General features: G+C 65.3%; 50 protein-coding genes and 1 pseudogene (2 of these 51 running past the window's edge). 31 read left to right on the forward strand and 20 right to left on the reverse strand.

Annotated features, from left to right (window positions below; translation table 11 throughout):
- The 6 genes from bioA to LO55_RS07490 form a co-directional block, all read right to left on the reverse strand.
- Positions 1-1,013 carry the 5' portion of an adenosylmethionine--8-amino-7-oxononanoate transaminase gene (gene bioA, locus LO55_RS07465; protein WP_071361008.1) on the reverse strand. It extends 328 nt beyond the left edge of the window, so only the first 1,013 of its 1,341 coding nucleotides appear in the window; it begins with the start codon at positions 1,011-1,013; its stop codon lies off the left edge, out of view.
- Between the two features lie 16 nt (positions 1,014-1,029).
- Positions 1,030-1,818 (reverse strand): enoyl-CoA hydratase/isomerase family protein, encoded by a 789-nt coding sequence (locus LO55_RS07470; RefSeq protein ID WP_071363709.1) that lies wholly within the window; start codon positions 1,816-1,818, stop codon positions 1,030-1,032.
- A gap of 13 nt (positions 1,819-1,831) precedes the next feature.
- A complete protein-coding gene (locus LO55_RS07475) occupies positions 1,832-3,439 on the reverse strand; it encodes a carboxyl transferase domain-containing protein (protein WP_071361009.1) in 1,608 nt (535 codons plus the stop codon).
- A gap of 46 nt (positions 3,440-3,485) precedes the next feature.
- The gene (locus LO55_RS07480; RefSeq protein WP_071361010.1) at positions 3,486-3,947 is read right to left on the reverse strand and encodes a YchJ family protein; all 462 of its coding nucleotides are present in this window, start codon (positions 3,945-3,947) and stop codon (positions 3,486-3,488) included.
- Positions 3,948-4,031: 84 nt separating this feature from the next.
- A complete protein-coding gene (locus tag LO55_RS07485; RefSeq protein WP_071361011.1) occupies positions 4,032-5,267 on the reverse strand; it encodes a D-amino acid dehydrogenase in 1,236 nt (411 codons plus the stop codon).
- Between the two features lie 116 nt (positions 5,268-5,383).
- Complete coding sequence (locus LO55_RS07490) at positions 5,384-6,694, reverse strand: serine hydrolase domain-containing protein (RefSeq protein WP_083415226.1); 1,311 nt, start codon at positions 6,692-6,694, stop codon at positions 5,384-5,386.
- Between the two features lie 124 nt (positions 6,695-6,818).
- On the opposite strand from LO55_RS07490, the gene LO55_RS07495 reads away from it, so the two are divergent.
- The 9 genes and pseudogenes from LO55_RS07495 (at position 6,819) to LO55_RS07535 (ending at position 16,192) form a co-directional block, all read left to right on the forward strand.
- A complete protein-coding gene (locus LO55_RS07495; RefSeq protein WP_005664296.1) occupies positions 6,819-7,559 on the forward strand; it encodes a GntR family transcriptional regulator in 741 nt (246 codons plus the stop codon).
- A gap of 107 nt (positions 7,560-7,666) precedes the next feature.
- Positions 7,667-8,545, forward strand: coding sequence for an N-acetylmuramic acid 6-phosphate etherase (murQ, locus tag LO55_RS07500; protein ID WP_005664298.1), 879 nt, complete (start codon positions 7,667-7,669; stop codon positions 8,543-8,545).
- 41 nt (positions 8,546-8,586) lie between these two features.
- Entirely contained in the window at positions 8,587-9,852 is a 1,266-nt protein-coding gene (locus LO55_RS07505) for an MFS transporter (RefSeq protein WP_005664299.1), read from the forward strand.
- A 6-nt stretch (positions 9,853-9,858) separates the two neighbouring features.
- Entirely contained in the window at positions 9,859-11,001 is a 1,143-nt protein-coding gene (locus tag LO55_RS07510) for an acyltransferase family protein (RefSeq protein ID WP_071361012.1), read from the forward strand.
- Between the two features lie 32 nt (positions 11,002-11,033).
- Positions 11,034-12,623: a glycoside hydrolase family 10-like protein gene (locus LO55_RS07515; protein WP_229410096.1), complete on the forward strand. Its 1,590-nt coding sequence runs from the start codon at positions 11,034-11,036 to the stop codon at positions 12,621-12,623.
- Between the two features lie 18 nt (positions 12,624-12,641).
- Positions 12,642-13,559 carry an N-acetylglucosamine kinase gene (locus LO55_RS07520; protein WP_071361014.1) on the forward strand — a complete coding sequence of 306 codons (918 nt, stop codon included), beginning with the start codon at positions 12,642-12,644 and terminating at the stop codon, positions 13,557-13,559.
- A 28-nt stretch (positions 13,560-13,587) separates the two neighbouring features.
- Positions 13,588-14,352, forward strand: a pseudogene (locus LO55_RS07525) (N-acetylmuramoyl-L-alanine amidase); the annotation flags it as partial.
- A 325-nt stretch (positions 14,353-14,677) separates the two neighbouring features.
- Positions 14,678-15,577 carry a LysR family transcriptional regulator gene (locus LO55_RS07530; RefSeq protein WP_005664309.1) on the forward strand — a complete coding sequence of 300 codons (900 nt, stop codon included), beginning with the start codon at positions 14,678-14,680 and terminating at the stop codon, positions 15,575-15,577.
- Positions 15,578-15,580: 3 nt separating this feature from the next.
- Entirely contained in the window at positions 15,581-16,192 is a 612-nt protein-coding gene (locus tag LO55_RS07535; RefSeq protein WP_071361016.1) for a M15 family metallopeptidase, read from the forward strand.
- Here LO55_RS07535 and LO55_RS07540 read toward each other — a convergent pair whose 3' ends face one another.
- The 3 genes from LO55_RS07540 to LO55_RS07550 all read right to left on the reverse strand — a co-directional run bounded on the left by LO55_RS07540 (position 16,193) and on the right by LO55_RS07550 (position 20,229).
- Entirely contained in the window at positions 16,193-17,329 is a 1,137-nt protein-coding gene (locus LO55_RS07540) for a GGDEF domain-containing protein (RefSeq protein ID WP_071361017.1), read from the reverse strand.
- Positions 17,330-17,506: 177 nt separating this feature from the next.
- Complete coding sequence (dacB, locus tag LO55_RS07545) at positions 17,507-18,967, reverse strand: D-alanyl-D-alanine carboxypeptidase/D-alanyl-D-alanine endopeptidase (RefSeq protein WP_071361018.1); 1,461 nt, start codon at positions 18,965-18,967, stop codon at positions 17,507-17,509.
- A gap of 23 nt (positions 18,968-18,990) precedes the next feature.
- Positions 18,991-20,229 carry a spore maturation protein gene (locus LO55_RS07550; protein WP_071361019.1) on the reverse strand — a complete coding sequence of 413 codons (1,239 nt, stop codon included), beginning with the start codon at positions 20,227-20,229 and terminating at the stop codon, positions 18,991-18,993.
- Positions 20,230-20,392: 163 nt separating this feature from the next.
- On the opposite strand from LO55_RS07550, the gene LO55_RS07555 reads away from it, so the two are divergent.
- The 3 genes from LO55_RS07555 to LO55_RS07565 all read left to right on the forward strand — a co-directional run bounded on the left by LO55_RS07555 (position 20,393) and on the right by LO55_RS07565 (position 26,345).
- Positions 20,393-22,138 (forward strand): ABC transporter substrate-binding protein, encoded by a 1,746-nt coding sequence (locus LO55_RS07555; protein ID WP_071361020.1) that lies wholly within the window; start codon positions 20,393-20,395, stop codon positions 22,136-22,138.
- 218 nt (positions 22,139-22,356) lie between these two features.
- Positions 22,357-25,209 (forward strand): TonB-dependent receptor domain-containing protein, encoded by a 2,853-nt coding sequence (locus LO55_RS07560; RefSeq protein WP_071361021.1) that lies wholly within the window; start codon positions 22,357-22,359, stop codon positions 25,207-25,209.
- A gap of 83 nt (positions 25,210-25,292) precedes the next feature.
- Complete coding sequence (locus LO55_RS07565; RefSeq protein ID WP_071361022.1) at positions 25,293-26,345, forward strand: S66 peptidase family protein; 1,053 nt, start codon at positions 25,293-25,295, stop codon at positions 26,343-26,345.
- Here LO55_RS07565 and LO55_RS07570 read toward each other — a convergent pair.
- The 5 genes from LO55_RS07570 to LO55_RS07590 form a co-directional block, all read right to left on the reverse strand.
- The gene (locus LO55_RS07570) at positions 26,338-26,889 is read right to left on the reverse strand and encodes a GNAT family N-acetyltransferase (protein WP_083415228.1); all 552 of its coding nucleotides are present in this window, start codon (positions 26,887-26,889) and stop codon (positions 26,338-26,340) included. The two genes, LO55_RS07565 and LO55_RS07570, sit on opposite strands and share 8 nt — an antisense overlap.
- Positions 26,886-28,013: an acyl-CoA dehydrogenase family protein gene (locus tag LO55_RS07575; RefSeq protein ID WP_071361023.1), complete on the reverse strand. Its 1,128-nt coding sequence runs from the start codon at positions 28,011-28,013 to the stop codon at positions 26,886-26,888. Before LO55_RS07575 ends, LO55_RS07570 begins: the two co-directional genes overlap by 4 nt.
- A 34-nt stretch (positions 28,014-28,047) precedes the next feature.
- Complete coding sequence (locus LO55_RS07580) at positions 28,048-28,716, reverse strand: SDR family oxidoreductase (protein ID WP_071361024.1); 669 nt, start codon at positions 28,714-28,716, stop codon at positions 28,048-28,050.
- 74 nt (positions 28,717-28,790) lie between these two features.
- On the reverse strand, positions 28,791-29,990 hold the full coding sequence (locus LO55_RS07585) for an acetyl-CoA C-acyltransferase (protein ID WP_071361025.1): 1,200 nt from the start codon (positions 29,988-29,990) through the stop codon (positions 28,791-28,793).
- A gap of 22 nt (positions 29,991-30,012) precedes the next feature.
- Positions 30,013-31,197 carry an isovaleryl-CoA dehydrogenase gene (locus LO55_RS07590; protein WP_005664332.1) on the reverse strand — a complete coding sequence of 395 codons (1,185 nt, stop codon included), beginning with the start codon at positions 31,195-31,197 and terminating at the stop codon, positions 30,013-30,015.
- 612 nt (positions 31,198-31,809) lie between these two features.
- Here LO55_RS07590 and LO55_RS26265 point away from each other — a divergent pair.
- Positions 31,810-32,019 carry a hypothetical protein gene (locus LO55_RS26265; RefSeq protein WP_005664334.1) on the forward strand — a complete coding sequence of 70 codons (210 nt, stop codon included), beginning with the start codon at positions 31,810-31,812 and terminating at the stop codon, positions 32,017-32,019.
- Between the two features lie 336 nt (positions 32,020-32,355).
- On the opposite strand, the gene LO55_RS07595 is transcribed toward LO55_RS26265, so the two are convergent.
- The gene (locus LO55_RS07595) at positions 32,356-32,760 is read right to left on the reverse strand and encodes a MerR family transcriptional regulator (protein WP_005664336.1); all 405 of its coding nucleotides are present in this window, start codon (positions 32,758-32,760) and stop codon (positions 32,356-32,358) included.
- A 136-nt stretch (positions 32,761-32,896) separates the two neighbouring features.
- Here LO55_RS07595 and LO55_RS07600 point away from each other — a divergent pair, with 136 nt between their 5' ends.
- From LO55_RS07600 to LO55_RS26640, 3 genes are all read left to right on the forward strand, one after another.
- The gene (locus LO55_RS07600) at positions 32,897-33,949 is read left to right on the forward strand and encodes an MBL fold metallo-hydrolase (protein WP_005664338.1); all 1,053 of its coding nucleotides are present in this window, start codon (positions 32,897-32,899) and stop codon (positions 33,947-33,949) included.
- 278 nt (positions 33,950-34,227) lie between these two features.
- Complete coding sequence (locus LO55_RS07605; RefSeq protein ID WP_040775023.1) at positions 34,228-34,647, forward strand: hypothetical protein; 420 nt, start codon at positions 34,228-34,230, stop codon at positions 34,645-34,647.
- A gap of 127 nt (positions 34,648-34,774) precedes the next feature.
- Complete coding sequence (locus LO55_RS26640; protein ID WP_005664342.1) at positions 34,775-34,945, forward strand: hypothetical protein; 171 nt, start codon at positions 34,775-34,777, stop codon at positions 34,943-34,945.
- A gap of 31 nt (positions 34,946-34,976) precedes the next feature.
- Here the strand turns inward: LO55_RS26640 and LO55_RS07610 are convergent, their stop codons facing one another.
- Both LO55_RS07610 and grxD read right to left on the reverse strand, forming a co-directional pair.
- The gene (locus LO55_RS07610) at positions 34,977-35,570 is read right to left on the reverse strand and encodes a UbiX family flavin prenyltransferase (protein ID WP_071361026.1); all 594 of its coding nucleotides are present in this window, start codon (positions 35,568-35,570) and stop codon (positions 34,977-34,979) included.
- 4 nt (positions 35,571-35,574) lie between these two features.
- A complete protein-coding gene (gene grxD, locus LO55_RS07615) occupies positions 35,575-35,889 on the reverse strand; it encodes a Grx4 family monothiol glutaredoxin (protein WP_005664345.1) in 315 nt (104 codons plus the stop codon).
- A gap of 171 nt (positions 35,890-36,060) precedes the next feature.
- Here grxD and LO55_RS07620 point away from each other — a divergent pair, with 171 nt between their 5' ends.
- Both LO55_RS07620 and LO55_RS07625 read left to right on the forward strand, forming a co-directional pair.
- Complete coding sequence (locus LO55_RS07620; protein WP_005664348.1) at positions 36,061-36,372, forward strand: hypothetical protein; 312 nt, start codon at positions 36,061-36,063, stop codon at positions 36,370-36,372.
- Positions 36,373-36,434: 62 nt separating this feature from the next.
- The gene (locus tag LO55_RS07625) at positions 36,435-36,719 is read left to right on the forward strand and encodes a hypothetical protein (RefSeq protein ID WP_005664350.1); all 285 of its coding nucleotides are present in this window, start codon (positions 36,435-36,437) and stop codon (positions 36,717-36,719) included.
- A 24-nt stretch (positions 36,720-36,743) separates the two neighbouring features.
- Here the strand turns inward: LO55_RS07625 and LO55_RS07630 are convergent, their stop codons facing one another.
- Entirely contained in the window at positions 36,744-37,190 is a 447-nt protein-coding gene (locus LO55_RS07630; RefSeq protein WP_071361027.1) for a GNAT family N-acetyltransferase, read from the reverse strand.
- 4 nt (positions 37,191-37,194) lie between these two features.
- A complete protein-coding gene (locus tag LO55_RS07635) occupies positions 37,195-39,549 on the reverse strand; it encodes a Tex family protein (protein WP_071361028.1) in 2,355 nt (784 codons plus the stop codon).
- A gap of 228 nt (positions 39,550-39,777) precedes the next feature.
- Here LO55_RS07635 and LO55_RS07640 point away from each other — a divergent pair, with 228 nt between their 5' ends.
- The gene (locus LO55_RS07640; RefSeq protein ID WP_071361029.1) at positions 39,778-42,891 is read left to right on the forward strand and encodes a DEAD/DEAH box helicase; all 3,114 of its coding nucleotides are present in this window, start codon (positions 39,778-39,780) and stop codon (positions 42,889-42,891) included.
- A gap of 85 nt (positions 42,892-42,976) precedes the next feature.
- On the opposite strand, the gene LO55_RS07645 is transcribed toward LO55_RS07640, so the two are convergent.
- A complete protein-coding gene (locus LO55_RS07645; protein ID WP_005664358.1) occupies positions 42,977-43,225 on the reverse strand; it encodes a DUF3297 family protein in 249 nt (82 codons plus the stop codon).
- 182 nt (positions 43,226-43,407) lie between these two features.
- On the opposite strand from LO55_RS07645, the gene LO55_RS07650 reads away from it, so the two are divergent.
- The 12 genes from LO55_RS07650 to LO55_RS07705 form a co-directional block, all read left to right on the forward strand.
- Positions 43,408-44,538, forward strand: a complete 1,131-nt coding sequence (locus LO55_RS07650) for a sensor histidine kinase (protein WP_071361030.1) — start codon at positions 43,408-43,410, stop codon at positions 44,536-44,538.
- A gap of 123 nt (positions 44,539-44,661) precedes the next feature.
- Positions 44,662-45,342, forward strand: coding sequence for a response regulator transcription factor (locus LO55_RS07655; protein ID WP_005664361.1), 681 nt, complete (start codon positions 44,662-44,664; stop codon positions 45,340-45,342).
- 254 nt (positions 45,343-45,596) lie between these two features.
- On the forward strand, positions 45,597-46,307 hold the full coding sequence (locus tag LO55_RS07660; protein WP_005664365.1) for a transposase: 711 nt from the start codon (positions 45,597-45,599) through the stop codon (positions 46,305-46,307).
- Between the two features lie 250 nt (positions 46,308-46,557).
- Positions 46,558-51,273, forward strand: coding sequence for a glutamate synthase-related protein (locus LO55_RS07665; RefSeq protein WP_071361031.1), 4,716 nt, complete (start codon positions 46,558-46,560; stop codon positions 51,271-51,273).
- 24 nt (positions 51,274-51,297) lie between these two features.
- Positions 51,298-52,761 carry a glutamate synthase subunit beta gene (locus LO55_RS07670; RefSeq protein WP_005664368.1) on the forward strand — a complete coding sequence of 488 codons (1,464 nt, stop codon included), beginning with the start codon at positions 51,298-51,300 and terminating at the stop codon, positions 52,759-52,761.
- A gap of 557 nt (positions 52,762-53,318) precedes the next feature.
- Positions 53,319-54,122: an ABC transporter ATP-binding protein gene (locus LO55_RS07675; RefSeq protein WP_071361032.1), complete on the forward strand. Its 804-nt coding sequence runs from the start codon at positions 53,319-53,321 to the stop codon at positions 54,120-54,122.
- The gene (gene mlaE / locus LO55_RS07680) at positions 54,119-54,901 is read left to right on the forward strand and encodes a lipid asymmetry maintenance ABC transporter permease subunit MlaE (protein WP_005664373.1); all 783 of its coding nucleotides are present in this window, start codon (positions 54,119-54,121) and stop codon (positions 54,899-54,901) included. Before LO55_RS07675 ends, mlaE begins: the two co-directional genes overlap by 4 nt.
- Before the next feature lie 40 nt (positions 54,902-54,941).
- Positions 54,942-55,415 (forward strand): outer membrane lipid asymmetry maintenance protein MlaD, encoded by a 474-nt coding sequence (gene mlaD, locus LO55_RS07685; protein ID WP_071361033.1) that lies wholly within the window; start codon positions 54,942-54,944, stop codon positions 55,413-55,415.
- Positions 55,412-56,140 (forward strand): MlaA family lipoprotein, encoded by a 729-nt coding sequence (locus LO55_RS07690; protein WP_005664377.1) that lies wholly within the window; start codon positions 55,412-55,414, stop codon positions 56,138-56,140. Before mlaD ends, LO55_RS07690 begins: the two co-directional genes overlap by 4 nt.
- Before the next feature lie 54 nt (positions 56,141-56,194).
- Entirely contained in the window at positions 56,195-56,842 is a 648-nt protein-coding gene (locus tag LO55_RS07695) for an MlaC/ttg2D family ABC transporter substrate-binding protein (RefSeq protein ID WP_071361034.1), read from the forward strand.
- A gap of 9 nt (positions 56,843-56,851) precedes the next feature.
- On the forward strand, positions 56,852-57,127 hold the full coding sequence (locus LO55_RS07700; protein WP_005664380.1) for an STAS domain-containing protein: 276 nt from the start codon (positions 56,852-56,854) through the stop codon (positions 57,125-57,127).
- A 179-nt stretch (positions 57,128-57,306) separates the two neighbouring features.
- On the forward strand, positions 57,307-57,337 hold the 5' portion of the coding sequence (locus tag LO55_RS07705) for an ABC transporter ATP-binding protein (protein ID WP_005664382.1). 899 nt of this gene lie beyond the right edge of the window; 31 of the gene's 930 nt are visible here — the first part of the coding sequence; its start codon is at positions 57,307-57,309; the stop codon falls past the right edge of the window.

Raw genomic sequence — 57,337 nt, forward strand, 5'->3', positions numbered from 1 at the left:
TCGAGCGTGGCCAGCGCGGCGCGGCAGGCCAGCGGATTGCCGGTGTACGAGTGCGAGTGCAGGAAGCCGCGCGTGATGTCTTCGCTGTAGAAGGCCTGGTAGATGTCGTCGCGGGTGAGCACCAGCGACAGCGGCAGGTAGCCGCCGCTGATGCCTTTCGACAGGCACAGGAAGTCGGGCCAGATCGACGCCTGTTCGCAGGCGAAGAAGGTGCCGGTGCGCCCGCAGCCGACCGCGATCTCGTCGGCGATCAGGTGCACATGGTGCTGGTCGCACAGGTCGCGCAGCAACTTGAGGTAGAGCGGGTCGTACATCGCCATGCCGGTCGCGCACTGCACCAGCGGTTCGACGATGATGGCCGCGATGTTGTCGCCGCGCTGCTCGAACAGTTCTTTCACTTCCAGGATCGCGCGGCGCGCCACGTCCTGGGCGGTCTCGCCTTCGCCCGCGTTGCGCGCGTCGGGCGCGCCCACCACGTGGGAGGCGCGCAGCAGCGGGCCATAGGCATCCTTGAACAGCGGGACGTCGGTGACCGACAGCGCGCCGATCGTCTCGCCGTGGTAGCTGCCCTGCAGGCAGACGAATTCCTGCTTGGCCGGCTTGCCGGCGTTGCGCCAGGCGTGGAAGCTCATCTTCATCGCGATCTCGACCGCGGATGCGCCGTCCGAGGCGAAAGTGGCGTGGCCCAGCGCGTGGCCGGTCAGCTTCGACAGGCGTTCGGCCAGCTCGACCACCGGCGCATGCGTGAAGCCGGCCAGCATCGCGTGTTCGAGCTTGTCCAGCTGGTCTTTCAGCGCGGCGTTGATGCGCGGGTTCGCGTGGCCGAACATATTGACCCACCACGAGCTGATGCCGTCCAGGTAGCGCTTGCCGTCATAGTCATAGAGCCACGGGCCCTTGCCATGGCTGACCGCGATCAGCGGCACCTCCTCGTGATGCTGCATTTGCGTGCAGGGATGCCATACGCTGCGCAGGCTGCGCGCGATCCACTCGGAGGAGGTCGATTGAGTCACTTCAGGTTTCCAATTTCTATGTTTGCAGCCATGTGGGCTTGCGTTTTTCAAGGAAGGAAGCCACGCCTTCCCGCCCTTCCAGTGAGGCGCGGATGGCGGCGATGCGGCCGGCGGTATCGAGCAGCAGCGCATCGTCGACTGGTTTGCCGACGATGTCGCGCACCAGCGTCTTGGCTTGCCTCACGGCGTTCGGGCTGTTGTTGACCAGGGCGCGGGCGATGCCGGCGACCGTCGCGTCGAGCGCGTCGGCGGCCACCACTTCATGCGCGAAGCCGATGCGGCGCGCCTCAAGCGCATCGAAGCGTTCGGCCGTCAAAAAGTAGCGGCGCGCGGCCTGCTCGCCCATGGCCTTGATCACGTAAGGCGAGATGGTAGCCGGAATCAGGCCGAGCTTCACTTCGGACAGGCAAAAACCGGCGGTGTCGACGGCGACGACGATGTCGCAGGCGGCCACCAGGCCCATGCCGCCGGCGTAGCAGTCGCCCTGCACCTTGGCCACGGTGGGCTTCGGGCAAAGGTAGATCGTGCGCAGCATGTCGGCCAGGCGCAGCGCGTCTTCCTGGTTTTCCTCATGCGAGTAGCCGGCCATCTTCTTCATCCAGTTCAGGTCGGCGCCGGCGCAGAAGGCCGGACCGTTCGCGGCCAGGACGATGGCGCGCACCGTGTCGCTCCGGCCCAGTTCATCGAAGGCCAGCGCCAGTTCGGCGATCGCATGCTCGTTGAAGGCGTTGCGCAGCTCGGGGCGGTTCAGGGTGACGGTGGCGACCTTGTCGGCGATCGCGATGGTGAGTGTCTGATAGTCCATAATCATCTCTCCCTTACATGCGGAACACGCCGAACTTCGTGTCCTCGATCGGCTTGTTCATGGCGCTTGATAAGCCCAGGCCCAGCACCATGCGCGTATCAACCGGATCGATCACGCCATCGTCCCACAGGCGCGCGCTGGCATAGTAGGGGTGGCCCTGGTGTTCGTACTGGTCCTTGATCGGCTGCTTGAAGGCTTCTTCTTCTTCGGGCGACCATTGGCCGCCTTTCGCTTCCAGCCCATCGCGCTTGACGGTGGCCAGCACCGACGCCGCCTGATCTCCGCCCATCACCGAGATGCGCGCGTTCGGCCACATCCACAGGAAGCGCGGCGAGAAGGCGCGGCCGCACATGCCGTAGTTGCCTGCGCCGAAGGAGCCGCCGATGATGACGGTGAACTTCGGCACCGAGGCGGTGGCGACGGCGGTGACCATCTTGGCGCCGTTGCGGGCGATGCCTTCGTTTTCGTACTTGCGGCCGACCATGAAGCCGGTGATGTTCTGCAGAAAGACGAGCGGGATCTTGCGCTGGCAGCACAGTTCGATGAAGTGCGCGCCTTTCAAGGCCGACTCCGAGAACAGGATGCCGTTGTTGGCGATGATGCCGACCTTCATGCCGTAGATGTGGGCGAAGCCGCACACCAGCGTCGTGCCATAACGGGCCTTGAATTCGTCGAACTCGCTGCCATCGACCACGCGCGCGATCACTTCGCGCACGTCGAAGGGCTTGCGGGTATCGACCGGAATGACGCCATACAGTTCTTCGGGAGCGTACTTCGGCTCCACGCTCTCGCGCAGCGCGCCCTGCACCGGCTTGACCCGGTTCAGGTTCGAGACGATGGTGCGCGCCAGCGCCAGCGCGTGCGGATCGTTCTGGGCCAGGTGGTCGGCCACGCCCGACAGGCGGGTGTGGACGTCGCCGCCGCCCAGGTCTTCGGCACTGACCACTTCGCCGGTCGCGGCCTTCACCAGCGGCGGGCCGCCGAGGAAGATCGTGCCCTGTTCCTTGACGATGATCGACTCGTCGCTCATCGCCGGCACATAGGCGCCGCCGGCGGTGCACGAGCCCATGACGACCGCGATCTGCGGGATGCCCTTGGCGGAGAGATTCGCCTGGTTGTAGAAGATGCGGCCGAAGTGGTCGCGGTCGGGGAAGACATCGTCCTGGTTCGGCAGGTTGGCGCCGCCCGAGTCGACCAGGTAGATGCAGGGCAGGTTGTTCTGCTCGGCGATCTCCTGCGCGCGCAGGTGTTTTTTCACCGTCATCGGGTAATAGGTGCCGCCCTTGACGGTGGCATCGTTACAGACGATCACGCACTCCTGGCCCGATACGCGGCCGATGCCGGTGATGATGCCCGCGCTGGGGGCGGCGCCGTCGTACATCTCATAGGCGGCCAGCTGCGAGAATTCAAGGAAGGGCGTGCCCGGATCGAGCAGGTGTTCGACGCGCTCGCGCGGCAGCAGCTTGCCGCGCGCAACGTGTTTGGCGCAGGCCGCTTCGCCACCGCCTTTGGCCAGCTGCGCAACGCGCGCCCGCAAGTCGTCCACCACCGCCTGCATTGCCGCGGCATTGGTCTTGAAGTCCTCGCCGCGCGGGTTCAGTTTGCTCTCGATCTGGGGCATGTGCCGTCCTCTGCTTTCGTCTCTTTTTTGTCCGCCTCTCGCGGCGCTACTTCTTGTCAGGGAAACTGCCGTCCAGGTAGAACCAGCGAAGCGCGCCATCCGGGCCGGGTTCGCGCACGAAGCGGCTGACTTCGTGCAGGCGGTGCGCACGGCCGCCGACCTTGAAGCGGGCGACGAATTCGACGCTATCCTCGTTGATACGGTTCGGGTCTTGCTCTGGATCGTCCGGCAATTCTGCTTTACGTTGACGTAAACGTAAAGCAGTTTTTATCTCGAGTCCGAGCCAGCGCATGGGCTCGGACTCGTCGATGATCGCTTCCTGCGGGCGGGTACTTGGATGCCAAGTGGCAACCAGATAGGGCTCGTCCTTGAGCGTGAATGCGGTATACCGCGAGCGCATCAGGGTTTCGGCGGTCGGCGGCAGGGCCGCGCCGGCCAGGTAAGGGCCGCAGCATTGCGCGAACGCGGGGCCGCCGCAGGGGCAGGGAGAGGTGGGACGGGTGGACATGGCGGCAATTATCCGCGATTTCTCTCACGCCGGTCATGCGGGGCGCATGACGGTTCGCCCCATTAGTGAAAAGGCAATCTGGCTTTATTGACGTAGCGTCAACCCATCCAGCCCGAACGGCGGCGCCTTCCCCTGCACCAGGTCGGCCAGCACCGCCGCCGTCCCGCAGGCAAACGTGAATCCCAGCGGCCCGTGCCCGACGTTGAGCCACAGATTGTCGTAGCGCGTGGCCCCGATGATCGGCGCGCTGCTCGGCGTGGCCGGTCGCAAGCCCGCCCACACCGCTACCCGCGAATAATCCGCCGCGCGCGGCATGGTGTCGCGCACCTGGCGCGTCAGGCCCTCGACCCGCTTCGGATCGTGGCGCAGGTCTTCGCCCACCATGTCGACCATGGCCGCCACCCGCAGCCGGTCGCCGATGCGCGCATACAGCACCTTGCGTTCGAAGTCGGTGACGCTGATCTCGGGCGCCACGTCGTCCTGGCGGATCGGGGCGGACAGGCTGTAGCCCTTGAGCGGATACAGCGGCAGGTCGATCCCGATCGATTCGGCCAGGTCGCGGCTCTGGATCCCGGCCGCCAGCACGTAGGCGTCCGCCGTGAGCAGGCCGCCGGCCGTCTCGACGCCGCGGATGCGTCCGCGCTCGGCGTACAGCCCGCGCGCCTCGCCATGGACGAAGCCGCGAAAGCGCGGGTGTTCTCGCAGGCGCCCGGCCAGGGCCAGGCAGAAGGCGTGGCAGTCGGCCACCGCCTCGCCGGCGTTGTAGATGCCGCCGGCCAGCAGGTGCTGGGCTGCCGCCAGCGCCGGTTCGCGCGCGCCGCATTCCTCGGGCGTCCAGACCTGGCCGGCGCCGGGTTTCGACGCCGCCGCCTCGAACACCTCGCGCGAGCGGTAGACCACCAGCTTGCCGGCGTCGCGCCAGTGGAACGATTCGGGCGGCACCACCAGCTCGAGCTGCCCCATCGCGCGGCGCGAGCATTCTCCCAGCTCGAGCAGCTTGGCCGTGGTGCGGCGGTTGACGTCGGCGCGGCAGTGGGCCAGGAAGCTGGCCAGCCAGCGGTACTGGCGCAGGTCGGCTTCCGGCCTGAAGCGCAGCGGGCCGTCGGCCTGGAACAGCCATTTGACGGCCTTGAGCGGAATGCCCTCGTCGGCCAGCGGCGAGACGTAGCGGTAGCTGAGCTGGCCGCCATTGCCGTAGCTGGCGCCGCTGCCGACTTCCGGCGCGCGCTCGAGCAGGGTGACGCCATAGCCGGCTTCCACCAGCCACCAGGCCGACGCCAGGCCGACGACGCCGCCGCCGATCACGATGATGTGCTGCATGCCAGACTCGTTTGTTCAGATTGGGGGAGAGAGCTTAGAGGCTGGTTGGACGGCCCGCCAATGAATGGTGGGCGAACAGTCATAACCGGCATATATGTACGCATTTGCGCGAGCGTTCACGAAGATTGGCCGAGGATGGCGCGCCGGTAAACACTGGCCAGCACGCGTTCCTCGTAGCGCGCCAGCGAGGAATCGCGGCCCGGATCGGTCGACGGGTCACGCGCGCTGCCGCCGGCCAGCACCACGATGCCGTTGCCGCCGCCCTTGCCAACGCTGCGGTCCAGGGCGAAGACCGAGCGCAGGCCGTAGGCGTCGCCCAGGTGGCCGACCGCGTCGAAGCCGGGCGTCAGCCACATCCCGGGACGGTCGGGATAGTGGGCGTTGCCCAGGCCGCGCGGGCTGAGGATGCTGCCCAGCGGGTTGCCGTTGCCGCCGACGCCGTCGTAACGCCAGTGGCGGGCGAACATCCGCTCGAGCGTCGCTTGTTGCAGCAGGCGCTTGCCGTCATGGACGCCGCCCGCCATCAGCATGCGCATCACGACGCCAAGGTCGCGCGCCGAGATGCGCAGGCCGCCGGTTGGGCTGAACGGCGTGGCGTTCGTGCCCGGCACGTAGCTGGCCAGGCCCGGCGGCGGCTGGATGCCGGGGGCGTCGACCTGCGCGACCCAGGGGCCGTCGGATTGCCAGGTGTCGCTGTCCACTGGGCGCTTGCGGTAGATGGTCGCCAGCCGGTCCTGCGCCGCCTTCGGCAGTTCGGACGGGTTGTAACCGGCCTGCAGGCCGAGCGGTTGCAACAGCAGGCGCGCCATCAGGCGGTCGAAGCGTTCGCCCGTCACGCGCTCCATGATCGTGCCGATCAGGCCGAAGCCCAGGTTGCAGTAGCTGTAATAGGCGCCGTCAGGGCCGGCGAGGCTCGACCAGGCGGGCCGCACGTCCTTCAGCGCGGTCGTGGCCGGCCAGAAGTAGCCGCCGTCGTCGCGCAGCGAGGAGGTATGCAGCAGCAGGTGGCGCAGGGTGATCGCCTGGTTGGCGAAATGCGGATTGCGCAAGTTGAAACCGAGGTAGCCCGAGACGTCGGCATCGAGATCGACCTTGCCGTCTTCCAGCAGGCGCATCAGGCCGAGCGTGGTGACCAGCTTCGAGATCGAGGCGATGCGGTACAGCGTATCCGGTGTGGCGGGACGGTCGGGCGCGGCGCCGTTGCCGATGGTGCGGCGCCCGAACGCGCCTTCGTACACCGGTTGGCCGGCGCGCAGGGCCACCACCGACAGGCTGGCCAGCGGGAAGGCGGGATCGTTGGCGATGGCGGCCAGCTCGGCGTCGAGCGAGGCCGCCGCGGCGCCGGACGCCAGCGGCATTGCCGCGAACAGCGGTTCCATCGCGCCCAGCATGACCATGCCGAGCAGGGAGCGCCTGCCGTGATTCATGTCATTCCTTTTTTATTGAGTTTGCGGGATCAGGATACGGACAGCCCGAAACCCTTGCCTAATGAATAGCCGTGGGGACGCCATAACTCTTTTGCATTGGTCTCAAGTGGTATGCTTCCACGGTATGAACACCCCCGGTCCCGGATTCCAGGTCAACCTGGACGACAATTCTCCCCTCTACATGCAGCTGGCGCGCAAGCTGGCGCAGGACGTGCGCGACGGCCGCTACCAGGCCGACCAGGCGCTGCCCTCCGAACGCATGCTGTCCGAACAGCTCGACGTCTCGCGCGTCACCGCGCGCAAGGCGATCGACCAGCTGGTCGAGCAGGGCCTCGTGGTGCGCCGTCGCGGCTCGGGCAACTATATCGCGCCGCGCATCGAGCAGCCGCTGTCGAACCTGTCGAGTTTTTCGGAACAGTTGCAGCAGCGCGGCTATACCCCGCGCTCCGAGTGGCTGCGCCGCGAAGTGGTATTGGCGGACGCCGACGAGCAGCTCTCGCTGGGCCTGTCGCCCGGCGCGCGGGTGGCGCGCCTGGAACGCCTGCGCCTGGCCGACGACGTCGTGATGGCCTACGAGGTCAGCGTGATCCCGGCCACGGTGCTGCCGCGTCCCGATGGCGTGGCCGCCTCGCTGTACGCCCACCTCGGCAAGACCGGCCACATGCCGGTGCGCGCGCTGCAGCATATCCGCGCCATGAACGCCGACGCCGAGCTGGCGGCGCGCCTGGACGTGCCGGAAGGCCGCGCGGTGCTGTTCATCACCCGCGTCGGCTACCTGGAATCGGGCGAGCCGGTCGAGCTGACCCATTCCTACTGCCGCAGCGATCACTACGACTTCGTGGCCGAGTTGCGCAGGCCGGCTTAACTCGCCCGCATAACCTCGCGGCATGACGGCGGCCGATCCTTTCATGGGATGGCTTGCCGAATTGGTATTACACTGGTTTCATCACAATTCCATTCCGAGACACGGCGATGCTCAATACCGAAACCCCTTCCCAGGCGCACGCCGCCCTCGACCAGTATCCGACCACCGAACTGGTGAACGTCTTCGTCGACGACCAGTTCCAGGCCGTCGAGGCGGTGCGCAAGGCCGCGCCGCGCATCGCCGCCGCCGTCACCGCCGCGCTGCCGCGCATGGAGGCGGGCGGACGCCTGATCTATGTCGGCGCCGGCACCTCGGGCCGCCTCGGCGTGCTCGACAGCGTCGAGCTGTACCCGACCTTCTCCTGGCCGCATGGACGCGCGGTGGCGCTGCTGGCCGGCGGGAGCGACGCGATGTTCGTCGCGGTCGAAGGGGCCGAAGACGATGTGGAGCAGGGCGGCGCGGACCTGGAGGGCGTGAACGTGGGGCCGGACGACGTGGTGCTGGCGATCGCCGCATCGGGCGGCACGCCGTATGTGCTGGGGGCGATCCGGGCCGCGCGTGCGGTCGGCGCGCTGACGATCGGCTTCGCCAACAACCCGGATGCGCCGGTCACGCGCGAAGCCGAAATCGGCATCACCCTGGATACCGGGCCGGAAGTGGTCTCGGGCAGCACGCGCCTGAAGGCCGGCACCTCGCAAAAGATCGCGCTGAACACCTTTTCCAGCGCGCTGATGGTGCGTTTGAACAAGGTCTACGGCAACCTGATGGTAGACTTGAAGGCTACCAATGCCAAACTGGTACGGCGCGCGATCCGCCTCACCAGCTTCGCCACCGGCGCCGACGAGGAGGCCGCGCGGGCGGTGCTGGAGCAATGCGGATTCCACGTCAAGACCGCCATCGTGGCCTTGTCCAAACAAACCAGTGTCGAGCAGGCGCAAGCGCTGCTGGAAGCGGCGCGCGGCAGCGTGCGCCAGGCGCTCGCGTAAGCGCGTTTCCGCAGCCTTGCCTAAGGGCACAAGAAAGAGACATGCAGAAACCGCAAGCGAACCGCCCATGGCTGTGGGTGCCGTCCCTGTACTTCGCCCAGGCCATCCCCTATGTCGTGGTGATGAACCTGACCGTCATCATGTACAAGGACATGGGGATCTCGAATTCCGACATCGCCTTCTATACCAGCCTGCTGTACCTGCCGTGGGTCGTCAAGCCGCTGTGGTCGCCCATCGTCGACATGTTCGGCACCAAGCGCCGCTGGACCGTGCTGCTGCAGATCGTGGTCGGCGCTTCGCTGATCGCGGTCGGCACCGTATTGCACACACCGGCCTTCTTCGCGGTCAGCCTGGCCGTCATGTGGATCATGGCGTTCAGCTCGGCCACCCATGACATCTCGGCCGACGGCTTCTACATGCTGGGCCTGCGCCAGCAGCAGCAGGCCGCCTTCGTCGGCGTGCGCAGCACCTTCTATCGCCTGGCGACCCTGGTCGGACAAGGCCCGCTGGTGGTGCTGGCCGGCTACCTGGCCGTGAGCCTGGGCGACGTCAGGCAAGCCTGGGCGATCGTGTTCTACGTGCTGGCCGGGATCTTCTTCGCCGCCTTTGCCTGGCACCAGTTCGTGCTGCCGGTGCCCGAGGACGACCGTCCCGCCCCGACCACCAATAATCCGCTGCGCGACTTCTTCGGCACCTTCGCCGCCTTCTTCAGGAAGCGCGACATCTGGATGATCGTCGCCTTCATCCTCACCTTCCGCCTGGGCGAGGCCCAGCTGCTCAAACTCGTGGCGCCGTTCCTGAAGGACCCGGTCAGCGAAGGCGGCCTGGGACTCACCACCGCCGAATACGGCATCGCCTACGGCACGGTCGGCATCATCGCGCTGACGCTGGGCGGCCTGGCCGGCGGCTGGCTGATCTCGCGCCTGGGGCTCAAGCGCTGCCTGTGGCTGATGGTGTTCGCGATCCACCTGCCGGACCTGGTGTTCGTCTATCTGTCGCAGACGCAGCCCACCGATCTGGTGACGGTGTCCGCCTTCCTCGCGCTCGAGCAGTTCGGCTACGGCTTCGGCTTCACGGCCATGATGATGTACATGATCATGGTGGCCGATGGTCCCAATAAAACCGCGCACTACGCGATCTGCACCGGCCTGATGGCGCTGGGCATGATGGTGCCGGGCATGTGGAGCGGCGACCTGCAGGAATACCTGGGCTACAAGCATTTCTTCATCTGGACCTGCCTGGCGACGATCCCCGCGTTCATCGTGGCGGCGCTGGTGAAGATCGATCCCGAATTCGGGAAAAAATAACGGGCCATGATCGACGCACCGGTGCGCCTGACATCGCTCGACGCCTTCCGCGGCTTCACCATCGCCGCGATGGTGCTCGTGAATAATCCGGGCGACTGGGGCCACCTGCATGCGCAGCTCGCGCATGCGGCCTGGCATGGGTGGACGTTCACCGACACCATCTTCCCTTTCTTTTTATTCATTGGCGGCGTCGCGATGGCGCTGTCGCTGGGCCGCCTGGCCGCCGCCGGCGCGCACAAGCCGCAGCTGCTCCTCAAGCTGGCCAAGCGTGCCGCGTTGATCTTCCTGATCGGCTTCCTGCTCAACCTGATCCCGCGTTTCGATTTCGACAGCGTGCGCATTCCCGGCGTGCTGCAGCGCATCGCCCTGTGCACCTTGCTGGCGGCGCCGCTGGTGGTCTATCTGGGCTGGCGCGGCCAGGCACTTGCCATGTTCCTGCTGCTGGCCCTGTACAGCGTGCTGATGCTCTTCGTCCCCGTTCCCGGCATCGGCGCCGGCGTACTGGAACCGGGCCAGGACTTCGGCGCCTGGATCGACCGCGCGCTGATGGACGGCCACCTGTGGGCGCAGGCGAAGACCTGGGACCCGGAAGGCCTGGTGTCCACGCTCCCGGCCGTGTGCAGCCTGTTGTTCGGCGTGCTGGCCGGCCGCCTGCTGCTCTCGGCGCTGCCGCAGGTCGAGCAGGTGGTGTGGCTGATGCTCTCCGGCCTGGCCTGCCTGGCGCTGGGCTCCACGCTCGACGCGGTCCTCATGCCGATCAATAAAAGCCTGTGGACGCCATCGTTCTGCCTGTTGATGAGCGGCTGGGCGCTGCTGGCCTTCGGCGCCAGCTACTGGCTGCTGGACGCGGCGCCGTCAACGGCACTGCGCGAGCGCATGCAGCGCCTGAGCACCCCCTTCGTCATCTACGGCATGAACGCGCTGTTCATCTTCGCTTTATCCGGCCTCATCGCCAAGATGCTCGGTTTTATCCAACTCACGCAGCCGGACGGTAGCCAGCTCGCGCTCGGCCGACTCCTGTACGCGCCGTTCGCCGCGCTGCCGCTGGACCCACGCAACACCTCATTACTGTACGCCATCGCTTTCAACGCCTGCATGTTTGCCATTGCCTGGTGCATGTGGCGCAAGCGCTGGTTCGTCAAAGTCTGAACAGATACAAAGGAGCCACTTTGCTTCCCGATATGAACAAACGCGCTTTCACGCTCGGCATGGCCAGCGCCTTCGCCCTGGGCGGTCTGCTGGCCGGCTGCGGCACCAAGCCGCTCACCCGCGACGTGCCGGTCGCCGAAACCAGCGGCGGCGACGACCCGCCCGCCGCGCCGCGCGAGCTGCGCGCCGCCTGGGTCTCGACCGTCGCCAATATCGACTGGCCCAGCAAACCCGGCCTGTCGTCCGCCAAGCAGCAGCAGGAAGCCATCGCCATCCTCGACCGCGCCAAGGCGCTGAACCTGAATGCGATCGTGCTGCAGGTGCGTCCTTCGGCCGATGCGATCTATCCGTCGAAGATCGAGCCATGGACCGAGTACCTGAGCGGCGCGCAAGGCAAACCGCCGATGCCTGCCTACGATCCGCTGAAGTTCTGGATCGACGGGGCGCATGCGCGCGGCCTCGAGCTGCACGCCTGGTTCAACCCCTACCGCGCGCGCATGGACGCGGCGCGCTCGCAGTCGGCGCCGAACCACATCACCAACACCAATCCCGACATCGTCAAGCGCTATGGCAAGTTCATGTGGATGGACCCGGGCGAGCCGGAAGCCGTCAAGCAGACCATGGACGTGATCCTCGACGTCGTGCGCCGCTACGACATCGACGGCGTGCACATCGACGACTATTTCTATCCCTACCCGATCGAGGCCACGCCGGCCGTGGCCGGCAATGCCGCCGCGCTGGACGGCCGCGCGGCCAAGGCCGAGCTGGACTTCCCCGACGATCCGGCCTGGCAGCGCTACCTGAAGAGCGGCGGCACATTGGCGCGCGCCGACTGGCGCCGCGACAACGTCAACCGCCTGATCGAGGCCATGTACAAGGGCATCCATGCCGAAAAAAGCTGGGTGCGCTTTGGCATTAGCCCCTTCGGCCTGGGCCGCCCGGACCGTCGTCCACCCGGCATCGTCGGCTTCTCGCAATACGACAAGCTGTATGCCGACGCCGAACTGTGGCTGCAGGAGGGCTGGCTCGACTACTTCGTGCCGCAGCTGTACTGGCCGATCAAGCCGCCGGGCCAGGCCTATGACGTGCTGCTGGACTACTGGATCGGCCAGAACCCGCTCGGCCGCCATATCTGGCCGGGCCTGTTCACCAGCCGCATCGGCGCGCCGACCCGCGACTACGAGCCGGACGAAGTGCTGCAGCAGGTCAGCGTGACCCGTTCGCGTCCGCTGGCCACCGGCCACATCCACTTCAGCATGGTGGCCCTGATGCAGAACCGCAAGGGCATCGGCGACCAGCTGCGCACGACCCGCTACACCGGCCAGGCGCTGGTGCCGGCCACGCCGTGGCTGGGCAGCACGCGGCCCGGCACGCCCGCGATCAAGGCGAGCCGCGGCGCCAGATCGGTCGACCTGAGCCTGAAGGCGGGCAAGGGCAATGCCCTGTATGCGATCTGGGCCCGCCACGGCAATGAATGGCGCTTCGCCGTGGCGCCGGCGGCGCGCGCGACCTGGACGATTTCCGACGACGAACGCCTCGGCCCGGCCGAGATCGTCGTGGTGAGCGCGGTCGACCGCCTCGGCAACGAGGGCGAGCGCGTGCGTGTGTGGTCGAAACCATAATGCGGGTAGCATCACGGTATGCCGACTGATCAAGACAATCTGCGCATGGCAGGCGCCGGCCTGGGCATCGACGCCGGCGGCACCCAGACCCGCTGGGCGCTGGCCGCGCCCGGCGGCGCGATCCTGGCCGAGGGCACGGTCGACGGTCTCTCCGCCCTGCAGATGGCCACGCCCCATGGCCGCGACGCCGTGCGCGCCACCTTCGAACGGCTGGCGGCGGCGGTATTGCAGCATGCGAACCCGGTGCGGGTGCAGGCCGGCCTGACCGGCTTCGGCGGCGACGGCGAATTGCTGCAGGGCTGGCTGGCCGCCTTGCTGGGCGTGGCGCCGGGCGCGGTCACCTTGTGCAACGACATCGAGATCGCCTACCGCGCCAGCTTCGCGCCGGGCGAAGGTTACCTGGTCTATGCCGGCACCGGTTCGATCGGGGCCTTCATCGACGAGCACGACGTGTTCCACCGCGCCGGCGGCCGGGGCGTGGTGCTGGACGATGGCGGCGGCGGCTTCTGGATCGCGCGCGAAGCGCTGCGCCACATCTGGCGCAATGAAGACGAACGTCCCGGCTGCTGGCGGGATTCGCCGATGGCGCATGCGGTGTTCGAACACGTCGGCGGATCGGACTGGGCCGAATCGCGAAAGTTCATCTATCAAAACGAGCGCGGGACGGTCGGCAAGCTGGCGCTGGCCGTCTCCGCCAGTGCGCAAAGCGATCCGGCGGCGCGCGCCATCCTGGTCGACGCCGGCCGCGAACTGGCGCGCCTGGCGTCGGCCTTGATCGCGCGCTTCGGGGCGCGTCCGGTGGCCTTGAGCGGACGCGCCGCCGAACTGCATCCGCTGATCGCCGACACCATGCGCGCAGCGCTGCCCCCGAATATCGACTTCGCGCAGACCGGATTGCGCGCCCACCACGCGGCCGCGCGCCTGGCGCTGGGTTGAACGACAAGAAACCACCAAGGAGAACAAGATGAAATCGATCGCCGCCTTACTCGCCCTGACCGTGCTGGCGGGCTGCTCCACCGTCCCGCGCTACGACACCACCTATACCGCCAAGGGCCAGTCGAGCCGGGCGCGCTTCCTGGTGCTGCATTACACGGTCGCCAACACGCCGAGCTCGATCAAGATCCTGACCGAGCAGCAGGTCAGCTCGCACTACCTGCTGACCGACGAGGCGACGCCCAGGATCTACCGCCTGGTCGACGAGAACCGCGCCGCCTGGCATGCCGGCAATTCGAGCTGGAAGAACTTCACCCAGCTGAACAACAGCTCGATCGGCATCGAGATCGTCAACGCCGGCTGGAAGGACACGCCGACCGGCCGCGTCTATGCGCCGTTCCCGCAAGCGCAGGTGGACGCCCTGGTTCCGCTGGTAAAAGACATTGTCCAGCGCCACGGCATCGCGCCCGAGAACGTGCTGGGCCACAGCGACATCGCGCCGTTGAGGAAGCAGGATCCGGGTCCGCAATTCCCGTGGCAGCGCCTGGCGCAAGAGGGCCTGGTGCTGTGGCCGGACGCCGCCCGCGTGGCGGCCGTGCGCCCGGCCTTCGACGCCCTGCTGCCCGACGTCGGCTGGTTCCAGCGCAAGCTGGCCACCCACGGTTTCGGCATTGTGCAAAGCGGCGTGTACGACGAAGCCACCCGCACCACGCTGGCGGCGTTCCAGATGAAATACCGCCCGTTGGACATTTCCGGCAATCCGGACGCCGAGACGGCGGCGCTGCTCGAAGTGCTGACCACGCCGGCCGGCACCCCGCCGCCGCCGATGCCGGTGATCCCGGCCCAGCCGCTGCCGCTGCCGCAGCAAGCGCCGGCGCCCGTGACTGCGCCCATGCCGCCGGTCGGTACGCCAGTGCCGCCATCGGCGCCGGCCCCGACTGCCGAGCCGCTGCCGGGCGCGCTGGAGAACGTGCCGCCGACCGCGCCCGTGCCTGCGCCCGTGCCTGCCACGCCGCCAGTGAATACACCGTGACCCATCGCCGTACAGCAATTTTCGCTGTATCCTTCGCCCATCCACCCTGTCCGTATGCGGGGTGGGTTTTCTACTGAAGGATGAAGCAATGCGTCTGCGTCATATCGAGGTGTTCCACGCCATCATGCAAGTCGGCACCATCAGCGGCGCCGCCCAGGTGCTGCATATTTCCCAGCCGGCGGTGACCAAGGTGCTGCAGCACGCCGAGCTGCAGCTGGGCATGCCGCTGTTCGAGCGCGTGCGCGGCAAGCTGTATCCCAAGCCAGAGGCGCACCGCCTGTTCGCCGAAACCGAGAAACTGAACCGCGACCTGCAGGGCATCCGCCGCCTGGCCGCCAGCCTCAAGGGCCGCGCGGTCGAGACCGTGCGCCTGGTGTCGACGCCGACCATTGCGGTCAGCGTGCTGCCGGTGGGGATGACGGCCTGGCGCCGCGATTTTCCCGAAACTCGTTGTGAACTCGCAACGCATCACACGAGCGAGATCGTCAATGCGCTGCGCCTGGGCGAAGCCGACCTCGCGCTGTCGCTGCAGGATCCGCGCCATCCCGGCATCGTGGCCGAGCCGATCGCGCACGGCCTGCTGACCGTGGTGGCGCCCGCCGGCACCTGGACCGACGACGAATGCAAAAAGCCGATCTCGGCCGAAGACCTGAGCGGTGAACTGATCGGCCTGGCCGACCGCGATCCGCTGGGCGAGATGGTCGTCGCCGCCTGCGAGGCCCAGGGCGTGCAGCCGGTGTTCCGCACCGTGGTGCAGACCTACCAGATCGCGCGCTCGCTGGTGGAGGCCGGCGCCGGCACCGCCATCCTCGACCCGTTCACCGCCGCTTCGGCGGCCCCAAGCAAGGTGCAGTGCCGCCAGTGGTCGCCGTCGATCCCGGTGCACCTGTACCTGCTCACCGCCAGCCATTCGCCCCTGTCGCACGGGGCGCGCGAGCTGGCCAACTGCATCGGCGCGACCGCGCGCGCCTGCCTTGAACAAAAGTAGACCATGACGCTTACCCTCGCCAGCGAGGACATCGCCGGCAGCCCCGAATTTCGCCACCTGGACAGCATCGCCGGCATCGACGTCGACCTGCGCTACGCCACGGCCAACAACTTCGTCGGACGCGACCTGTATTCGCCCTACGACTGCGCCTGGCTGCACGTCGAGGCGGCGGCGGCGCTCGAGCGCGCGGTGGCCTGGCTGGCCGTGCATGCGCCCGGCTTGAAACCGCTGGTGCTGGACGCCCTGCGTCCGCAGCGCGTCCAGCAGCAGTTGTGGGATGCGCTCGAGGGCACCGACCTGCGCCTGTATCTGGCCGATCCGGCGCGCGGTTCGATCCACTCCTACGGCATGGCGCTCGACATCACCTTGCTCGATGCCGACGGCGTCGAACTGGACATGGGCACCGGCTTCGACGACATGACGGAGCTGTCGCATCCGGCGCTGGAAGAAGGCTTTTTGCTGGCCGGGCAACTGACCGAGCAGCAGCTGGCCAACCGCCGCCTGCTGCGCACGGCGATGCTGCAGGCCGGCTTCCTGGGCATCAAGACCGAATGGTGGCACTTCGATTGCGGCGACCGCGACCTGGTGCGCGCGACCTTCCGCCGGGTGCTGTAGTTACGCGGCCAGCTCGACCGACTCGACCCGGTTGCGGCCGTTGCGCTTGGCCGCATACAGCTGCTTGTCGGCCGCCACGATCAGGTCGGGCAGGGTGACGCGCAGGTCGGCGCTGGCGAAATCGAAAGCGGCCACGCCGAAGCTGGCGCTGGTCGGCACCGGTTCGCCGTCGACCGTGAAGGTGCTGGCGGCGAAAGCGTCGCGCAGGCGGTCGGCCAGGACGGTCGCCCCCGCCGGCCCGGTCTCGGGCAGGATCAGCAGGAATTCCTCGCCGCCGTAGCGCACCACCGCATCGACGCCCTGGCGCGTCATCCGCTGCAGCAGGGTGGCGAAGTTCTGGATCACGTGGTCGCCCTGGTGGTGGCCGAAGGTGTCGTTGATGTGCTTGAAGTGATCGATATCGCACAGCACCACCGAGACCGGATGGCCGAAGCGCCGCGCCCGCGCCAGCTCGGCGCCCAGCAGATGGTCGTTCAGGTAGTGGCGGTTGTAGCAGCCGGTGAGCTGGTCGCGCTCGGCCAGGCGCTTCAATTGCGTCTGCAGCCGGAATTCCTCGCGCGCCACCCGGTTGAAACGGCGCGCCGCCAGGATGCCGAAGGTGTTGATCATCGCCAGCAGCATGCCCATGGTGAGCAGGTCGGCCACCGGCCGCGGCGGCAGCAGGGTGTGCACCAGCGTCAGGAAGACGATGACGCCGCCGCTCGCGATCGCGGTGGCGTAGGCCAGCCGGTTCGGGATGTACAGGTAGATCACGACCTGGATCACCACCATCGACAGCGCATGCCAGTGCACCTCGTTCGGACGCGCCAGCGCGACCACCATGAAGCAGCCCAGCGACAGGATTTCGGCGCTCGACGCGGCCAGCCGGGTGCCGCGTATGGACAGCGGGCGGCGATAGGCCAGCCAGGCGCAGATGCCGCCATTGACGGCCACGCCCAGGCGCGCCGGCAGGGTCTCCCTGAGCGCGGTGTCCAGGCCCAGCGCCGCGATATCGGTCAGGAAGAAGAACTGGAAAAACACGACGCAGAACAGCAGCGTGAAGCCGAGCAGCGAGCGCGTACGGGGGAGCTGACTGTTCAGGAATTCGGTCTCGTCTGCGGCGCGCGCGAATTCTCCGGTCAGGGGATGGAATTTCATGGATGATCAGGACAGCCAAACTTGAAGGTCGGCAACGCGTCCTGCGGAGGCGGAACCGGAGCGCGGGACACACACCAGGCCGCTATTGTGTCAGCTTTTGCTATCGAAAACTAACGAATTATAGTAATTCGATAGTGACCTTGTTTCGACAGCATTGTTTACCTGTGCATTCCCGGTTCAGGGCGCGGCGCCCGAGCGCGCCACCCAGTCCACCAGCGTGTCGAGCACGACTCTGCCGCGGCCGTTGCCGCTTTGCTCGCTGTTGATCATCGCCACGAACACGCAAGGAATGCCGTTCGCGTCCGGCACGTAGCCGGCCAGGGCGGTGACGTTGCGCAGCGAGCCTGTCTTGAGGCGCGCGCGTCCGGCGGCGGGGCTGTCCTGCAGGCGGCGGCGCATGGTGCCGTCGACCGCGCCGATCGGGATGCTGGACTGGAATTCCGGCGCCCAGGGGCTGCGCAGGCCGGCCTGCAACAGGCGCGCCATCTGCTGCGCGCTGATGCGTTCGATGCGCGACAGGCCGGAGCCGTTGTCGATCACGAAGCCGGTGTCGTCGATCTGCTTTTCGCGCAGCCAGGCGCGCACGGCGGCGTCGGCGCGGGCGAAGGTCGATTCCCCGGCCAGCGGCAGCGCCAGGCTGCCCGTCACCGGGTCGGCCTGCAGGCTGCCCAGGCTCAGGAACAGGGTGCGCGCCAGCGCGTTGTCGGAAGGCTTGTTGGTGTCGCGCACCAGTTCCGGCAGCAGCCGCGACACGTGGGCGGCGAGCAGGCGGGCGTCGGGCGGCGTCGCGCCGGTGATGGTGCGGCCGCTCAGCACGCCTCCTTGATCGCTCCAGGTCTGGCGCACCAGGCGGCTCACGTAATCGTCGCGATCGAGCACGTTGACGCCGTAGCTGCGGTTGCAGTTCTTCGGAAAGGTGCCGCGCAAGACCATCTTGATGCGGCCATCGGGCTGGCGCTGCGCCTCGGGCAGCTTCCAGCCGGCCTCCCATTGGGCGCAGTCGGCGTCGACCAGGGTCATCTCGGAGGCCACCGAGACCCGCTCCAGTTGCGGATGCATGCGCAGCTGCAGGGTTGACGCGGTGGAGCGCATGTCGAGCTGCAGCATGTTCTTGTTGACCAGCAGGGCGTCGGGGATCACGTTGTAATACGCCTCCGGCGACTCGTCGAAGGGCGGCAGGCCGACATCCGGACGATCCGGCTGGAACAGAGCGCGGTCGAGCACCAGGTCGCCCTCGATGCGTTCGATGCCCTCGTAGCGCAGCGCGCGCAGCATGTCGGCGATGTGTTCGCCGGATAAGTCGGCATCGGCGCCGCCCTTCAGGTACAGGCTCCCGCGCAGCACGCCGTCCTCGACCTGGCCAGTGGTGCGCAGCTCGGTGCGGCCGCGAAAGGCGGGGCCCAGGCGTTCCAGGCCGACCAGGGTCGTCACCAGCTTCATGGTCGATGCCGGCTGCATCGGCAGGCCGGCCCGGTGTTCCAGCACGGTGGCGTCGCCGCGCAGCACCAGCACCCCGATCTCGTCCTGCCCGATGCCGTTCTGCTGCAGCGCCTGGGCCACCGGTTGCGGCAGCTGGGCGTGGGCGAACGAGATGCTCGTGAAGAGCGCGGCAAGAGCGAAGACGGAGCGTTGGAGCATGCTGTTCCTTGAGTGAAGAAGACTTAGCCGAAGAAGAGATAGGCGACGAAGATGGCGCCGATGACGCCGGCCAGGTCGGCCAGCAAGCCGTAGCCGATCGCATAGCGCGTCTTGCGGATGCCGACCGAGCCGAAATACAGGGCGACGATATAGAAGGTGGTGTCGGCGGCGCCTTGCAGGATGCTGGCCAGGCGCCCGACGAAGGAATCGACGCCGTAGGTGGTCATGGCATCGATCATCATGGCGCGCGAGCCGCTGCCCGACAGCGGCTTCATGAGGGCCGTGGGCAGCGCCCCGACGAAATCGGTCGGCAGGCCGAGCGCATTGAAGAACCAGGCGAAGCCGCTCACGATCAGGCCCAGGATGCCCGAGTTGCGCACCACGCTGATCGCGACCAGCATCCCGACCAGGTAGGGGATGATCTTGAGCGAGGTCTCGATGCCGCCCTTGGCGCCTTCGATGAAAGCGTCGAACACATTCACCTTCTTGAGCAGGGCGCCGGCCATGAAGACGGCGATGACCGAGAACAGGATCAGGTTGGCGGAAATCAGCGAGACCGATTCGATCTGCGATTTGTCCAGGAAGTGGGTGAAGACGAACACCAGGGCGCCGATCAGCGCGGTGCCGCCGCCGATCCAGGCGAACACCACCGGGTCGAGCAGGTTGATGCGCTGGCGCAAGCTAACCGCGATGATGCCTGTCATGGTCGAGCAATAGGTGGCGATCAGGGTCGGGATGAAGATGTCGGCCGGGTTGGCCGCGCCCAGGATCGCGCGCTGGGCCATGATGGCCAGCGGGATGATGGTCAGCCCCGAGGTCTGGATCACCAGGAACATGATCTGGGCGTCGCTGGCCTCGTCCTTCTTCGGGTTCAGCGATTGCAGGCTTTCCATCGCCTTCAGGCCGAAGGGCGTGGCGGCATTGTCCAAGCCCAGCATATTGGCCGAGAAATTCATCACCATGTGGCCGTTGGCCGGATGGTCCTTCGGCACGCCGGGGAAGATGCGCGAGAAGAAGGGGGCGATGACGCGCGCGAAGGCATTGATCGCCCCGGCTTTCTCGCCCACGTTCATGATCCCCAGCCAGAGCGTCATGACGCCGGCCAGCGGCAGCGCGATATCCATCACCGCCATCTTGGCGGATGAGAACGTGCCGTCGATGATGCGCTTGAAGACCTCGGCGTCGCCGAGGAAGATCCATTGTCCCAATGCCGCGATGAAGCCGACGAGGAAGAAGCCAGTCCAGATGTAATTGAGTGCCATGAAGTAGGTCGCTGCTGGGTATCGCACGATTGTGCAGTGGACAGGGGCTGAGGGCAAGCCGCGTGGATGAAAGAATGCAGCCGCACCATGTGCAAAAGTTATGAGCGTTGCCTCGGGCAGGGCGCCGGCCTATGATACGCAACGCCCAACACGACCCGCCGTCATGACATTCCGCTACGCCGCCGCCCTAGTTTTCACCCTGTCCTGCCTTGGTGCGCAGGCGGCCGAGGCCCAGGCGCAGCCGCCGGCGCAGTCGGAGCAAAAAGTGCTGCGCATGTTCCTGTCCACTAGCGAAACGGGGCTCGACCCGGCGATGGCGTCCGACAACGCCACCCTGTCGCTGCTGGAAAACCTGTTCGATCCGCTGCTGCGCTACGACTACCTGGCGCGGCCGGCCAAGCTGCGGCCGAACACGGTAACTGCGATGCCCCAGGTGAGCGCCGACGGCCTGACGTATACCTTCCGCATCCGCCCCGGCATCCATTTCACGCCCGACCCGGCCTTCAAGGGCGTGAAGCGAGAAGTCACCGCCGCCGACTATGTCTACAGCCTCGAGCGCCTGCGCGACCCGTCGCTCAGGTCGCCCTGGTCGTATATGCTCGAAGGCAAGCAGGTGGAGGCGGTCGACCGCTACACCCTGCGCATCCGCCTGGCCGCGCCCGACAACAACTTCCTGTTCTATCTCGCCACCCCGGCCACCGGCGTGGTGGCGCGCGAGGTGATCGAAGCCTATCCGGGCCAGGCCGGCAACCATCCGGTCGGCACCGGCCCCTTCATGGTCAAGGAATGGAAGCGCAGCGACCGCATCGTCCTGCTGGCGAATCCCTATTCGACGGCCGTGTTCCATGCCACGCCGGGAGACGACCCGGAAGACCGGGCGATTGCCGCCGCCCTGAACGGAAAACGCCTGCCGCGGGTGGACCGGATCGACGTGAAGATCGCCGAGGAATTCCAGGGCCGCATGCTGGGCTTCCTGAATGGCGAATACGACTACCTGGAACAGATTCCCGAATCGATGACCGAGATGGTGGTGCGCGATGGCGAACTCAAACCCGAGCTGGCGGCGCGCGGCATCGTGCTGTCGCGCTTCCCGGTGCTGCAGACCTATTACATGTGGATGAACATGAACGACCCGGTGGTCGGCGGCTACGGAAAGGACAGGGTAGCGCTGCGGCGCGCGATCTCGATGTCGTACAACAGCGCGGAAGACATCGCGCTGCTCAAGAAGGGATTCGCGATCAAGGCCGAATCGCCGCTGCCGCCGAACGTGCTCGGCTACGATCCGGATTACCGCAGCCCGGTGCCCTACAACCCGGCGCTGGCCAACGCGCTGCTGGACCGCCATGGCTACGACGGGCGCGATGCCGATGGTTTCCGGCGCGCGCCTGGTGGCAAGCCGCTCACGCTCACGATGCACAGCGAAGCCACCGTCGGCGGCCGCCTGCGCGACGAGTTGTGGAGAAAATGCCTGAACGCGATCGGCCTGCGCGTGGTGTTCAAGTCGGACAAGAAGACCGAGATCATCAAGGCGTCGCGCCTGGGCACGGTGCAGATGTTCGAAAGTAACTGGATTGCCGACTTCCCCGACGGCGACAATTTTTATCAGCTGCTGTACGGACCCAACGCGGGCCGCGCCAACTACGCGCGTTTCAACCTGCCCGAGTACAACGTGCGCTACGAAAGAGCGCGTCTGCTCGGCGATGGTGCGCAGCGCAAGCAGCTGTATTTCGAGATGAATCAGCTCATCCACGCCTATAACCCATGGGTGCCGTTGACCCATGTGCTGTCCGGCGACCTGCGTCATCCGTGGTTGAAAAACTACAAACGGCATCCGGTCGAATTCACGACCTGGCGTTACCTCGATGTCGATGTTGCGCAAAGAGCACGCTCCGCCAGAGCTAAGCGATAGATTCCGTTAGTTTTTCCTAAATAAAATATTCCTGCTGGTTATACTGCCCTCCGGATAATTCATTGGCACCTGAGATTTTTGTGGGCGTACTCTGAATTCACAACATAACGTAATGCTAAGAGCGAACTAGCCATTACGAAGAGAGCAGGCCAGGCGCCGCACCCTGCGGTGCACCAGACTGGCCCAAGACCGCCAAGGGAAACGTTAGGAGAAACACGGTGAAATTAAAAAAGCTGGCACAGTGGATGGCCTTGATGGGCGCTGCCGCCCCGATCGTGGCACAAGCGCAGGCACAGGCGGAAGCGTCGATGCAGCGGGTGGAAATCACCGGCTCGAGCATCAAGCGCATCGCCAAGGAAGGTGCGCTGCCGGTTGAAATCATTTCGCGCAAACAGCTCGAGGACCAGGGCATCGTGACGGCCGAGCAGCTGATCGCGACCCTGAACGTCAACGGCAACGGTTCCGACAACCTGGCGTCGAACGCCGACGTGACGTCCGGCGCCCAGCGCGGCAACAACGGCGCCTCGAGCGCCAACCTGCGCGGCCAGGGTTCCGATTCGACCCTGGTGCTGCTCAACGGCCGCCGCGTCGCGACCCACGGCATGAAGGGCTCGGCGGTCGACCTGAACTCGATCCCGATGGCGGCGGTCGAGCGCGTCGAAGTGCTGAAGGACGGCGCCTCGGCCGTGTATGGCACCGACGCGATCGGCGGCGTGATCAACTTCATCCTGCGCAAGAACTACAAGGGCCTGGAAGCCCAGGCCTTCACCGACATCGCCGAAGAGAGCGGCGGCGAGATCGGCCGCGCCACCATCACCGGCGGCTGGGGCGACCTCGACACCCAGGGCTGGAACGTGCTGGTGACGGCCGCGCACAGCGAGAACAAGGCGCTGCGCGGCGACCAGCGTGATTTCGTGAATACCTTCCAGCCGAACCGCGGCGTGTCGGTGGATACCCGCGGCACGCCGAGCGGCAACATCTTCGCCACCACCCTGGCGCCGACCCTGCTGTCGCGCACCGGCACCGGTCCGACCATCCCGGGCGGCGGCACCGTGGCCTACAACGGCATCAGCCTGCTCGACCTGCCGGGCGGCCCTGGCTGCGACAGCATCGACGGCATGGGCGCCTACGACGAGAAGCTGTGGGATTCGCCGGGCGCCGCCTATGGCTGCGCCTGGGATACCGGCCGCGCCGCCGTGCTGCAGCAGCCGGTCAAGAATTCGAATGCGCTGGCGCGCGCCACCTTCCGCATGGGCGAGCACGAGTTCTATGCCGAAGGCGTGGCCTCGCGCGTCGAAGTAGCCAAGCGCTTCTCGCCGAATCAGATTTCTCCTTCCGCCTCGACCTTCGGTCCGACCTCGTTCTACCCAAGCACCGGCGCCGCCTACGACGACGTGTACAACGCGCTGGTCAAGGTCTTCCCGAGCATCTCGGCCAACTACGGCCTGCCGATCGCCTACCGCTGGCGCTGCATGGAGTGCGGCAACCGCGAGATCGAGACCGAGACCAAGGCCGGCCGCCTGCTGCTGGGCGCCGACGGACCATTGAGCCTGTTCGGCAAGCGCTACGACTACCGCGTGGGCCTGTCGCGCGCCTTCAGCGAATCGGATTCGACGCTGGGCACCGGCTACAACTACACCCGGGCGCTGGCCGACGTGCTGGGTTCGGGCATCGTGAACCCGTTCCTGCTGCCGGGCCAGAGCCAGAGCCAGGAAGCGATCGACGCGATCCGCGCCACCTCGGCCGCCGGCGTGGTGATGTATGGCGGCAAAGTGACCATGACGCAGTTCGATGCCGCGATTTCGGGCGAACTGTTCAACCTGCCGGCCGGCCCCGTCATGGCCGCGCTGGGCACCGACCTGCGCCGCGAGGAATACAAGTTCAATGGCGACCGCCGCGCCGCCGACGCGCGTCCGGCGATCCTGAACGCGCCGTTCGACGACGTCAACGCGCTCGACCAGGTCAAGCGCGACATCAAGGCGATCTACGCCGAGGTGCTGGTGCCGGTGACCCAGGCGCTGGAACTGACCTTCGCCATCCGCCGCGACGACTACACGGGCTTCGGCGCCACCACCAATCCGAAGGTGTCGTTCCGCTACCAGCCGATCCCGCAACTGATGTTCCGCGGCTCGTACAACGAAAGCTTCCGCGCACCGTCGTTCAACCAGCTGTTCAACGGCGTGACCGAGTCGCCGTATGCAGGCAAGGATCTGGCCGACCCGGCCACCTGCCCGATCGGCCGCGTCGATTCCACCGTGCCGGGCTGCGATGCCGTCAATCCGATCACGCTGACCGGCGGCAAGAATACGCTGGGACCGGAAACCGCGAAACAGGGCAGCCTGGGCGTGGTGTTCGAGCCGACCAACTACTTCTCGGCCAATGCCGACCTGTGGGAGATCCGCAAGTACGACACGATCGACTCGTTCAACGTGGCGACCATGGTCGAGAACTACAATCTGTTCCAGGACCAGTTCTTCCGCGACCCGGCCGGTAACCTGGTGGCGATCGACCAGCGCTGGCTCAATGCCGGCGAGCGCATCACGCGCGGCGTCGAAGTCGGCGCCCGCCTGAACGGCAAGTTCAGCACCGGCGCCGTGTGGACCGTGGGCCTGGACGGCTCGCGCCTGCTCGAGAAGAAGTCGCGCGCCACGAAGAACTCGGAGTTCGGCGAAAGCGAAGTGGGCCGCTTCCTGTTCACCGGCGACCTGGGCCTGAAGTGGAAGCACAGCGCCTACGTCACCTACAAGCAGGGCAACTGGAGCGGCATGCTGCAGAACATCTACCGTTCGGGCTATGAAGACCAGGTGCTGCCGGGCGTGGCCAGCGGTCGCATCGTGCCGTCGAACTACAGCAGCAAGGTCGACGACTATTCGATCTTCAACCTGTCGGTGAACTACACGGGCTTCCAGAACCTGAGCCTGACCGCGGGTGTCAAGAACCTGCTGGACGAAGATCCGCCGTTCGCGATCACCTACGACAGCAACACCGGCGCCGGCAGCAGCTGGGAACCGCGCGTCGCCGATCCGCGGGGCCGCTCGTTCACCCTGATGGCCAACTACAAGTTCTTCTGATTGGCCTACACTGAGGGCCCGCGCCATGGAGGTTTTCGGCCTCCCGGCGCGGGCCTTTGTTCATCTGGAGTCCTGCCTCACGCATGAAGATCAGCCGTCGCAGCTTTGGCGCCATCGCCGCCGCCTTGTCCCTTGCCTTGCCCGGCCTTGCCGCAGCGCGCCAGCACCCCTCACGCCCCATGAAAAAACTCATCAAACCGCCCCGCCTGAAGCGCGGCGACACCGTCGGCCTGATCGCGCCCGGCGGCTACACCAACGACCGCGCCATCGAGAAGGCGGTGCGCAATATCGAAGCGCTGGGTTTCAAGGTCAAGACAGGCGCCTATCTGCGCGAAGTGTTCGGCAACTATGCCGGCTCGGTGCAGCAGCGCCTGGCCGACCTGCATGCGATGTTCCTCGATCCGGAAGTGAAAGCGATCTGGCCGATCCGCGGCGGCTCGGGCTGCATCTCGCTGGTCTCGAGCCTCGACTACGAGCTCATTCGCCGCAACCCCAAGGTCCTGGTTGGCTATTCCGACATCACGGCGCTGCATCTCGCGATTTTTAAACAGACCGGCCTGGTGACCTTCCACGGCCCGGTGGCCTCGTCGACGATGACGGCGTATTCGAGCCAGCACATGATGGCGGTGCTGACCGAGCCGCAGGCCAGCTACACGATCCCGATGTCGCACGAGAACGCGCAGCGCGCCGCGAGCGAGCCGCATTTCGGCGTCCACACCTTCACCCACGGCGTGGCCACCGGTCCGCTCATGGGCGGCAACCTGTCGCTGGTGGCGGCGCTGGCCGGCACGCCGTATGCGGCCGACATCGCGGGCAGCATCCTGTTCCTGGAAGAGGTGAACGAAGCGCCGTACCGCATCGACCGCTGGATGACCCAGCTCGACCTGGCGGGCGGCTTCAAGAACGCGGCGGCGCTGGTGGTCGGCATTTGCGAGAACTGCGGGCCGGAGCACGAAGACATCTCGCTCACGCTGGAGCGCACGCTGGGCCTGCACCTGCATCCGCTGACGATTCCGGCGGTGTCTGGCTATTCGATCGGGCATATCCGCAACCAGTTCACCCTGCCGATGGGGATCCAGGCGCGGATCGATACACGGGCGCAGACGATCACGCTGCTGGAGCCTGCCGTTACCTGACGCGCCGGCTCATCATGACCGAGCCGTGCGATTCGCCATCGATGCGGTACAGGTCGGGCACCTCGCCCGTGACGACGAAGCCGGCGCGTTCGTACAGCCGGCGCGCGGGGAGGTTTACCGACAGCACGTCGAGGTCGACCCATTCGAGCGGCGGCGTGGCGGCAGCCCAGGCCAGCGCCGTCTCGACCAGTTGCCGGCCCAGTCCAAAGCGCCGGTAGTCGCGCTGCACCCCCATGCCCAGCAGCGCGCGGTGGATGGAAGCTGGATCGGACCGCGCGCGCAGGTCGACATGGCCCGCGATCGCACCCAGCGTGTCGAGCGCGATCCACATATGGCGCCAGCCCGGCTGGCCGAACGGCACCGAGAAGCTGGCCGCGAAGGCCGCCGCCTTCTCGGGCGGCACGCGCGACTGGAGGCGCGACAGCGGCTGGAACAGCGGCATGCCGCCGCGGCCATTTTCCTGCAGCTGGTCGTCGAGATACTGGAACAGCTGCGCCAGCCGCTCGGGCTCGAGCGGCACGATCCGCAGTAAGGGCAGGCTCACAGCGCGCGCGCGATCAGGATCTTCTGGATATCGCTGGTGCCTTCATAGATCTGGCACACGCGCACGTCGCGGTAGATGCGCTCGACCGGGAAGTCGGCCACGTAGCCGTAGCCGCCGAACACCTGCATCGCGCTCGACACGACGTTCTCGGCCATCTCTGACGCGAACAGCTTGGCCATCGCCGCTTCCTTGAGGCAGGGCAGGCCCGCATCCTTCATCGCGGCGGCGTGCAGGATCAGCTGGCGCGCGGCCTCGATCTTCATCGCCATCTCGGCCAGGCGGAACTGCACCGCCTGGTGCTCGAAGATCGGCTTGCCGAAACTCTCGCGCTCCTTCGCATAGCCGAGCGCCGCCTCGTAGGCCGCGCGCGCCATGCCGACCGATTGCGAGGCGATGCCGATGCGGCCGCCCTCCAGCCCGGACAGGGCGATCTTGTAGCCCATGCCCTCCTCGCCGATCAGGTTGGCCGCCGGGATGCGGCAGTTGTCGAACACGATCTGCGCCGTGTCCGACGAATGCTGGCCCATCTTCTGCTCGATGCCGGCCACGATGTAGCCGGACGTAGCGGTCGGCACCCAGAAAGCGCTGATGCCCTTCTTGCCGGCCGCCTTGTCGGTGACGGCCATGACGATGGCCACGTCGCCATGCTTGCCGCTGGTGATGAACTGCTTGGCGCCGTTGATGACATAGCTGTCGCCCTCGCGGGTGGCGGTGGTGCGCAGCGCCGCCGCATCGCTGCCGGTATGCGGCTCGGTGAGGGCGAAAGCGCCCAGCAGCGCGCCCTGGGCGAGAGGACGCAGCCAGCGCTCCTTCTGTTCCTCGTTCGCGTACATCATGGCGATGCTGCACACGGGGCAGTTGTTGACCGAGATGATGGTCGAGGTGCCGCCGTCGCCGGCCGCGATCTCTTCGAGCACCAGCGCCAGCGACACGTAGTCCAGGCCCGCGCCGCCGTACTGCTCCGGCACCGCCACGCCGAAGGCGCCCAGGGCCGCCAGTTCCTTCAGTTCCTCTTTCGGGAAATGGTGTTCGCGGTCCCAGCGCGCGGCGTTGGGGGCCAGGCGCTCCTGCGCAAAGCTGCGCAGGGCGTCGCGGATCATCTGGTGTTCTTCGCTCAGGATCATGGTGTCTCGTGTGTTTTTTATGTGTAGTGATTGCCTACCAGGCGATGGCGGCGCCGTCGTGGTTCAGGAAGCTGCCGTTGGCGCTGGCGTCCACCTTCGCCAGGGTAGCGCGCAGGTCGCGCACGCTGTGCTCCGGCGTCAGGCTGGCGCTGGAGCCGCCCATATCGGTCTGGACCCAGCCCGGATGGAAGGCGACGCAGGTGACGCCTTGCGCGCCATAGGTGATCGACGCGTCCTTCAACACGGAGTTGAGCGCCGCCTTGCTGGCGCGGTACAGCGTGCCTTCGGTGCCCGTGCGCTCTCCGATCGATCCCATGCGCGAGGAAACCACCGCCAGCTTGCCGCGCGTGTCGGCCAGCAGCGGGCCGATGATGGGGATCAGGCGCATCGCGGCCAGCACGTTGGTGTGCATGACGGCGTCGAATTCCGGGCCGGTCGGGAAGCTGCCGTGATCCGGGCCGTAGACACCCGCCACCAGCCAGGCGCTATCGATCTTTTCATCGTCCAGGCGCCAGCCGAGCGCGGCGATCGATTCGGCGCTCGTGACGTCCAGCTGGTGCGCCACTGCGCCCATATGAACCAGCTCGTCGCAATCTTCCTGCTTGCGCGCGGTGGCGATGACGCGCCAGCCCTCGAGCCGGTACTGGCGGACCATCTCGTGGCCGATGCCGCGCGAGGCGCCGATGATCAGTGCGGTTGGCATGATGAACTCCCTGTGAACGGTTGAATCCTCAATGTTCGCATGGTTCGTTCATCATTGCCGCGCTGGTCGACGGGTTACACCAGCTCGATCGCCATCGCGGTGGCCTCGCCGCCGCCGATGCACAGCGAGGCCACGCCGCGCTTGCCGCCGCTGCGCTTGAGCGCGCCGAGCAGGGTGACGATGATGCGCGCGCCGGAGGCGCCGATCGGGTGGCCCAGCGCGCAGGCGCCGCCGTGGACGTTGACCTTGCCATGCGGGATGTCGAGGTCGCGCATGGCGGCCATCGGCACCGCGGCGAAGGCTTCGTTGATCTCGAACAGGTCGACGTCGCCGGCCGTCCAGCCGGTCTTCTTGAAGAGCTTGTGCATCGCGCCGATCGGGGCGGTGGTGAACAGGTTCGGCTCTTGCGCGTGGGTGGCGTGGCCCAGCACGCGCGCGATCGGCGTCAGTCCCAGTTCCTTGGCCTTCGATTCGCGCATCATCACCAGCGCGGCGGCGCCGTCGTTGATCGACGACGACGAGGCGGCGGTCACGGTGCCATCCTTCTTGAACGCAGGCTTGAGCGAAGGGATCTTGTCGACCTTGGCCTTGAGCGGGCCTTCGTCCTTGTCGATCACGGTGTCGCCGGCGCGGCTGGTGACGCTGACCGGGGCGATTTCCCAGTCGAAGCCGCCCTCGAGGCTGGCGGCCTGCGCACGCTTGACCGAGGCGATCGCGAACGCGTCCTGCTCCTCGCGCGTGAACTGGTACGTCGCCACGCACTCTTCGGCGAAGGTGCCCATCGAGCGGCCTTCGCCGGTCTTCTCGTTGCGCGAGTAGGCGTCTTCCAGGCCGTCGAGCATCATGTGGTCGAACATCGGCGCGTGGCCGATGCGGTAGCCGCCGCGCGCCTTCGGGATCAGGTAGGGCGCATTGGTCATCGACTCCATGCCGCCGGCGACCACGATGTCGGCGCTGCCGGCCACCAGCTGGTCGTGGGCGAAGATGGCGGCCTGCATCGCCGAGCCGCACATCTTGGACAGCGTGACGGCGCCGGTCGACAGCGGCAGCCCGGCCTTGATCAGCGCCTGGCGCGCCGGGGCCTGGCCCTGGCCGGCCATCAGGCAGTTGCCGAAGTAGACGTGCTCGACCGCGTCAGGGGCGACGCCGGCGCGCTCGACCGCGGCCTTGATCGCCACCGCGCCGAGGTCGCTCGCGGTCTTGGAAGAAAAATCGCCCTGGAAGGCGCCCATCGGGGTGCGCGCTGCGCCGACGATGACGACTGGATCGTTCATGGTATCTGTCTCCAATGAAGGGTTACATGGTTTCGCCGAACAGCTCGCGGCCGATCAGCATGCGACGGATTTCGCTGGTGCCGGCGCCGATCTCGTACAGCTTGGCGTCGCGCCACAGGCGGCCGACCGGGTATTCATTGATGTAGCCGTTGCCGCCCAGGGTCTGGATCGCTTCGCCCGCCATCCAGGTGGCCTTTTCGGCGCTGTACAGGATGGCGCCGGCGGCGTCCTTGCGCAGGGCGCGCACTTGTTCCGGCATCGTTGCGCGGTCGCAGGCCTGGCCCACGGCATACACATAGGCGCGGCAAGCCATCATGGTCGAATACATGTCGGCGATCTTGCCCTGCATCAGCTGGAACTCACCGATCGCCTGGCCGAACTGCTTGCGCTCGTGGATGTACGGCACCACGGCGTCCATGCAGGCCGACATGATGCCCAGCGGGCCGCCGGACAGCACGGTGCGTTCGAAGTCCAGCCCCGACATCAGGACGTTGACGCCCTTGCCGACGCCGCCCAGCACGTTTTCCACAGGTACTTCGCAATCCTGGAACACCAGTTCGCCGGTGTGCGAGCCGCGCATGCCCAGCTTGTCCAGTTTCTGCGCGATCGAGAAGCCCTTGAAGCCTTTTTCGATCAGGAAGGCGGTCATGCCGCGCGGGCCCGCCTCGAGGTCGGTCTTGGCGTACACCACCAGGGTGTCGGCATCCGGACCGTTGGTGATCCACATCTTGTTGCCGTTCAGGACGTAACGATCGCCCTTGAGGTCGGCGCGCAGCTTCATGCTGACCACGTCGGAACCGGCATTCGGCTCGGACATCGCCAGCGCGCCGACGTGCTCGCCCGAGATCAGTTGCGGCAGATAGCGACGTTTTTGTTCCTCGGTGCCGTTGCGCTTGATCTGGTTGACGCACAGGTTCGAATGGGCGCCGTAGGACAGGCCGACCGAGGCCGAGGCGCGCGAGATTTCTTCCATGGCCACGATGTGGGCCAGGTAACCCATATTGGCGCCGCCATATTCCTCGCCGACGGTGATGCCCAGCAGGCCCAGTTCGCCCATCTTCTTCCACAAGTCCATCGGGAACTGGTCGCTGCGGTCGATCTCCGCCGCGCGCGGGGCGATTTCGCTCGCCGCGAATTGTTGGACTGCTTCGCGCAGCGCGGCGATGTCTTCGCCATGGTCAAAGGTCAAGCCTGGGAGATGCAGCATGTCGTCCTCACGGTGAACGGTGGTTGGGCAGAGTGGGCAGCCAGTGAAGGAATATCATACTCGCCTGTTACGTTAACGTAAACGTAAAGTGAAGTCGCCTACGACAGCCTCTTCAACCGACGACCAACCCGCCGCACCAGCACGGATCTCACGCTGATGAGAATGACAATACATGCATTCACCAAGAATAAATGTCTGGTTATTGAATAAGGAAGAAAACGGCGATTCTACAATTCTTAAAAGGCAGAAAAGGAATGGGGCAGATTGATAAATGTTAAATGTGGTATTTACACCATAACGTAGCCATCGAGTCGCCTTTGTTGTTATCCTCAAACAACGCATTCCATCATATCGCCGCGGATGAAAAATAAAGATTTTTCCATGGCAATATGTGGTTGTTTTCTTTGCTGGATCTTATTGCCCGTTCAGCGCTCGCGAAGCCTTGGTGATGCTCCCGGCGAATCCAGAACAATGCGCTCGACAGGGGAGCAGGCATGGTCCGGGTCGCGCCGCGGTCTGGGCGCCGAACTGGGGGAATAATGGGAAGGAGGTCGAGGAAATTCTGTCGCGTACAAAGTTCTGATGGCTGCCAATCATAGCTGGAGACAAACCATGAAAACGCTATTGCTTATCCTATTGCTGTCAACGAGTGCCACCTTTGCGTTCGCCAATACGGCGCATTACGAATTGAAGGTTTGGCAGAGCAATAATCAGAATCTCAAGAGTATCGGGAAATACGCGACATTGGGTCAATGCCGGACGGCGCTCGCCGAATTCCGCAAGGCTAATTCAGGATGGGCGGGGGGATGCTTCAATATCTAGGGAAGCACTGATTTATTCATGGCGGCGCGCTCGTCCACGAGAAAATGCGCCCTGCGGCGTTGCAAATCCTCGCGATACCACGCGGTATCGCTGCGGTTTGCGCCTTGCCGGGCACATTTTTCGTGACCGATCGCAGCCCGCCAGAATAAATCAGTGCTTCCCTAGCCCACGAGATCGTTCCGACTCCTGGAACCGGAACCCTGAACAGCATGCATGCAATCCGCACGGCGTCGATCGCCATTGCGGATTGAATGTCTTCGTGCTGCGACAGTTGAGTTGATCAACCACTTTTGATCGGCTGAATCACTGCAGGCCTTGCCGCGGACCAGGCGAATGTCACGCCGTGTCGCGCGCCGCCTCGTCCTCGCTCAGCAGGCGACGGCATTCTTCCTCGTGGGCCGAAATCTCTTCCAGCGCCATCTCGATGTCAGCGCGCTGCTGTTCCAGGGTCAGACGCTGCTGGGCCAGCACGCCCAGGAAGCGGTTGATCTGTGCCACGGTGTCCCTTGGCGACTCATACATGTCGACGATGCTCTTAATTTCGGACAGCGTCAGGCCGAGGCGCTTGCCGCGCAGGGTCAGTTTCAGGCGGGTGCGGTCGCGCGGGGTGTACACGCGGTTGCGTCCGCCCACGCCTTCGCGCTTGGGGCTGAGCAGGCCCTGGTCTTCATAAAAACGGATCGCCCTTGCGGTGATGTCGAATTCGCGCGCCAGTTCGGCAATGGTATAGGTAGTGGGCATGAGATTTAAGGCAATTGGGAAACGCTGGCGGAATCGCTTAGAATCGAAAAATGATACCGTGATTGCCGTTTACGTTAACTGTCGGTTTCGCCACATTGTAGCGCGGTCCACCGACCCGGAAAATGAAAAGAATGCCATGAATGCCCTCGAAGCCCAGCTGGATTATCCATTTGGCGACACCATCCCTGTTCCCGGCGCCGTGCACGAGGTCATGCCGGGCCTGCGCTGGGCGCGCATGCCGTTGCCGTTTGCGCTGGACCATGTCAATGTGTGGCTGCTGGAAGACGAACTCGAGGAGCGGCGCGGCTGGAGCCTGGTCGATACCGGCGCCAGCACCGACGCCACCCGCGCCGCCTGGGAACAGGTATTGGCCGGGGGGCTGGATGGCCGGCCGCTGCTGCGCCTGATCGCGACGCATTGTCATCCCGACCACGTCGGCCTGTCCGGCTGGCTGTGCACGCGTTTTGGGGCGCCGTTCTGGACCACCACCGGCGAGTTCGGCTTCATGCGCATGATGGCGGCGGCGCTGCCGGGCGTGGATGGGCCGTCGGCCATTCCCCATTTCGAACGCCACGGCCTGGTCGATGCGGCGATGCTGGACCAGATGCGCAGCCGCCGCAATTACTATCCTTCGCTGGTGCCGTCGGTGCCGCAAGCCTATACCCGGCTGCAGGATGGGCAGGTCGTCACGATCGGCGGCCAGGCGTGGCGCGTGATCACCGGCTTCGGCCACTCGCCGGAACATGCTTCGCTCTACTGCGCGGCGCTGAACGTGCTGGTCTCGGGCGATATGGTGTTGCCGCGGATCTCGACCAATGTCTCGGTATTCGCGGTCGAGCCCGAGGGCAATCCGCTCCAGCTCTATCTCGACTCACTGTCGAAATTCGCCGACCTGCCCGAGGACGTGCTGGTGCTGCCGTCGCACGGCAAGCCCTTCCGCGGCCTGCATACCCGCATCGCCCAGCTGCGCGAGCACCACACGGCGCGCCTGGCCGAGGTGATCGCGGCCTGCGCCGCGCCACGCTCGGCGACCGACATCGTGCCGATCATGTTCCGGAGGCCGCTCGACGCGCACCAGCTCAGCTTTGCGCTGGGCGAGGCGCTGGCCCACCTGCACAAGCTGTGGCGCGACGGTCGCCTACGCCGCATGATTGGTCACGACGGCGTAGTGAGATTTCAACAAATCTAACATTTAAATTGTAACCATTGGATACAATTTTTTTGGTACGTGCATTCCAGTCATCCTGTCTAAGTAATGGTGCGTAGACTTATTCATTTCGAATAATAGAAAATTTTGTGGAAATCCTACTTGGCTGTATTGCTGTTGGGTATTAGTTGCACTGAGCGTAAAAACTCTTAAAAAACCACATCATTGTTACATTTTAGTTGTATGATTTGGACCCCATGGCTTCTCATCCGCAAGGGATGGAGAAGCCGCCCGTCCAGTCTCAACAACCCAGTATCACGATGAATTCAACGAATGAACGGGAGAGCTTCAGTGAGCGACTGCAGCAGGCCCTGAAGAACGCACACTACTCGCCCGACAGTCCGACCCGCCTTGCCCGAGAATTTAATATCCGCTTCGAAGGCCGTCCGATCACGGTTCACGCGGCCCGTAAATGGCTGGTAGGCGAAGCCATTCCCACCCAGGAAAAGCTGCGCATGATCGCCCAGTGGCTGGGCGTGCCGGCCGACTGGCTGCGCTTCGGCGGCGCCGAGCAGGCCGCCAGCCTTGACGCCGCCAACGGTGGTGGCGCTCGCTTCGAATCGGCCGACGTCAAACTGATCGCCGACCTGCAGCGCCTGGATGAACACCACCGCCAGCTGGCGCGCGAGTTCATCCGCATGCTGGTGCGCATGAACCACCAGAAAGCGGAAGCAAAGTAAGCCTGCCCCGCAGGGGCTTGCACTTTTCGTCATGCCGGGCCGCACAAACGGCCGCAGCTGGGTCATAATCTGTTCAGGTGGCAGCATGTCCGCCACCGCCCCAGGTCTACCCAGGAGCAGCTGACGCATGCGAAACAACTACGCCAATACCGCCCAGCTCAAGGATTTGATGACGGCGCCCCCCATGACGGCAGCGCGTCATGCCGAGGTCATGCGAGAACGCAATGCCCGGCGCCGAATGCTTGAAGAGGCGCGCGAGTTGAAGAAGTCCCAAGACAAGTACGACGACAAACGCTGAACGCGTGCGCCGGCAGGACGCTGGCGCGCGTTCAGGCGTCTTGTTCGCCCTTCATGCCGCCCCAGCGGGCGGCCTGGGCATTCTCTATCCCTAATAAATCCACGACACGGTCCACCGTGTGCTCGACCATGTCCGCGATCGTCGCCGGCCGATGATAGAAGCTGGGCAGGGGAGGGAAGACGATGCCGCCCATTTCGGTCACGGCCGTCATATTGCGCAAGTGGGCCAGGTTGAAGGGCGTTTCGCGCACCATCAGGACCAGGCGCCGGCGTTCCTTGAGGATCACGTCGGCCGCGCGTGTCACAAGGTTGTCAGAAAAACCATGCGCGACCGCTGCCAGCGTTTTCATCGAACAGGGGGCGATCACCATGCCGTCGGTCTGGAACGAGCCGCTGGCGATCGAGGCGCCGACGTCGCGGTTGCGGTGGACGACGTGGGCCAGCGCTTCGGCGTCGCGCCGCTGCAGGCCGAGTTCCTGGTGCAGGGTGAGGGAGGCGGCGTCGGAAACGACCAGGTGGGTCTCGACGCCCGGGGCGCCGTGCAGCCGCCGCAGCAGCTGCACGCCGTAGGTCGCGCCGGTCGCGCCGGTGATGGCGATGATAATCCGGCGCGGACGTTCGGCCATGCGCTCAGCCGTTCTTCAGCAGGGTCTGCAGTTCGCCGGATTCGTACATCTCGTTCATGATGTCGGTGCCGCCGATGAACTCGCCCTTCACGTACAGCTGGGGAATGGTCGGCCAGTTCGAGTAGTCCTTGATGCCCTGGCGAACTTCGGCGTCGTCCAGCACATTGACGGTGGCAACGTTGTCAACGCCGCAGGCTTTCAGGATCTGGATGGCGCGGCCCGAGAAGCCGCACTGCGGGAACTGGGCGGTGCCCTTCATGAACAGCACGACCGGGGTGGAGGTCACGGTTTCTTTGATCCAGGTTTGCACGTCGCTCATTTGATTTTGCCTTTGAAGAAAAGGAATAAGTAGATGGCGACATTCTATAACGACTTGGCCGACAAAGTTGGCCAAGTCGCCCCCACGCAGGTGGTGGGCCAAGTTCATATCGCCGTCGACCGCCGGTGGTCTGCGGTATCATCGACCAGTTAAAGATTACCAAGAAACACGATGAAGACGTTTGCTACCTTGCCCCCAGTGGCCATGTGGGTGTTCGCGGCCGTGCTGGGGCTGCCCGCCTTGTTCGATATCGCCAGCGCCCTCTCGCGTGGCTGGTTCGCCGGCATCTTCTTCGCGCTCGGGCCGCTGATGATGGCGCTGTACCTGGCCTGGTGCGCATTGCAGCGCCGGGCCGGCCGCACGGCGCTGCTGGCGTCGCCGCGCGTCACCCTGATCGGCTACATCTGCTTCGGCGCCTTCGTCGGCAGCTTCCTGGTGAAGATCATGACCCAGGGCGCGACCCTGAGACTGCCCGGGATGTGACGGCATGCGGCCGGCATTGCGGTATGATCGCCCGGTTTGTCATTCAGATTATTGGAGTAACGATGCAGCAACCCCGCCCGCGCGTACCATCGCCGAACATGAACTTCGTGATCGCCGCCCTGCTGGGCATTCCCGGCCTGCTGAACATTTATAGCGGCGTCACACGCTCCAGCGTGGGCGACATCCTGTCCGGCGTGGCGGCCCTCGTGTATGCCGTGCTGCTGGTGCGCGATGCCGTGCACATCAAGAAGACCGGCCTGCCGGCCATCCCGCAGGCGCGCATGCTCCTGATCGGTTTCGGCTGCCTGACGGTCTACCTGATCGGCATGTTCATGAAGCACGCCTGAGATGAGCGCTCACAAGATGAGCGCTCACAGCTGCCTGCCCAGGCAGATCGACACGGCGCGGCCGACGTAGCGGCCGTAAGGCGGCATTTCCACGTAACCGTGCCGTTCATAGAAGTCGACCGCGCGCACGTTCACGCGCCGCGTCGACAGCGATAATCGGCGGTAGCCGCAGGCAGCGGCACGCCGTTCCAGCTCGGCCAGAATGGGCGCGCCGGCGCTGCTGCCGGCACGCGCATACATCCGCTTGATTTCACCCACCTCGCCTTCGAGCGATCGCAGCGCGCCGCAGCCGACCGCGACGCCTTGCGCGTCATAGGCGATCACGAAGACCGCGCCGGCCCCACGGCAATCCTGCGGATCGAACGACGAGGCGCCGCTGTCGCCCGTGATGGCGGCCAGCGCCGCGTCGAGCTCGGCGATCAGCTGCCTTGCATCGGGGCTGTCCGGATCGACGCTGGCCAGCCGCGGCATCCGCTTATTTTCCGCGCAGCTTGGCGAAGGCGTCCGCCATCGCATTGTTGGACGGCGGCGCCGAACGTTCCTGGCGCTGGTGCTGGGCCACGCGCTTGGCGTCGCTACGATCGCCGCGCTGCTCAGGCCGCGCACCCGCCTGCGGCGCGCTGTCCGCCAGGCGCATGGTCAGCGCGATGCGCTTGCGCTTGGGGTCGACTTCCAGCACCTTGACCTTGACCACCTGGCCGGCCTTGACCACCGTATGCGGATCCTTCACGAAGGTGTTCGACAGCGCCGAGATGTGCACCAGCCCGTCCTGGTGCACGCCGATGTCCACGAAGGCGCCGAAGGCGGCGACGTTGGTCACCACGCCTTCCAGGATCATGTCCGGACGCAGGTCCGAGATCTCTTCCACGCCTTCCTTGAAGGTGGCGGTGGTGAATTCCGGACGCGGGTCGCGGCCCGGCTTTTCCAGCTCCTTCAGGATGTCGCTCACGGTCGGCACGCCGAATTTCTCGTCCGCGTACTTCGACGGAGACAGGGCTTTCAGCAAGGGGCCGTCGCCGATCAGCGACTTGACGTCGCGCTTGACGTCGGCCAGGATCTTCTCGACCACCGGATACGATTCCGGGTGCACCGCCGACGCGTCCAGCGGATTGGCGCCGTTCACGATGCGCAAGAAGCCGGCCGCCTGCTCGAAGGTCTTGTCGCCCAGGCGCGGCACCTTCTTGAGCGCGGCGCGCGAGGCGAACGCGCCGTTGGCGTCGCGGTAGGCCACGATGCCCTGGGCCACCGTGTTCGACAGGCCCGACACCCGCGCCAGCAGCGGCGCCGAGGCGGTGTTCACGTCCACGCCCACCGCGTTCACGCAATCCTCGACCACCGCGTCGAGCGAGCGCGCGAGCTGGGTCTGCGAGACGTCGTGCTGGTACTGGCCGACGCCGATCGACTTCGGATCGATCTTGACCAGTTCGGCCAGCGGATCCTGCAGCCGGCGCGCGATCGAGACCGCGCCGCGCAGCGACACGTCCATGTCGGGCAGCTCGCGCGACGCGAACTCGGACGCCGAATACACCGAGGCGCCCGCTTCCGAGACCACGATCTTGGTCAGCTTGAGTTCCTGATTCTGTTTGATCAGGTCTTGCGCCAGCTTGTCGGTCTCGCGCGAGCCGGTGCCATTGCCGATCGAGATCAGCGACACCTTGTGCCTGGCCGCCAGCTGGCCCAGCGTGTGCAGCGCGCCATGCCAGTCGTTGCGCGGCTGGTGCGGATAGACGGTGGCGGTGTCGACCACCTTGCCGGTGGCGTCGACCACGGCCACTTTCACGCCGGTGCGCAGGCCCGGATCGAGGCCCATGGTGGCGCGCTGGCCGGCCGGCGCCGCCAGCAGCAGCGCTTTCAGGTTGCGCGCGAAGACGCCGATCGCGTCCAGTTCGGCCTTGTCGCGCAGGGCGCCCATCAACTCGGTGTCCAGGTGCATGAAGCTTTTCACGCGCCAGGTCCAGCGCGCGGTGTCCTGCAGCCACTTGTCGGCCGGGCGGCCTTGCGCCTTGATGCCGAAGCGCGCCGCGATGCGGCCCTCGCACGGGTTCAGCGGCGCATCCCACTTCGGCTTCTCGGGTTCCGAATCCAGGCGCAGGCTCACGTCCAGCACGCCCTCGCGGCGGCCGCGCAGCAGGGCCAGCGCGCGGTGCGACGGCACGGCGCCCAGGGGCTCGTTGTAGTCGAAGTAGTCGGCGAACTTTTCGCCCTCGTCTTCCTTGCCGGCGACGACCTTCGATTCGACCACGCCGTGCTCCTGCACGTACTCGCGCAGCGATTGCAGCAGTTCGGCGTCTTCCGCAAAACGCTCCATCAGGATCTGGCGCGCGCCGTCCAGGGCCGCCTTGGCGTCAAGCACGCCGGGGTTGGCGCCGCCGTCGGCATTGGTGAATGCCTCGCGCAGGTAGCCGTTTGCCACTTCTTCCGGGTTCAGGGTCGGATCGGCCAGCAGGCTATCCGCCAGCGGCGCCAGGCCGGCCTCGATCGCGATCTGGGCCTTGGTGCGGCGCTTCTGCTTGTAGGGCAGGTACAGGTCTTCGAGGCGGGTTTTATCTTCCGCCATGGCGATCGCCTGCATCAGTTCGGGCGTCATCTTGTTCTGTTCCGTGATCGACGCGACGATGGTGGCGCGCCGGTCTTCGAGCTCGCGCAGGTAGCGCAGGCGTTCTTCGAGCAGGCGCAGCTGGGTGTCGTCGAGACCGCCCGTGGCTTCCTTGCGATAGCGGGCGATGAAGGGCACGGTGGCGCCTTCGTCGAGCAAGGCGATGGCGGCGGCCACCTGGGCCGGGCGGGCGGCGAGTTCTTGGGCGAGGCGTTGTTCGATGGAGGGCAGCATGTGAATCGTTGTATCGAAGATCAAGCGGCCAATGATACGCGCTCATCGACGATGCGCCAGTCTTGACAGCGTGTCGCGGACATGAGAGAATAACCGGTTGACGAGAAAGCGTGCGCACTGCGCACGGATGAGATTTGTCCGCTACGTGCGATTCCGAACAAAACGGAAGTGATCGTATGCGAGATAATGCCGTTTATTGCCTTTTTTGATACGAAGCCACGAGACCCAATGACCACAGTCGATTATCTTCGCGAGAAAGCCAGCGACGCACCTCCGGTCCGCGCTCCCGCACGTTCCCCGGCCCTTCCGGCGCCGGTGGTGAGCTGGCTGCAACGGGTCGAGGCCGCGGCCCACCCCCAGCCGAAGCTGACCGATGAAGTCGTCGACCCCAAGGCCGCGCAATACAAGTTCGTCTATGTCATGGCGCCCACCAGCGGCGGCCGCCACGTCGCGCTGTGCCTGTGCAAGGCGCGCCTGCGTCCGAACGGCGACGTGGCCGCGGCCAGCCCGGTCAGCGAAGTGTTCTCGCTGCTGTCGGCGCCGCCCGCCTACCTCGAAGGCGATGACGTCGACCTGGTGCGCTTCTTCATCGCCATGCGCAGCGGGTCGGCCCAGGGCACCAGCGCCACCGAACCCAAGGGCAAGGTGGGCGCGATCCTGCTGCAGATGCTGCTCGATCAGGGCAAGCTGCTGTGGGCGAACTCGTGGTCCGACATGGCCAGCGGCCTTGTCTATCCGTTGCAGGGTGGCCCGACCCGCCTGGCCAGCCTGGCCTGGCGCGACGAAGGCCGCGTGTCCAAGCTCGGATGGTCGGTGGAGCCGGTCGGTGGCGCCGCCACCCACAGCGCGGCCGACCAGATCGACTACATGCTGCCGACCGATCCGCCGTGGTACATCGACAACCTGTCCTGCGGGCCGCTCGAACTCAATCGCGGCGGCATCGACATCTCGCTGGCCGAACTGCAGGCCCTGGTGGCGCAAGCCCCGGCCCTGACCGGCACCGATAAAAAACGCGTCTCGCAGCTGCTGCTGGCCCACGGCCTGCAGCAGCTGATGCCATTGCCGCAGCCGCTGACCCAGCGCCTGCGCAATGACGTCAAGCCGATTCCGCACCTGCTGCTCGACGCCGTGCAGCTGGCCGACGGCAACGTCACGCGCTGGCAAGACTTCGCCGTGCTGGCCTTCGACTACGACGGCCAGCGCGTCTCGTTCGACCCGTCGCAGCGCGTGGTGCGCCAGATCGGCGACCTCACCGAAATCATCGAGCGCGACCCGAAGGCCGAGAGCGACGCCCTCGATAAACTGGGCGAGATCGGCTTCCGCAAGCCGGCCACCGCCCCGTTCAACGCCATGGCCGGCGCGCTGCAGCTCGAAAGCCAGGCGCACTGGCTGCGCTTTGCCGAGAACGACGTCGACGCGCTGTCCGACGCCGGCTGGCACCTGCAGAAATCGAACAAGTATCGGTATGACGTCGTACCGGTCGAAGACTGGTATGCGGACATCGACGAGCCGGCCGAAGCAGGCAACGCCTGGTTCGAGCTGGAGCTGGGCATCGTGGTGGCGAAGAAGCGCGTGCCGCTGCTGCCGGTGCTGGTGCAGCTGATCCGCAGCGCGCCGCTCGAATTCGATCCAAACGTGCTGGCCGCCCATGCCGAGGCCGACCAGATGCTGGCCGTCCTGCCCGATGGCGTGCGCGTGGCGCTGCCGTGGGGCCGCCTCAAGCCGATCCTCGCCACCCTGGGCGAGCTGTACTTCAATGACAAGATCAAGGGCAAGCTGCGCCTGTCGACCCTCGATGCGGCGCGCCTCGAAGAATTGGCGCGCGGCGTCGAGCTGCGCTGGACCGGCGGCGAGCGCCTGCGCGAGACCGGCCGCAAGCTGAGCCAGTTCGGGGCCGTGAAGAAGGTCGAGGCGCCTGCCGGCTTGCAGGCCACCTTGCGCGACTACCAGCTCGACGGCCTGTCGTGGATGCAGTTCCTGCGCGAGTACGACCTGGGCGGCATCCTGGCCGACGACATGGGTCTCGGTAAAACGGTGCAGACGCTGGCCCACATCCTCACCGAGAAAGAAGCCGGCCGTCTCACCAGCCCGGCGCTGGTGATCGCCCCGACCAGCCTGATGGCCAACTGGTTCGACGAAGCCGCGCGCTTCGCGCCGAGCCTCAAGGTGCTGCTCCTGCAGGGCAAGGAGCGCATGGACCTGTTCGACCAGATCGACGACGCCGACATTGTCCTGACCACCTATGCGCTGCTGCCGCGCGACGAAGAAGAACTGCGCAAGCACCACTATCACCTGGTGATCCTCGACGAATCGCACTACATCAAGAACACCCGCTCGAAGGCGGCGCAGACGGCCGGCTCGCTCGACGCCCGCCATCGCCTGTGCCTGTCGGGCACCCCGCTCGAGAACCACCTGGGCGAATTGTGGTCGCAGTTCCATTTCCTGCTCCCGGGCCTCTTGGGCGACGAGAAGACCTTCAACACGCAGTTCCGCCATCCGATCGAGCGCCAGGACGACCCGGTGCGCCGCACCCTGCTGAACCGCCGCATCCGTCCCTTCCTGCTGCGCCGCACGAAAGACCATGTGGCCAAGGAGCTGCCGGAGAAAACCGAGATGGTGCGCCGCATCGAGCTGGCCGGCCCGCAGCGCGACCTGTACGAGACCGTGCGCCTGGCGATGGACAAGAAGGTGCGCGACGAGATCGACCGCAAGGGCGTGGCGCGCAGCCAGATCGTCATCCTCGAGGCCTTGCTCAAGCTGCGCCAGGTCTGCTGCGATCCGCGCCTGGTGAAGGCGATGCCGTCCAAGAAGAACACGGCCGCCGTGTCGGCCAAGCTGCTGGACCTGATGCAGATGGTCGAAGACCTGCTGGGCGAGGGCCGCAAGATCCTCGTGTTCTCGCAGTTCACCAGCATGCTCGGCCTGATCGAGGAAGAACTCGACGCGCGCAACATCCCGTACGCGATCCTGACCGGCGAGACGCGCGACCGCTCGGCCCAGGTGGCGGCCTTCCAGCAAGGCGCGGTGCCGATCTTCCTGATCAGCCTGAAAGCCGGCGGTGTAGGACTCAATCTCACAGCGGCCGACACCGTGATCCACTACGACCCGTGGTGGAACCCGGCGGCCGAGAACCAAGCGACCGACCGCGCCTGGCGCATCGGGCAAGACAAGCCCGTGTTCGTGTACAAGTTGATCGCGAAAGGCACGCTGGAAGAAAAAATCCAGCAGCTGCAGCAGAAGAAGTCGGAGCTGGCGCAGTCGATCCTGTCCGAAGGCGAATCGCAGAAGATGGCGCTGACGCAGGAAGACCTGCAGGCGATCTTCGCGCCGCTGGACGACTGATTGGATGGGGCCGCGCTCGCTGGCGTGAGCGCGGCCGAAAAGAAAGCACGCGGCGCAAGGCCGCGTGCGACGCTGTCAAGACAGCTTATTTGTAGAAGGCTTCGACCTTGCCCTTGAGCTTGATGAGCATCGGCTTGCCGCGGCGGTCGAGGGTCTTGCCGGCGGCGACCTTGATCCAGCCTTCGCTGAGACAATATTCTTCGACGTCGTAGCGATCCTTGTCGTTGAAGCGGATGCCGATTTCGCGCTGGAACACGTCACGGTTGTGGAAAGGGCTGCTCGGATCGATCGACAGCCGGTCTGGGAGCGGGGGGAGGGTTGCGGTATCGTTCATGGTGCGCGAATTATCCCTCAACTCGCCGGGACATGGCGCATTTCTTTGCGCGGGCGGCCTTTGGCCCGGGCCTGGCCCGAATCATGGCGTGCCCATCGAGAGATATTTCACAAACACTGTTTCATGGCTGTATACTTGGTGGTAAACCTGACATCCTTGCTAGTTGGTCAAGAAAGAGCCCGATGAAGTCCAGCCCCCATGCCGCCGCCTCGTCGCCAGGCTCCCCTCCCATCGCGGGCCGCCCCGACGACGATGCGCTGCCGGCCGGGCAGTTCCGCGCGATCGCCGAACTGGGCGGCGATGTCGCCTTCGCCATCGCGCTGCCGGCGCACCGCTTCATGTATCTGAGCCCCGCCTTCGGCGCACTGAGCGGCTTCGACCGCGAGGCGCTGCAGCGTGCGCTCGACGGCGACGCCGTCTCGCCCCTGGCGCCGCTCGCGGCCTGGCTGCGCGAGGCGGCCGGCGGCGCGCCCGGCGCGCGCAGCCAGCGCGAATTCGACCTGTTCGACGCCGAGGGCCGGCCGCTGGCGCTGGAAGGCCTGGCCACGGCCCTGGTCGACGGCTCTGCCGACGGTGCTGCCGACCATGGCGCGACCCTGGTCGGGCTGCTGCGCGACCTGTCGGCGCGACGCGCCCACCAAAGCGAGCAGAAGCGTTTTGCCAGCATGCTCAATCATGAATTCCGCACCCCGTTGGCCACGATCGACGGCGCCATCCAGCGCCTCGAGGCGACGTCGAGCCACGCCGACGAGCCCACGCGCACGCGCTACCGCAAGATCGGCGCCGCGGTCGACCGCCTGATCGGGATGCTCGACGAATACCTGTCGCCGGATCGCATGGCCGCGCTCGGCCGCGCGCGCCAGCCGAACACGATCACCGTGCGCGACCTGGTCGACAGCGGCGCCGTCCAGATCCGCGCGGCCGGCCGCGAAGCCGCGCTGCGGCTGGAAGAACTGCCACTGACCCTGCGCGGGGAGCCGGAAGGCCTGCGCCTGGCGCTCAAGGTCTTGATCGATAATGCATTGGCGTTTTCGCCGCCGTCGGCGCCCGTGATCCTGCGTGCGCGGCGCAGCGGCGGCGGGGTCGAGCTGGCGGTGCTGGACGGCGGCGCCGGCGTGCCGCCGGAGGACGTGGCGCGGGTCTTCGACAAGGGCTACCGCGGCCGCAACGCCGCCGGCCTGCCCGGCAGCGGCCTCGGTCTGTACATGGCGCGCTCGATCGTCGAGGTGCATGGCGGTGTGCTGAGCCTGGCGCCGGGAGAGGAAGGGGCGGGCGCCGAATTCCGTTTATGGATGCCTGCTTTGAGCCTTTAGGGAGTTATAGAGGAACAACTCCTTGCTTCAGACCGCCTCAGCAACGATAATCGGACCGCGACCCGGCAAGGATAACGCTACCATTGGTATCATTGTCGGGTTAAAGAACACTACGGCCAAGGAATGACGCAGATACTGATTGTTGAAGACAATGGCGAATACGCCGACGACATGGCCGAGTTCCTGAAGGAGCTCGACCATGAAGTGACGATCGCCAGGACCGCCAGCGAGATGTGGGCGGCGCTGACGCGCACCCCGGCCGCGGTGGTCGTGCTCGACCTTGGCTTGCCGGACGAGGACGGTTTCAATGTCATTCCGCGCATGCGCCAGCTGTATCCCGAGATCGGCCTGCTGGTGCTGACGGGCCGGGTGGCGTTCGACCACCGCATCCTGGGCCTGCGCCTGGGCGCCGACCATTATTTGACCAAGCCGATCAAGTTCCCCGAACTGGCGGCCCACATCGAAGCCCTGGACCGGCGCGTGCGTCCGCCCGATCCGGTCCCGACGCCGAGCAAGTGGACCCTGCGCGTGAGCGCGCGCCAGCTCGAGCTGATGGGCAAGGTGATCGACCTGACCGAAAAAGAGTGCAATTTCCTGCACCTGTTGACGATCAATACCCGTCCGGTGCCGCGCCACGTGATCGTGGCAGGCATGGGCGGCGAAGACCCGGACGCCAGCCGCCGGGTCGACATGCTGGTCTACCGCCTGCGCAAGAAAGCCCGTTCCGGCCTCGGCCAGGACCTCCCCCTGCGCAGCGCCTACGGCGAAGGCTACAGCCTCTCCGCCGGCTTCACCCTCTCCTAATCAGGGTCAGCGTCGAATTATTGGCCAATAGCCGCTCGGACAATTAGGGTCAGCGTCGAATTATTGGCCAATTTCCTTGGCAATCTTGCCGTCTTTACTCAGTTTTACTCAACATTGCGTGACTTCGATTGCTCCTGGCTTGTGTGTCCAATAAATGGGGACAGAGTCAGCCTATTTTTGCCGCCGCTTGCGATTAATTGGGGACAGAGTCGATTTGTGCTGTAAAATCGCTGCTCAACATTTGAGCAGACGCCATGGCACGCCAACCCCGACTCATCGTTCCCGAGCAACCGCACCACGTCATCCAGCGCGGCAATAACCGCCAGGTGATCTTTCGTGAAGAGGCCGATTACCAACGCTTCCTGGTCTGGCTCAAGGAAGGCGCCAGGTTCTACGACGTGGCGATCCACTCCTATGTCCTGATGCCGAACCACCTGCACCTGCTGGCCACGCCCAGCGACGCCACCGGCCTGGCGCTGATGATGCAGAAGGTGGGCCGGCTCTACGTTCCCTGGTTCAATCTCAAGTACGAGCGCAGCGGCGGTCTGTTCGAAGGACGTTTTCGCACCTCGCTGATCGATTCGGACCGCTATTTCATGACCTGCAGCCGCTATATCGAGCTCAATCCGGTGCGCGCGCAGCTCACGGTGGCGCCGGACGACTATCCCTGGTCCAGCTACGCCCACCACGCCGGCATCCGCACCGACACCCTGGTCGCCGATCATCCGCTGTTCTGGGCACTGGGCAACACGCCGTTCCAGCGCGAGGCGGCGTATATCGACATGGTCCGGCAAGGCCTCAGCACGGAAGAGGTCGATTTCATCACGATCGCGATCCTCAAGAACCAGCCGCTCGGCTCGCTCTCCTTCAAGACCGAACTCGAGCGTAAAACGCAACGCCAGATCCTGCCGGCCAAGCGCGGACGCCCCTTCAATCCGCCGTTACCGCCGCTTTCAGCAGCCTGAGGCGCACAATTCCTGACACAACGGCGCGGTTATTCGTGCCGTTTTTTTGCCCAAAATCCTATTAGGATCAACGACTTAGTGTCAAACCAACTGATTCTGAACAGGCGTGATTGACTCTGTCCCCAATTAATCGTCGAGACAAAAAGTTGTCAAACAATTCGACTCTGACCCTAATTATTCTGGTTGACGAGGCATTTTGCAGTGCACTATTCTCGGCGTTCGACCCCCGAAAAGTTGTGGAGAATGTCTCATGATTGCCCAAGGTTTGTATGATCCCGCCAATGAACACGATGCCTGCGGCGTCGGCTTCATCGCCCATATCAAGGGCAACAAGAGTCACTCGATTATTGAACAGGGTCTGCAGATCCTGAAGAACCTCGACCACCGGGGCGCGGTGGGCGCCGATGCGCTGATGGGCGATGGCGCCGGCATCCTGATCCAGATCCCGGACCAGTACTTCCGCGACGAGATGGCCAAGCAGGGCGTCGAACTGCCGCCGCCCGGCGAATACGGCGTCGGCATGGTGTTCCTGCCGAAAGAGCACGCCTCGCGCATCGCCTGCGAACAGGAAATCGAGCGCGCCGTGCGCATCGAAGGCCAGGTCGTGCTGGGCTGGCGCAACGTGCCGGTCGACGAGACCATGCCGATGTCGCCTTTCGTGCGCGCCAAGGAACCCGTGATCCGCCAGATCTTCATCGGCCGCGGCCCGGACATCATGGTCACCGATGCGCTCGAGCGCAAGCTCTACGTCATCCGCAAATCGTCCGGCCACGCGATCCAGGCCCTGAAACTCCTGCACGGCAAGGAATTCTTCGTGCCGTCGATGTCGGCGCGCACCATCGTCTACAAGGGCCTGCTGCTGGCCGACCAGGTCGGCGTCTACTACAAGGACCTGCAGGACCCGCGCTGCATCTCGGCCCTGTCGCTGGTCCACCAGCGCTTCTCGACCAATACCTTCCCCGAGTGGCCGCTGGCCCACCCGTACCGCATGATCGCCCACAACGGCGAGATCAACACCGTCAAGGGCAACTTCAACTGGACCCGCGCACGCGAAGGCACGCTCAAGTCGGCCGTGCTGGGCGACGACCTGAACAAGCTGTTCCCGCTGATCTACGAAGGCCAGTCCGACACCGCCTGCTTCGACAACGCGCTCGAGCTGCTGGTAATGGCCGGCTATCCGGTGGCCCAGGCGATGATGATGATGATCCCGGAAGCCTGGGAAAACCACACCGCGATGGACGACAACCGCCGCGCCTTCTACGAATACCACGCGGCGATGATGGAGCCATGGGACGGCCCGGCCGCCATGGCCTTCACCGACGGCCGCCACATCGGCGGCACCCTGGACCGCAACGGCCTGCGTCCGGCGCGCTACGTCATCACCGAGGACGACCTGGTCGTCATGGCGTCCGAATCGGGCGTGCTGCCGATCCCCGAATCGCGCATCGTCAAGAAGTGGCGCCTCCAGCCGGGCAAGATGTTCCTGATCGACCTGGAAGCCGGCCGCATCATCGACGACAAGGAACTGAAGGACAGCTTCGCCAACGCCAAGCCCTATAAAGCCTGGATCAAGTCGGTGCGCATCAAGCTGGGTGAAATCAAGCTGTCCGAATCGCAGCTGATGGCCGCGCGCGCCAAGGACGCGCAAGGCGAGAAGCAGCCCCTGACCCTGCTCGACCGCCAGCAAGCCTTCGGCTACACGCAAGAAGACCTGAAATTCCTGATGGCGCCGATGGCCGTGCTGGGCGAGGAAGCCACCGGCTCGATGGGCAACGATTCGCCGCTGGCCGTCACCTCGAACAAGCTCAAGCCGCTGTATAACTACTTCAAGCAGCTGTTCGCGCAAGTGACCAACCCGCCGATCGACCCGATCCGCGAAAGCATGGTCATGTCGCTGGTGTCCTTCATCGGCCCGAAGCCGAACATCCTCGACACCAACAACGTCAACCCGCCGATGCGCCTCGAAGTGTCGCAGCCGATCCTCGGCTTCGACGACATGGCGCGCCTGCGCGCCATCGGCCAGCACACCGGCAGCAAGTTCAAGGCCTATGAGCTGAACATCTGCTATCCGGTCGCCTGGGGCAAGGAAGGCATCGAAGCCTCGCTCGCCTCGCTGTGCGCCGAAGCGGTCGACGCGGTCAAGTCGGGCCACAACATCCTGATCGTGTCGGATCGCCGCCTGTCGCCCGACCTGGTCGCCATCCCCGCGCTGCTGGCCACGTCCAGCGTGCACCAGCACCTGGTGGCGAAGGGCCTGCGCGCCTCCACCGGCCTGGTGATCGAGACCGGCTCGGCGCGCGAGACCCACCACTTCGCCCTGCTGGCGGGCTACGGCGCCGAAGCCGTCCACCCCTACCTGGCACTGGAAACCCTGGCCGAACTGGCCCACGGCCTGCCGCACGAGATGTCGGCGGAGACCGCGAGCTACAACTACATCAAGGCGATCGGCAAGGGCTTGCTGAAGGTGATGTCGAAGATGGGCATCTCCACCTACATGTCCTACTGCGGCGCCCAGATCTTCGAAGCCGTGGGCCTGAACAAATCGCTGGTCGACAAGTACTTCAAGGGCACCTCGTCGAACGTCGAAGGCATCGGCCTGTTCGAAGTGGCCGAGGAAGCGCTGCGCCTGCACGCCCTGGCCTTCGGCAACGATCCGGTGCTGGCCAACAGCCTGGACGTCGGCGGCGAATACGCCTTCCGCGTGCGCGGCGAAGACCACCTGTGGACGCCGGACGCGATCGCCAAGCTGCAGCACTCGACCCGCGCCAACAACTTCTCGACCTATAAAGAGTACGCCCAGCTGATCAACGACCAGACGCGCCGTCACCTGACGCTGCGCGGCCTGTTCGAATTCCGCATCGACCGCGACAAGGCGATCCCGATCGAGGAAGTCGAGCCGGCGAAAGAGATCGTCAAGCGCTTCGCCACCGGCGCGATGTCGCTCGGCTCGATCAGCACCGAAGCCCACGCCACGCTGGCGATCGCGATGAACCGCATCGGCGGCAAGAGCAATACTGGCGAAGGCGGCGAGGACCCATCGCGCTACCTGAACGAATTCAAGGGCATCGCCATCAAGAAGGGTGAAACGTTATCTTCGGTGCTGGGCAAGGACCGCGTGATGGTCGACATCCCGCTCGAAGAGGGCGATTCGCTGCGCTCGAAGATCAAGCAGGTGGCCTCGGGCCGCTTCGGCGTCACGGCCGAATACCTGAACGCGGCCGACCAGATCCAGATCAAGATGGCGCAGGGCGCCAAGCCGGGCGAGGGCGGCCAGCTGCCGGGCCATAAGGTGTCCGAATACATCGCGTCCCTGCGCTTCTCGGTGCCGGGTGTCGGCCTGATCTCGCCGCCGCCGCACCACGACATCTATTCGATCGAAGACCTGGCCCAGCTGATCCACGATCTCAAGAACGCCAATCCGCGCGCCTCGATCTCGGTCAAGCTGGTGTCGGAAGTCGGCATCGGCACCGTCGCCGCCGGCGTCTCGAAGGCCAAGGCCGACCACGTGGTGGTCGCCGGCCATGACGGCGGCACCGGCGCATCGCCGCTGTCCTCGGTCAAGCACGCCGGCACGCCGTGGGAGCTCGGCCTGGCCGAGACCCAGCAGACCCTGGTCCTGAACGGCCTGCGCAGCCGCATCCGCGTGCAGGCGGATGGCCAGATGCGCACCGGCCGCGACGTCGTGATCGCCGCCATGCTGGGCGCCGACGAAGTGGGCTTCGCCACCGCGCCGCTGGTGGTCGAGGGCTGCATCATGATGCGTAAATGCCACCTGAATACCTGCCCGGTGGGCGTGGCCACGCAGGATCCGGTGTTGCGCGCCAAGTTCCAGGGCAAACCCGAGCACGTGGTGAACTACTTCTTCTTCGTCGCCGAGGAAGCGCGCCAGATCATGGCCCAGCTGGGCATCCGCAGCTACGACGAGTTGATCGGCCGCGCCGACCTGCTCGACAAGTCGAAGGCGGTCCAGCACTGGAAGGCGCAGGGCCTGGACTTCTCGAACATCTTCTACCAGCCGCAGGTCGACTGTCGCAGCGCCCTGTACCACACGGGCGAGCAGGATCACGGTCTCGACAAGGCGCTGGACCACAAGCTGATCGCGCAAGCGAAAGCCGCGCTGGAAAAGGGCGAGCGCGTCTCGTTCATCTCGCCGGTGAAGAACCTGAACCGGACGGTGGGCGCCATGCTCTCGGGCGAAGTCGCCAAGCGCTATGGCCATGCCGGCCTGCCGGACGACACCATCCACATCCAGCTGCAGGGCACGGCGGGCCAGTCGGCGGCGGCCTTCCTGGCCGGCGGCATCACGATCGACCTGGTCGGCGAAGGCAACGACTACGTCGGCAAGGGCCTGTCGGGCGGCCGCATCATCGTGCGCCCGAACACCGAGTTCCGCGGCTGGGCGGTGGACAACATCATCGTCGGCAATACCGTGATGTATGGCGCGATCTCGGGCGAAGCCTTCTTCAACGGCGTGGCCGGCGAGCGCTTCGCGGTGCGTAACTCGGGCGCCATCGCGGTGGTCGAGGGCTGCGGCGACCACGGTTGCGAATACATGACCGGCGGCACCGTCGTGGTGCTGGGCGAGACCGGACGCAACTTCGCGGCCGGCATGTCGGGCGGCGTGGCCTTCGTCTACGATCCGAAGGGCGAGTTCGCGGGCCGCTGCAATACCACGATGGTCAACCTGGAACCGGTGCTGTCGGCCAAGGAGCAGTGCGACCCGGCGGTCTGGCACAGCCAGACCCGCAATGGCGAGCGCGAATGCGACGAAGTCATCCTGCGCCGCCTGATCGAGCGTCACTTCAAGCATACCGGCAGCACGCGCGCGCGCAATCTGCTGGACGACTGGGCCAACAGCCGCAGCAAGTTCGTCAAGGTGTTCCCGACCGACTACAAGCGCGCCCTCGAGGAGATGCACAACTCGAGCATGGAAGAAGCGAACGACAAGATCGAACTGGCCGCTTAAGCGCCGATAGCAAAGGAAAACATTGTGGGCAAAATCACCGGTTTCATGGAATTCGCACGGCAGGAAGAGGAATACCTCGACCCGCCCGTGCGTCTCAAGAACTACAAGGAATTCGTCGTCACCCTGACCGACGGCCAGGCCAAGGTGCAGGGCGCGCGCTGCATGGATTGCGGCATCCCGTTCTGCAACACGGGCTGCCCGGTCAACAATATGATCCCGGACTGGAACGACCTGGTCTTCCATGGCAACTACCGCCATGCGCTGGACAATCTCCATTCGACCAATAACTTCCCCGAGTTCACCGGCCGCATCTGCCCGGCGCCGTGCGAATCGGCCTGTACCCTGGGCATCAACAATGACCCGGTCGGCATCAAGTCGATCGAGCGCAAGATCATCGACACCGGCTGGGAGCACGGCTGGGTGGTGCCGCAGCCGCCGAGCGTCAAGACCGGCAAGAAGGTCGCCATCGTCGGCTCGGGTCCTGCCGGCCTGGCCGCGGCCCAGCAACTGGCGCGCGCCGGCCACGACGTGACGGTGTTCGAAAAGAGCGACCGCATCGGCGGCCTGCTGCGCTACGGGATCCCCGACTTCAAGATGGAGAAGGACCTGATCGACCGTCGCGTCGAGCAGATGCAGGCCGAAGGCGTCACCTTCCGCACCGGCGTCCTGATCGGCAAGGACTTCCCGGCCACGGTCAGCAATATGGCGCGCGACACGATCTTCCCGGAAGACCTGGAAAAGGACTTCGACGCCGTGATCCTGGCCGGCGGCGCCGAGCAGCCGCGCGACCTGCCGGTCCCGGGCCGCCAATTGAAGGGCGTGCACTTCGCGATGGACTTCCTGCCGCAGCAGAACCGGGTCAATGCCGGCGACAAGCTGAAGGACCAGATCAAGGCCACGGGCAAGCACGTGGTGGTCATCGGCGGCGGCGACACCGGTTCGGACTGCGTCGGCACCTCGAACCGCCACGGCGCGGCCTCGGTCACCCAGTTCGAACTGATGCCGCAGCCGCCGGAACAAGAGAACAAGCCGCTGGTCTGGCCTTACTGGCCGACCCGCCTGCGCACCTCGTCCTCGCACGAGGAAGGCTGCGAGCGCGACTGGGCGGTGGCGACCAAGCGCCTGGAAGGCAAGGGCGGCAAGGTCGAGAAGCTGATCGCCTGCCGCGTCGAATGGAAGGACGGCAAGATGAGCGAAGTGCCGGACAGCGAATTCGAACTCAAGGCGGACCTGGTGTTCCTGGCGATGGGCTTCGTCTCGCCGGTGCAGCAGGTGCTGGACGCCTTCGGCGTGCAGAAAGACCCGCGCGGCAACGTGCGCGCCGCCACCGAGGGCGAAGGCGCCTACCAGACCTCGAACCCGAAGCTGTTCGCGGCCGGCGACATGCGCCGTGGCCAGTCGCTGGTGGTGTGGGCGATCCGCGAAGGCCGCCAGTGCGCGCGCTCGGTCGACGAGTTCCTGATGGGTTCCTCGGTCCTGCCCCGTTGAGATCCCGGTGGCGGACGCGCAATGCGGCCGCCACTACCTTCGCTCCCGCATCGATCGCCGCTTCGTCGAAGGCGGCGATGCCCATCACCCGCGATGGCGCCGGCCGCGCTCATGCGCCAGCCGGACTTCCCCGAACCCCGCCTGTACGCCATCCTGCCCAAGTGAAACGCCATCCCGGCATCTGATCCGCGGTTGTATCTTGCGTTGACAAAATGGCGACAGAGTATTGCATATTCTGTCACTTGCTATTTCGTCACATCGGCCCCAGATTATGGTGCGGCGCAAAAAACGTGACTTACCGGGTCGGTAATTAGGAGTAGCTTAAACCAGCTCCTTCGGTCGTTTCTGGATGCAGCTTATTGATACAATTCAACAATGGCAATATTGCGGAACATACATATCCCAACAAAAACAATGGCTTATGCGCGTAATTAGCTGACTCATTAGTTATTAGTGTTGTAATAGTACGTCGCCGCCTGGGGGTAAAATCGGGTCCCTCAAGCAGGTAAATAGCTTTCTGCACTACAATACCGGATTCCCCAAACATTAATTATGCTGTGTCGAACCTAGTCGAAATCCGCGATCTGCATTTTGCTTACGGTGAGCGTTCCATCCTGTCGAATCTCCGTATGGACTTCCCACGCGGCAAGCTCATTGCGGTCATGGGCGGGTCGGGTTGCGGCAAGACCACGGTGCTGCGTCTGATCGGCGGCCAGATCCGTCCCCAGCGCGGCGAAGTGCGCATCGGCGGCGAAGTCGTGCACCAGCTCGATACCGAGGGCCTGTACCGCCTGCGCCGCCGCATGGGCATGCTGTTCCAGTTCGGCGCACTGTTTACCGACCTGTCGGTGTTCGACAACGTCGCCTTCCCGCTGCGCGAGCACACCGACCTGTCCGAAGAGCTCATCCGCGACCTGGTCCTGATGAAGCTCAACGCCGTCGGCCTGCGCAATGCGCACCGCCTGAAGCCGGCCGAGATCTCGGGCGGCATGGCGCGCCGCGTGGCCGTGGCGCGCGCGGTGGCGCTGGACCCCGAACTGATCATGTACGACGAGCCGTTCGCCGGCCTCGATCCGATCTCGATGGGCGTGACCGCCAACCTGATCCGCAACCTGAACGACGCGCTGGGCTCGACCTCGATCCTCGTCTCGCACGACGTGCACGAGTGCTTCGCGATCGCCGACTATGTGTACTTCATGTCCGCCGGCAAGATCGTGGCCGAGGGCACGCCGGACGACCTGCGCGTCTCGGAAGACCCTTACGTGAAACAATTCGTCAATGCCGCCCCGGACGGTCCGGTGCCGTTCCATTATCCCGGCAGCTCGCTGGCCGACGACCTGGGCCTGGGAGCGCGCACATGATCGCCCGCGTCCTTGGCCTGGTCGGCTGCACCGTGCGCGAAGGCTTCGCCGGCCTCGGTTTCGCCGTGCGCTCCTTCTTCAACCTGCTGGGCGTCTCGCCGGGCGCTTTCCGCCGCCCTGGCCTGATTTCTGAGCAGATCCATTTTATCGGCAACTATTCGCTGGTGATCATCGCCGTGTCCGGCCTGTTCGTCGGCATGGTGCTGGGCCTGCAGGGTTACTACACGCTGAACCAGTATGGCGCCGAACAGATGCTGGGCCAGGTGGTGGCGCTGGCGCTGGTGCGCGAACTGGGCCCGGTCGTGACCGCGCTGCTGTTCGCCGGCCGCGCCGGCACCTCGTTGACCGCCCAGATCGGCCTCATGAAGGCCGGCGAACAGCTGTCGGCGATGGAAATGATGGCCATCAACCCGGTGCAGCGCGTGCTGGCGCCGCGTTTCTGGGCCGGCGTGATCGCGATGCCGGTCCTGGCCACCGTGTTCTCGGCGGTGGGCGTGCTGGGCGGCTACATCGTCGGCGTGAAATTGATCGGCGTCGACGAAGGATCGTTCTGGTCGCAGATGCAAGCCGGTGTCGATGTGCGAGCTGACGTACTGAACGGCGTGATTAAAAGCTTTATCTTTGGCATCGCAGTGACCTTTACCGCCCTGTTCCAGGGCTACCAGGCCCAGCCGACGCCGGAAGACGTGTCGCGCGCGACCACGCGCACCGTCGTGATTGCATCGCTGCTGGTCTGGGGGCTGAATTTCGTCATGACGGCCCTGATGTTCAATAAATAAGTTAATAAACGGTTAAAACGGTTACTGTAGGGTATTCAAAATGCATCGCAAAACTATCGACGTCTGGGTCGGCCTGTTCGTTCTGCTGGGTCTGGCCGCGCTGCTGTTCCTGGCTTTCCAGGCAGGAAACATGAGGTCTCTGTCATTCGGCCAAACGTATTCGATCACGGGCCGTTTCGACAATATCGGCGGGCTCAAGCCGCAGGCGCCGGTCAAGAGCGCGGGCGTGGTGGTCGGTCGCGTGGGTGAGATCACCTTCGACGACAAGAGCTTCCAGGCATCGGTGCGCCTCGATATGGATACTGAATATAAATTCCCGAAAGACAGCTCGCTGAAGATTTTGACTGCTGGCTTATTGGGTGAACAATACATCGGCATCGAAGCCGGTGGCGATGAGCAAAACCTGGCGGAGGGCGATCGCATCAACCGCACCCAGTCGGCGACGGTCCTGGAAGACTTAATTAATCAATTTATCTACAGCAAGGCTGCTGAAGGAAAGGAAGGTAGTGAATGAACTACGCCGTCACGCTCTCGCACTTGCGCCTCGGCGCCGCCGCCGCCGCCATCCTGGTCCTGACGGGATGCGCAACGACTGCCTCCAACCCCCAGGATCCGCTGGAAGGCTATAACCGCGCCATGTTCAGCTTCAACGATGCGGTCGACCGCGCCGTGCTGAAGCCGGTGGCCACCGGCTACAAGAACGTCGTGCCGGGCTTTGCCCAAACCGGCGTCGGCAATTTCTTTGGCAATCTGTCGGATGCCTGGAGCTCGGTCAACAACCTGCTGCAGGGTAAACCCGAGCAGGCCGGCACCGATTTCGGCCGCGTTGCGCTGAACTCGACCTTCGGCATCTTCGGCCTGCTCGACATCGCTTCCGAAGCGGGCATGCAGAAAAGCGACGAAGACTTCGGCCAGACCCTGGGCAAATGGGGCGTGCCAAGCGGCCCCTACTTGATTTTGCCGCTGCTGGGCCCATCTACCGTGCGTGATACCGCAGCGTTGCCGGCCGATATCGGCGGTGACATCTGGAAGTACAAGGAGCCAGCCAACTGGCGCAATATCGGCGCGGGCATCCGCGTGATCGATACCCGCGCCAGCCTGCTCGACGCGTCCAGCCTGCTCGAAGACGCCGCACTCGACCGTTACGAGTTCCTGCGCGACGGCTATCTGCAGCGCCGCCAGAGCCAGGTGTACGACGGCGACGTGCCGCGCCAGGCCCCGGACGCCGACGAGCAGTAACAACAAGATCAACCGTGCGCGCGGCCATCGCCGCCGCCAACCGAAAGGAAACCGATGAAGCCATTCATGCACCTGGTCGCCGCCGCCGCCACCGTGGCGTTCTCCACCGTCCTGGTCGCCGCCCCGGTGGCCGCCGCCGAAGCGCCGGACGCGCTGGTCAAGCGCATCAGCAATGAAGTGATCGACAGCGTCAAGGCCGACAAGGACATCCAGGCCGGCAACCGCAGCAAGATCATGGGCCTGGTCAACGAAAAGATCCTGCCCCACGTCGACGCCGAGAAGATGACCCAGCAGGCGGCTGGCCGCCACTGGCGCAGCGCCACCCCGGAACAGAAGCAGAAGCTGACCAAGGAGTTCCGCGACCTGCTGGTGTACACCTACGCCGGCGCGCTGTCGACCATCAAGAACGAGACCGTCGAGTTCAAGCCGATGCGCGGCTCGCCGACCGATAGCGACGTCGAAGTGCGCTCGCAGGTGAACGTCGCCCGCGGCGAACCGATCACCCTGAACTACCGCCTGAGCAACGACAAGGGCAGCTGGAAGATCTATGACGTGAACGTGCTGGGCGCCTGGCTGGTCCAGACCTATACCAGCACCTTCAACAGCGAGATCAGCAAGAGCGGCATCGATGGCCTGATCAAGCGCTTGGTCGACCGCAACGCCCAGCTGGCCTCCAAGCCGCTGGCCGCGCCGGCGAAGTGATCCGTCAACATGGCTGAATCCAACCCGATGCTGTCGATTGACGCCCTGACCTTCCTGACCGCCCACCAGGCGCTGGAGCAGGGCGCGGCGGCGATCCGCGCCGGCGAGACCGTGTTCGATCTCGGCGGCGTGAAGGCGGCCGATTCGTCCGGCGTGGCCCTGCTGCTGGCCTGGCAGCGCCGCGCGCGCGATGCCGGCCACCGGCTCACCTTCGTGAACGTGCCGGACAACGTGCAAAAGCTGGCGGCCCTGTACGGGGTCGACACGCTGCTGCCGCAAGCCTGAAGACCGGCGGCCGACTGGCCGCCGTTTGCATTGCGCCTCTCTCCGGCGTACCCCGCGCAATTCTCCCCTCTGCCCGCTTGACATGGCGATTTCACCTATAATGGACCGTTTCTCCGCACGGTCCTTCGGTGCGCTTACGGGTCGAATCCCATTTCCGCGCGCCGCGCCATCCAACAAGCATGACAGCAATCCAGATTGACAGCGTCGAGA

The sequence above is a fragment of the Massilia timonae genome, assembly GCF_001866515.1.
GTDB lineage: Bacteria > Pseudomonadota > Gammaproteobacteria > Burkholderiales > Burkholderiaceae_D > Telluria > Telluria timonae.

What these genes read in the sequence shown, in the direction of transcription:
- LO55_RS07470 (WP_071363709.1), bottom strand. Translation starts at nt 1,818, where the DNA reads ATGGACTATCAGACACTCACCATCGCGATCGCCGACAAGGTCGCCACC.
- LO55_RS07475 (WP_071361009.1), bottom strand. Translation starts at nt 3,439, where the DNA reads ATGCCCCAGATCGAGAGCAAACTGAACCCGCGCGGCGAGGACTTCAAG.
- LO55_RS07480 (WP_071361010.1), bottom strand. Translation starts at nt 3,947, where the DNA reads ATGTCCACCCGTCCCACCTCTCCCTGCCCCTGCGGCGGCCCCGCGTTC.
- LO55_RS07485 (WP_071361011.1), bottom strand. Translation starts at nt 5,267, where the DNA reads ATGCAGCACATCATCGTGATCGGCGGCGGCGTCGTCGGCCTGGCGTCG.
- LO55_RS07490 (WP_083415226.1), bottom strand. Translation starts at nt 6,694, where the DNA reads ATGAATCACGGCAGGCGCTCCCTGCTCGGCATGGTCATGCTGGGCGCG.
- LO55_RS07495 (WP_005664296.1), top strand. Translation starts at nt 6,819, where the DNA reads ATGAACACCCCCGGTCCCGGATTCCAGGTCAACCTGGACGACAATTCT.
- murQ (WP_005664298.1), top strand. Translation starts at nt 7,667, where the DNA reads ATGCTCAATACCGAAACCCCTTCCCAGGCGCACGCCGCCCTCGACCAG.
- LO55_RS07505 (WP_005664299.1), top strand. Translation starts at nt 8,587, where the DNA reads ATGCAGAAACCGCAAGCGAACCGCCCATGGCTGTGGGTGCCGTCCCTG.
- LO55_RS07510 (WP_071361012.1), top strand. Translation starts at nt 9,859, where the DNA reads ATGATCGACGCACCGGTGCGCCTGACATCGCTCGACGCCTTCCGCGGC.
- LO55_RS07515 (WP_229410096.1), top strand. Translation starts at nt 11,034, where the DNA reads ATGAACAAACGCGCTTTCACGCTCGGCATGGCCAGCGCCTTCGCCCTG.
- LO55_RS07520 (WP_071361014.1), top strand. Translation starts at nt 12,642, where the DNA reads ATGCCGACTGATCAAGACAATCTGCGCATGGCAGGCGCCGGCCTGGGC.
- LO55_RS07530 (WP_005664309.1), top strand. Translation starts at nt 14,678, where the DNA reads ATGCGTCTGCGTCATATCGAGGTGTTCCACGCCATCATGCAAGTCGGC.
- LO55_RS07535 (WP_071361016.1), top strand. Translation starts at nt 15,581, where the DNA reads ATGACGCTTACCCTCGCCAGCGAGGACATCGCCGGCAGCCCCGAATTT.
- LO55_RS07540 (WP_071361017.1), bottom strand. Translation starts at nt 17,329, where the DNA reads ATGAAATTCCATCCCCTGACCGGAGAATTCGCGCGCGCCGCAGACGAG.
- dacB (WP_071361018.1), bottom strand. Translation starts at nt 18,967, where the DNA reads ATGCTCCAACGCTCCGTCTTCGCTCTTGCCGCGCTCTTCACGAGCATC.
- LO55_RS07550 (WP_071361019.1), bottom strand. Translation starts at nt 20,229, where the DNA reads ATGGCACTCAATTACATCTGGACTGGCTTCTTCCTCGTCGGCTTCATC.
- LO55_RS07555 (WP_071361020.1), top strand. Translation starts at nt 20,393, where the DNA reads ATGACATTCCGCTACGCCGCCGCCCTAGTTTTCACCCTGTCCTGCCTT.
- LO55_RS07565 (WP_071361022.1), top strand. Translation starts at nt 25,293, where the DNA reads ATGAAGATCAGCCGTCGCAGCTTTGGCGCCATCGCCGCCGCCTTGTCC.
- LO55_RS07575 (WP_071361023.1), bottom strand. Translation starts at nt 28,013, where the DNA reads ATGATCCTGAGCGAAGAACACCAGATGATCCGCGACGCCCTGCGCAGC.
- LO55_RS07580 (WP_071361024.1), bottom strand. Translation starts at nt 28,716, where the DNA reads ATGCCAACCGCACTGATCATCGGCGCCTCGCGCGGCATCGGCCACGAG.
- LO55_RS07585 (WP_071361025.1), bottom strand. Translation starts at nt 29,990, where the DNA reads ATGAACGATCCAGTCGTCATCGTCGGCGCAGCGCGCACCCCGATGGGC.
- LO55_RS07590 (WP_005664332.1), bottom strand. Translation starts at nt 31,197, where the DNA reads ATGCTGCATCTCCCAGGCTTGACCTTTGACCATGGCGAAGACATCGCC.
- LO55_RS26265 (WP_005664334.1), top strand. Translation starts at nt 31,810, where the DNA reads ATGAAAACGCTATTGCTTATCCTATTGCTGTCAACGAGTGCCACCTTT.
- LO55_RS07595 (WP_005664336.1), bottom strand. Translation starts at nt 32,760, where the DNA reads ATGCCCACTACCTATACCATTGCCGAACTGGCGCGCGAATTCGACATC.
- LO55_RS07600 (WP_005664338.1), top strand. Translation starts at nt 32,897, where the DNA reads ATGAATGCCCTCGAAGCCCAGCTGGATTATCCATTTGGCGACACCATC.
- LO55_RS07605 (WP_040775023.1), top strand. Translation starts at nt 34,228, where the DNA reads ATGAATTCAACGAATGAACGGGAGAGCTTCAGTGAGCGACTGCAGCAG.
- LO55_RS26640 (WP_005664342.1), top strand. Translation starts at nt 34,775, where the DNA reads ATGCGAAACAACTACGCCAATACCGCCCAGCTCAAGGATTTGATGACG.
- LO55_RS07610 (WP_071361026.1), bottom strand. Translation starts at nt 35,570, where the DNA reads ATGGCCGAACGTCCGCGCCGGATTATCATCGCCATCACCGGCGCGACC.
- grxD (WP_005664345.1), bottom strand. Translation starts at nt 35,889, where the DNA reads ATGAGCGACGTGCAAACCTGGATCAAAGAAACCGTGACCTCCACCCCG.
- LO55_RS07620 (WP_005664348.1), top strand. Translation starts at nt 36,061, where the DNA reads ATGAAGACGTTTGCTACCTTGCCCCCAGTGGCCATGTGGGTGTTCGCG.
- LO55_RS07625 (WP_005664350.1), top strand. Translation starts at nt 36,435, where the DNA reads ATGCAGCAACCCCGCCCGCGCGTACCATCGCCGAACATGAACTTCGTG.
- LO55_RS07630 (WP_071361027.1), bottom strand. Translation starts at nt 37,190, where the DNA reads ATGCCGCGGCTGGCCAGCGTCGATCCGGACAGCCCCGATGCAAGGCAG.
- LO55_RS07635 (WP_071361028.1), bottom strand. Translation starts at nt 39,549, where the DNA reads ATGCTGCCCTCCATCGAACAACGCCTCGCCCAAGAACTCGCCGCCCGC.
- LO55_RS07640 (WP_071361029.1), top strand. Translation starts at nt 39,778, where the DNA reads ATGACCACAGTCGATTATCTTCGCGAGAAAGCCAGCGACGCACCTCCG.
- LO55_RS07645 (WP_005664358.1), bottom strand. Translation starts at nt 43,225, where the DNA reads ATGAACGATACCGCAACCCTCCCCCCGCTCCCAGACCGGCTGTCGATC.
- LO55_RS07650 (WP_071361030.1), top strand. Translation starts at nt 43,408, where the DNA reads ATGAAGTCCAGCCCCCATGCCGCCGCCTCGTCGCCAGGCTCCCCTCCC.
- LO55_RS07655 (WP_005664361.1), top strand. Translation starts at nt 44,662, where the DNA reads ATGACGCAGATACTGATTGTTGAAGACAATGGCGAATACGCCGACGAC.
- LO55_RS07660 (WP_005664365.1), top strand. Translation starts at nt 45,597, where the DNA reads ATGGCACGCCAACCCCGACTCATCGTTCCCGAGCAACCGCACCACGTC.
- LO55_RS07665 (WP_071361031.1), top strand. Translation starts at nt 46,558, where the DNA reads ATGATTGCCCAAGGTTTGTATGATCCCGCCAATGAACACGATGCCTGC.
- mlaE (WP_005664373.1), top strand. Translation starts at nt 54,119, where the DNA reads ATGATCGCCCGCGTCCTTGGCCTGGTCGGCTGCACCGTGCGCGAAGGC.
- mlaD (WP_071361033.1), top strand. Translation starts at nt 54,942, where the DNA reads ATGCATCGCAAAACTATCGACGTCTGGGTCGGCCTGTTCGTTCTGCTG.
- LO55_RS07690 (WP_005664377.1), top strand. Translation starts at nt 55,412, where the DNA reads ATGAACTACGCCGTCACGCTCTCGCACTTGCGCCTCGGCGCCGCCGCC.
- LO55_RS07695 (WP_071361034.1), top strand. Translation starts at nt 56,195, where the DNA reads ATGAAGCCATTCATGCACCTGGTCGCCGCCGCCGCCACCGTGGCGTTC.
- LO55_RS07700 (WP_005664380.1), top strand. Translation starts at nt 56,852, where the DNA reads ATGGCTGAATCCAACCCGATGCTGTCGATTGACGCCCTGACCTTCCTG.